This window comes from Actinomyces weissii, assembly GCF_016598775.1.
Lineage (GTDB): Bacteria > Actinomycetota > Actinomycetes > Actinomycetales > Actinomycetaceae > Actinomyces > Actinomyces weissii.
The window spans coordinates 1,210,093-1,267,763 of the sequence record NZ_CP066802.1 but is presented as its reverse complement, the minus strand read 5'-3'; the positions used below and the strand labels follow the sequence as shown (position 1 = coordinate 1,267,763).

39 protein-coding genes and 1 riboswitch (1 of these 40 running past the window's edge) are annotated in these 57,671 nt (G+C 72.2%); of the genes, 1 reads left to right on the top strand and 38 read right to left on the bottom strand.

From position 1 onward, the window contains the following. Positions 1–50: 50 nt before the first annotated feature. From JG540_RS05210 to pyrR, 29 genes are all read right to left on the bottom strand, one after another. On the bottom strand, positions 51–1,088 hold the full coding sequence (locus JG540_RS05210; protein WP_200277858.1) for an ABC transporter substrate-binding protein: 1,038 nt from the start codon (positions 1,086–1,088) through the stop codon (positions 51–53). Between the two features lie 32 nt (positions 1,089–1,120). Then, complete coding sequence (locus tag JG540_RS05205; RefSeq protein ID WP_234042923.1) at positions 1,121–1,933, bottom strand: ABC transporter permease; 813 nt, start codon at positions 1,931–1,933, stop codon at positions 1,121–1,123. Positions 1,934–2,065: 132 nt separating this feature from the next. Then, positions 2,066–2,205, bottom strand: a riboswitch (FMN riboswitch). A gap of 863 nt (positions 2,206–3,068) precedes the next feature. Next, positions 3,069–3,524, bottom strand: coding sequence for a DUF805 domain-containing protein (locus JG540_RS05200; RefSeq protein ID WP_200277856.1), 456 nt, complete (start codon positions 3,522–3,524; stop codon positions 3,069–3,071). 407 nt (positions 3,525–3,931) lie between these two features. Next, positions 3,932–5,404 carry a sodium/proline symporter PutP gene (putP, locus tag JG540_RS05195; protein WP_200277854.1) on the bottom strand — a complete coding sequence of 491 codons (1,473 nt, stop codon included), beginning with the start codon at positions 5,402–5,404 and terminating at the stop codon, positions 3,932–3,934. A 227-nt stretch (positions 5,405–5,631) separates the two neighbouring features. Beyond that, positions 5,632–6,042: a dihydroxyacetone kinase phosphoryl donor subunit DhaM gene (gene dhaM, locus JG540_RS05190; protein ID WP_200277852.1), complete on the bottom strand. Its 411-nt coding sequence runs from the start codon at positions 6,040–6,042 to the stop codon at positions 5,632–5,634. Continuing rightward, positions 6,039–6,683, bottom strand: a complete 645-nt coding sequence (dhaL, locus tag JG540_RS05185; RefSeq protein ID WP_407648345.1) for a dihydroxyacetone kinase subunit DhaL — start codon at positions 6,681–6,683, stop codon at positions 6,039–6,041. Before dhaL ends, dhaM begins: the two co-directional genes overlap by 4 nt. After that, positions 6,680–7,684 (bottom strand): dihydroxyacetone kinase subunit DhaK, encoded by a 1,005-nt coding sequence (gene dhaK, locus JG540_RS05180; protein ID WP_200277850.1) that lies wholly within the window; start codon positions 7,682–7,684, stop codon positions 6,680–6,682. Before dhaK ends, dhaL begins: the two co-directional genes overlap by 4 nt. A gap of 286 nt (positions 7,685–7,970) precedes the next feature. Then, the gene (locus JG540_RS05175; RefSeq protein ID WP_200277847.1) at positions 7,971–8,573 is read right to left on the bottom strand and encodes an alpha/beta hydrolase; all 603 of its coding nucleotides are present in this window, start codon (positions 8,571–8,573) and stop codon (positions 7,971–7,973) included. Next, a complete protein-coding gene (locus JG540_RS05170; protein ID WP_200277845.1) occupies positions 8,570–9,118 on the bottom strand; it encodes a holo-ACP synthase in 549 nt (182 codons plus the stop codon). Before JG540_RS05170 ends, JG540_RS05175 begins: the two co-directional genes overlap by 4 nt. A gap of 267 nt (positions 9,119–9,385) precedes the next feature. Continuing rightward, positions 9,386–18,871, bottom strand: a complete 9,486-nt coding sequence (locus tag JG540_RS05165) for a type I polyketide synthase (RefSeq protein ID WP_200277843.1) — start codon at positions 18,869–18,871, stop codon at positions 9,386–9,388. Between the two features lie 57 nt (positions 18,872–18,928). Further along, a complete protein-coding gene (locus JG540_RS05160; protein WP_200278129.1) occupies positions 18,929–20,497 on the bottom strand; it encodes an acyl-CoA carboxylase subunit beta in 1,569 nt (522 codons plus the stop codon). A 79-nt stretch (positions 20,498–20,576) separates the two neighbouring features. Then, positions 20,577–22,451 (bottom strand): ATP-binding protein, encoded by a 1,875-nt coding sequence (locus JG540_RS05155; RefSeq protein ID WP_200277841.1) that lies wholly within the window; start codon positions 22,449–22,451, stop codon positions 20,577–20,579. A 463-nt stretch (positions 22,452–22,914) separates the two neighbouring features. Then, the gene (gene rpe, locus JG540_RS05150; RefSeq protein ID WP_200277840.1) at positions 22,915–23,583 is read right to left on the bottom strand and encodes a ribulose-phosphate 3-epimerase; all 669 of its coding nucleotides are present in this window, start codon (positions 23,581–23,583) and stop codon (positions 22,915–22,917) included. A 68-nt stretch (positions 23,584–23,651) separates the two neighbouring features. Next, the gene (locus JG540_RS05145; RefSeq protein ID WP_200277838.1) at positions 23,652–25,277 is read right to left on the bottom strand and encodes an RsmB/NOP family class I SAM-dependent RNA methyltransferase; all 1,626 of its coding nucleotides are present in this window, start codon (positions 25,275–25,277) and stop codon (positions 23,652–23,654) included. Beyond that, positions 25,277–26,239, bottom strand: coding sequence for a methionyl-tRNA formyltransferase (fmt, locus tag JG540_RS05140; protein ID WP_200277836.1), 963 nt, complete (start codon positions 26,237–26,239; stop codon positions 25,277–25,279). The genes JG540_RS05145 and fmt overlap by 1 nt, the downstream gene beginning before the upstream one ends. Before the next feature lie 4 nt (positions 26,240–26,243). Next, on the bottom strand, positions 26,244–26,921 hold the full coding sequence (locus tag JG540_RS05135) for an HAD family hydrolase (protein ID WP_200277834.1): 678 nt from the start codon (positions 26,919–26,921) through the stop codon (positions 26,244–26,246). Between the two features lie 601 nt (positions 26,922–27,522). Then, positions 27,523–32,895, bottom strand: coding sequence for an endo-alpha-N-acetylgalactosaminidase family protein (locus JG540_RS05130; RefSeq protein ID WP_200277827.1), 5,373 nt, complete (start codon positions 32,893–32,895; stop codon positions 27,523–27,525). A 206-nt stretch (positions 32,896–33,101) separates the two neighbouring features. Further along, complete coding sequence (locus JG540_RS05125) at positions 33,102–35,138, bottom strand: primosomal protein N' family DNA-binding protein (protein WP_200277825.1); 2,037 nt, start codon at positions 35,136–35,138, stop codon at positions 33,102–33,104. Between the two features lies 1 nt (position 35,139). Next, complete coding sequence (metK, locus tag JG540_RS05120; RefSeq protein ID WP_200277823.1) at positions 35,140–36,345, bottom strand: methionine adenosyltransferase; 1,206 nt, start codon at positions 36,343–36,345, stop codon at positions 35,140–35,142. 62 nt (positions 36,346–36,407) lie between these two features. Further along, positions 36,408–37,739: a bifunctional phosphopantothenoylcysteine decarboxylase/phosphopantothenate--cysteine ligase CoaBC gene (gene coaBC / locus JG540_RS05115; RefSeq protein WP_200277821.1), complete on the bottom strand. Its 1,332-nt coding sequence runs from the start codon at positions 37,737–37,739 to the stop codon at positions 36,408–36,410. An 18-nt stretch (positions 37,740–37,757) separates the two neighbouring features. Continuing rightward, the gene (gene rpoZ, locus JG540_RS05110) at positions 37,758–38,159 is read right to left on the bottom strand and encodes a DNA-directed RNA polymerase subunit omega (protein WP_200277820.1); all 402 of its coding nucleotides are present in this window, start codon (positions 38,157–38,159) and stop codon (positions 37,758–37,760) included. Positions 38,160–38,232: 73 nt separating this feature from the next. Continuing rightward, positions 38,233–38,811, bottom strand: coding sequence for a guanylate kinase (gene gmk, locus JG540_RS05105; RefSeq protein WP_200277819.1), 579 nt, complete (start codon positions 38,809–38,811; stop codon positions 38,233–38,235). 62 nt (positions 38,812–38,873) lie between these two features. Beyond that, complete coding sequence (locus JG540_RS05100) at positions 38,874–39,266, bottom strand: rhodanese-like domain-containing protein (RefSeq protein ID WP_200277818.1); 393 nt, start codon at positions 39,264–39,266, stop codon at positions 38,874–38,876. A gap of 115 nt (positions 39,267–39,381) precedes the next feature. After that, entirely contained in the window at positions 39,382–40,266 is an 885-nt protein-coding gene (gene pyrF / locus JG540_RS05095; protein ID WP_200277817.1) for an orotidine-5'-phosphate decarboxylase, read from the bottom strand. Continuing rightward, the gene (carB, locus tag JG540_RS05090; protein WP_200277816.1) at positions 40,263–43,598 is read right to left on the bottom strand and encodes a carbamoyl-phosphate synthase large subunit; all 3,336 of its coding nucleotides are present in this window, start codon (positions 43,596–43,598) and stop codon (positions 40,263–40,265) included. The genes pyrF and carB overlap by 4 nt, the downstream gene beginning before the upstream one ends. Continuing rightward, complete coding sequence (carA, locus tag JG540_RS05085) at positions 43,598–44,899, bottom strand: glutamine-hydrolyzing carbamoyl-phosphate synthase small subunit (protein WP_200277813.1); 1,302 nt, start codon at positions 44,897–44,899, stop codon at positions 43,598–43,600. Before carA ends, carB begins: the two co-directional genes overlap by 1 nt. Then, complete coding sequence (locus JG540_RS05080) at positions 44,896–46,221, bottom strand: dihydroorotase (protein ID WP_200277809.1); 1,326 nt, start codon at positions 46,219–46,221, stop codon at positions 44,896–44,898. The genes carA and JG540_RS05080 overlap by 4 nt, the downstream gene beginning before the upstream one ends. Next, a complete protein-coding gene (locus tag JG540_RS05075) occupies positions 46,218–47,222 on the bottom strand; it encodes an aspartate carbamoyltransferase catalytic subunit (RefSeq protein WP_200277808.1) in 1,005 nt (334 codons plus the stop codon). The genes JG540_RS05080 and JG540_RS05075 overlap by 4 nt, the downstream gene beginning before the upstream one ends. Beyond that, positions 47,219–47,824: a bifunctional pyr operon transcriptional regulator/uracil phosphoribosyltransferase PyrR gene (gene pyrR / locus JG540_RS05070; RefSeq protein ID WP_200277807.1), complete on the bottom strand. Its 606-nt coding sequence runs from the start codon at positions 47,822–47,824 to the stop codon at positions 47,219–47,221. Before pyrR ends, JG540_RS05075 begins: the two co-directional genes overlap by 4 nt. A gap of 388 nt (positions 47,825–48,212) precedes the next feature. Here pyrR and JG540_RS05065 point away from each other — a divergent pair, with 388 nt between their 5' ends. Then, complete coding sequence (locus tag JG540_RS05065) at positions 48,213–49,577, top strand: glycoside hydrolase family 16 protein (protein ID WP_200277804.1); 1,365 nt, start codon at positions 48,213–48,215, stop codon at positions 49,575–49,577. A gap of 97 nt (positions 49,578–49,674) precedes the next feature. Here the strand turns inward: JG540_RS05065 and nusB are convergent, their stop codons facing one another. The 9 genes from nusB to ruvX all read right to left on the bottom strand — a co-directional run. After that, positions 49,675–50,262: a transcription antitermination factor NusB gene (nusB, locus tag JG540_RS05060; protein WP_200277802.1), complete on the bottom strand. Its 588-nt coding sequence runs from the start codon at positions 50,260–50,262 to the stop codon at positions 49,675–49,677. Between the two features lie 2 nt (positions 50,263–50,264). Beyond that, complete coding sequence (gene efp / locus JG540_RS05055; RefSeq protein ID WP_200277800.1) at positions 50,265–50,828, bottom strand: elongation factor P; 564 nt, start codon at positions 50,826–50,828, stop codon at positions 50,265–50,267. A gap of 121 nt (positions 50,829–50,949) precedes the next feature. Continuing rightward, positions 50,950–51,642: an FMN-binding negative transcriptional regulator gene (locus JG540_RS05050; protein WP_200277798.1), complete on the bottom strand. Its 693-nt coding sequence runs from the start codon at positions 51,640–51,642 to the stop codon at positions 50,950–50,952. Positions 51,643–51,651: 9 nt separating this feature from the next. Beyond that, complete coding sequence (locus JG540_RS05045; RefSeq protein ID WP_200277796.1) at positions 51,652–52,164, bottom strand: shikimate kinase; 513 nt, start codon at positions 52,162–52,164, stop codon at positions 51,652–51,654. Next, positions 52,161–54,005 carry a 3-dehydroquinate synthase gene (gene aroB, locus JG540_RS05040; RefSeq protein ID WP_234042922.1) on the bottom strand — a complete coding sequence of 615 codons (1,845 nt, stop codon included), beginning with the start codon at positions 54,003–54,005 and terminating at the stop codon, positions 52,161–52,163. Before aroB ends, JG540_RS05045 begins: the two co-directional genes overlap by 4 nt. Then, the gene (aroC, locus tag JG540_RS05035) at positions 54,002–55,222 is read right to left on the bottom strand and encodes a chorismate synthase (protein ID WP_200277794.1); all 1,221 of its coding nucleotides are present in this window, start codon (positions 55,220–55,222) and stop codon (positions 54,002–54,004) included. The genes aroB and aroC overlap by 4 nt, the downstream gene beginning before the upstream one ends. Positions 55,223–55,393: 171 nt before the next feature. Next, positions 55,394–56,278 (bottom strand): shikimate dehydrogenase, encoded by an 885-nt coding sequence (locus JG540_RS05030; RefSeq protein ID WP_234042921.1) that lies wholly within the window; start codon positions 56,276–56,278, stop codon positions 55,394–55,396. 77 nt (positions 56,279–56,355) lie between these two features. Beyond that, positions 56,356–57,582, bottom strand: coding sequence for an endolytic transglycosylase MltG (gene mltG, locus JG540_RS05025; protein ID WP_234042920.1), 1,227 nt, complete (start codon positions 57,580–57,582; stop codon positions 56,356–56,358). Then, a protein-coding gene (gene ruvX, locus JG540_RS05020; protein WP_234042919.1) for a Holliday junction resolvase RuvX crosses the window boundary here: on the bottom strand, positions 57,579–57,671 show its end. 402 nt of this gene lie beyond the right edge of the window; 93 of the gene's 495 nt are visible here — the last part of the coding sequence; its start codon lies beyond the right edge, outside the window; its stop codon occupies positions 57,579–57,581. Before ruvX ends, mltG begins: the two co-directional genes overlap by 4 nt.

Here is a 57,671-nt window from a genome sequence, read left to right as displayed (position 1 = left end):
GCTGCGGCCGCAGCTGTGGCCCAGCGCCGGCCGGACGCCGTCGACCTGGTTCAGCCGACCGTCAGCAGGGCGTCGCAGACCGTGTCGGTGCTGACGGCAGTGGTCCCCAGCAGCTCGTGGCTGCGCAGGAAGTCGATGGTCTGCCCCACCTGCTCGGGCACCAGGGCACCTACCGTGGTGGCGTCGTCGGGCCGGATGAGGTCGCCGGTGGCCACCGCCACGGCCCGGGCGCGGGAGGACTGCTCGCTGTCCAGCAGGTCCGGCTGGTGCTGCCGGGTGATCTCCACCGCCGCGTCAGGGTCGTCACAGAAGCGGGTCATGCCCTGGGCGCAGGCCACCACCAGGGCCTGCAGCTCGGGGCGGTGCGCCTCCAGGACGCTGCGGCTGGTCACCAGTGAGGCGCCCAGCAGCGGCACCTGCTCACCGATGGCGATCTCACGCACCGGGGTGCCGCCCAGGTTCAGCTGTACGGCGTCGTTGTTGGAGTAGCCGACGACGGCGTCCACCTTGCCGGTGCTCAGCGCCAGCTGCTGGGTGTAGCCGATCTCCTGGACCTGCACGTCCTGCTCGGTCAGGCCGGCGTTGTGCAGGGCCAGCCTGAGGGCGTACCAGTTCTCCCCGAAGCGGCCGGGCAGGCCGATGCTGTGCCCGCGCAGGCTGGGCAGGTCCGTGACCGGGGAGTCCTGCGGCACGATCACGCTGACCGGGTAGCGCTGGTAGAAGCCGCCTACGACCACCAGATCGGCACCGTTGGAGGCCGCCACGATCGCCTCGTCGCCGCCTGCCACCACCAGGTGCTCGGTGCCGGACAGCAGGGCGTCGAACAGCCCCTCCTCCGCGCCGTGGTGGCGCAGCTGGTGGACGCCCAGCAGCCCCTGGTCCTGGGCCAGGTAGAAGGGGGCGAACTGGATGCTGGGCGTGTAGGTCAGGCCGATTGTCAGCGGGGTGCCGCCCCGGGTGCTGGAGCTGGTGCCGGTGGCGGCCTGCTGCGCCCCGGTCCCGCTGGCGCAGGAGGACAGCAGGGCGAGGCCTGGGACCGCCAGTGCGGCCTTGAGCAGGTGGCGGCGGCTGGGGGCGGTGGGGGTCATCTAGGGGCCTTTCTGTATGGGACGGGACGGGGTTAGTGGGACTGCCTGCCGCGGACGTCAGCGACCACGCGGCTGCGCCGCTCCAGCTGGTGCAGGCAGGCGTGGATGCTGGTGGCCAGCAGGCACAGCAGGATGATGGTGGCGAACAGGCCGGTGGTGTCGGCGCTCTGGCGCTGCGAGGCCAGCACCTGGCCCAGCCCGCTACCACCCATGGTCAGCTCTCCGACCACCGCGCCGGTCACGGACAGCGTGAAGCCGGTGCGCATACCAGCCAGTACCGAGGGCAGGGCCATGGGTACCTCCAGGTGCCAGACCAGCTGGAGGCCGTGGGCGCCGTCGAGCCGGGCGGCGTCGATGACGTCCTGGTCCAGGCCACGCAGCCCCACCAGGGTGGTGACCGTGATGGGGAAGAACACCATGAAGGCGCACAGCAGCACCACCGGCCAGGTGCCGTAGCCGAACCAGACCACGAACAGGGGGGCCAGGGCGATCGCGGGGACGGCCTGGGAGGCCGCCACGTAGGGCAGCACTGTGCGGGAGAACAGCTGCCAGTGGGACAGCGCCCAGGCCAGGGGCAGGGCGAGGGCGGCGGCCAGCAGGCAGCCCAGCAGGGCTTCTTGCATGGTGGTGGCCGCTGCGGGCAGGAGGCGGGCCTGCGTAAGTCCCAGCAGCAGGCGGCGGGCCACCGCTACCGGGTCGGGGAGCACGTAGCGGGGCAGGCTGCCGGAGCGGGCGAGCAGCCACCAGGCCAGGAGGATGCCTGCACCGAACAGGAGCGCGGGCAGGGGGCCGCTGCGTGAGGTCGCGCGAGGGCGTCGTGCGGGCTGTGGGCCGCTGTCGCTCACGGCTGCTCCTTCCCCGGTCGGTCCCGGGGAGGTTCCCCGGGCGGCTCCGGGGTGACAGGCTGGCACGCCTGTTCAGCACCTGTGGGCTGGGTCTGGACGGCGTCCGCCGCCTGGCTCGTGGCCCGTAGGTGCCCGTGCTGCCTCCCATCCGGACTTTGACCGTCGGTCCTGGAGTTCCACCAGGTCAGCCGTCCAGGCGCCCCGGCGGGGAGCTGTGGACGGGTCGCGGACTGTTACCGCCGGCTCGGAATTGCACCGACCCCGGAGCACGTGCTCTGGGGCGACGTTAGCGCTTACCAGCCCAGCTGCGCAAACAGGGCGGGTAGGCCGGGCGGCGGGGGCTGGCGGTGCGGCCTCCGGGGAAGAAACCTAATAGTGTCCCTAGTTACACGATCAAGACCCCTGTGGCAGTGAGGTGGTGAACACAATGCTGTCCTTGGGTAAGGCGCTGCTGGTTGGTCTGATTGGTGGAGGAGTGACCTTTCTGGTCGTGGCGCTGCTGAGCGTCGGCAGACCTGGCGATGGGCGTCTTGTTGCGGGCCTGCCAGCGGCAGTCCTGGTTGCCGCCACTTTGACCTTGTTCACCTACCTACGGCAAAGAAGCCGATGAAGGTGTAGGAAGCCGAAGGACGCAAGGCCACTGAGAGCCTGTAGTGGACCCCGCAGGGGATACGGTATTGGAGGTCCGGCTCGTCACAGGCTTGCCAGGCGCTCCGTGTTCGGGTGACCTGGTAGCCGATGCCTGTGTCTGCCTGGTCAATCCGCTTGAATGGCTTTCTAGCGGCTTGAATGGCCAGGGAAGTGACGATGCTGATGCCGCCCGCACTTTGTTCTGTCACTGGCGGAGGATTAGAGAAGGTGTCCGGTGGGGACAGGCGGTGAAGAACCGCATGATTTCAACAGTGGCGGTGATGGTATGGGGCTTACGAACAGTTCTAAGCCTCCGCCAGTGACAAAAGTCTGCAGGTGCGTGCGATACCAGCCAGATCTCAAAGCTCAGCCTCCGCAGCAGACCGCACGCCAATGAGGGCGCAGCAACAGGCTCGGCAACTTAGGCTGACCTAACCGAACTCGCGGGCCATATGTCCCGGTCTCGCGGAGGGGTGGGGTGGGCAGCCTCCTGTGGTCGCTAGTCTCAGCGGCTCCACTCAGGGCGCCACTGCTCCGGACGGGAGTCCAGGCAGGCCATGATAGTTAAAATGATCCTCCCGAAAGGCACAAGAACTAGCAGCAACCACAAGCCGGGGCGTCCCGTGTCATGTAGACGACGGATATACAGCGAGATTCCAGGAACGAGGATCACAAACTGAAAGATCATCAGGAGAGCAGCGAAGACGACCGCGACACTCTCCGCGCTGGCGCCAGCGCCTCCGTCAATAGATAGCAGAGTGCCCATTGGCGCAATCAGCAAGATGTCGATCAGGACATTAACCAGCGTCGCCCACCAGAACTCCGAGCGGGAGGCGTACCCGCTAAAGGTAAAGGCACGCCGGAAGAAGCGCTTGTAAGCCTCCACCATGGAGACCCCGTAGGCCGGGGCCAGGTGCTCTGGAACCATCCGCGCCTCAGCCAGTTCCTGGCTGGAGGGCATAGTCGCCAGAACGGGGTAGGCAGGCAACGCGCTCGCTGCCCCACCCTCATACGGGCTCCCGTACACCCAGCCGTCAGGGGCGCCATAGGCGGACTGGGGCGGGTATCCCGCTGTGCTGGTGCCGTAGGCACCACCGTACGGGGCCCCTGCCCCACCACTCGGCGCAGCATACGCTCCGCCGTAGCCAGCTCCACCGTAGGCCGAGTCAGGCTGGTTACCGGGATGGTTCACAGGAGGTTGCATGGGGTGCCTCTCATCGCTCAGGGAAACAATGCGAGTACAGGCTGCCTGCCCAGACCGCAGCCAGCCCTGTCACCGGGCACCAGGGAAGGCTCGGCTTCAGTCGCTGTACGGCAGACCGCTAGTACCTGCGGGACGCGAGACACACTATAGGTGAGGCCTCCTGCTCAACGGGTCGCGGCCACCGCAGCATCAAACTCCGCGGCCACATCCTCGTGGGGGCGGCCCAGCAGCGAGACGCCAACCGCCACCGTCAGGTTGGCCAGGAAACCAGGCAGGATCTCGTAGAGGTCGAACACACCGCCGTCCAGGTTGCCCCAGAGCATCACGACCACCGCCCCGGCCACCATGCCAGCAACCGCCCCCGTGGCGGTCAGCCGCCGCCAGTACAGGGACAGGATGACAGTCGGCCCAAAGGACGCCCCGAACCCGGCCCAGGCAAAAGCCACCAGCTTCAGGATCGTGTCACTGGGGCTCCAGGCCATCGCAGCCGCCACCAAGGCGATCCCCAGCACGGACAGGCGCGAGTAGGTCACCAGCCGCCGCTGCGGCACCTCCGTCTTAAGCACCTGCTGGTAGAGGTCCTCAATCAGGGCGGAGGAGGTGACCAGCAGCTGGCTGGCCACGGTAGACATGATCGCCGCCAGGATCGCCGCCAGCATCAGCCCGGCAACCAGCGGGTGGAACAGCATCTTGCCCAGCTCGATGAACACCGTCTCCGGGTTGTCCAGCCGCCCCTTGTCCTGCTGGTAGACAGCCACGCCCACCACCGCGGTGGCGGCGGCCCCCAGCACCGCGAACAGCATCCAGGAGATGCCGATCGCCGCTCCCGATACGGCCTCCTTCGGGGAGCGCAGCGCCATAAAGCGCACGATGATGTGCGGCTGGCCAAAGTAGCCCAGCCCCCAGGCAAGGGAGGAGAGGATGCCGATAGCGGAGGTGGTGGGGCCCACCACCTCCCAGTACGCGGGGTCCACCGCGGTCACGGCGTCGACGGTGGCGCCCAGGCCGCCCAGGTGGATGACCCCGGTCACCGGCACCGCCACCAGCGCGGCCACCATCATCAGGCCCTGCACCAGGTCCGTGTAGGAGACCGCCAGGAAGCCACCCACCAGGGTGTACAGCACGGTGATCGCCGCCACCAGCACCAGCCCCAGGCGGTAGTCCAGGCCGAAGGAGGACTCAAAGAAGGTCCCCCCGGAGACCATGCCGGAAGACACGTAGAAGGTGAAGAACACCAGGATGATGACGCCGCTGGCCCAGCGCAGCAGGTGGCGGGAGTCGTGCAGGCGGTTGTCCAGGAAGCTGGGGATAGTGATCGAGTTGGCGGCCACCTCCGTGTAGGTGCGCAGGCGCGGCGCCACCAGCATCCAGTTCAGCAGCGCCCCCACCGTCAGGCCGACGGCGATCCAGCCCTCCACCAGGCCCGAGACGTACAAGGCCCCCGGCAGGCCCATGAGCAGCCAGCCGGACATGTCCGAGGCCCCGGCTGACAGGGCGGTCACGAAGGGCCCCAGCCCCCGCCCGGCCAGCATGTAGTCGTCCAGGCTCTCGTTGCGCCCGTAGGCCCACCAGCCGATGGCGACCATCGCGGCAAAGTAGACGACCATGGCGATCGCCTGGAAGGTGACGTCAGACACTGCTGCTCCTTGGCCTGGGGTGTGGGCGGCACGGGGCCTGCACGTGCCGGGCACGGCAGAACCCTACCTATATCACCACTTCATAGGCCGTGAAGCAAAACTGTATTGCTGGTGGGGCACGCCATGCTCAGCCGCCAGACAGCCCCTCCTCAGCCCACGCCAGAGGCACCACGGGCCAGGCGACGTCGTAGGCAGTCGGCGGCTCAGCCCACTAGGACCTGCTGGCGCTAGCCCCCTAGGACCTGCTGGCGCTTGGCCTCCACCGCCGTCTCCGCCTCCTGGGCCACCTGCTCCAGCGACCGGCCCGTACCGGCGGCCGCATAAGCACCCACCAGGCCCTCCACCAGCGGCGCCGGGCTCAGACGGACCCGGGGTGCCAGCTCAGGGTCCAGCAGCTCCAAGGCAGTCAAGGCGCTGAGCACCCCGCTGCCCAGGTCCGCGAGCACCAGCACTCCCCCGCCGTCGTCAGCCCGGGCCACCGCCTCCGCCACCGCCACGGCGTCCGTGCCCAGCTCGCCACCTTCCAGCCCGGCCGCCAGCTCCACCGGCACCTCCAGGCCCGGCACCAGGCCGCGCGCCAGGTCCAGGGCCGCCTGCGCCAGCGGCAGGGAGTGAGAGACCAGCACGATCCCGGTCATGCGCCACCCCCTGCCACGACCTCGGCCAGGGCCCGCACGATCAGGGCCGTGGAGGCAGCCCCCGGGTCCACGTGCCCGATGGACCTCTCCCCCAGGTAGGAGGCGCGCCCCTTGGTGGCCAGCATCGGCTCGGTGGCGGCCCGTCCGGCCTCGGCTGCCGCCTGGGCGGCCAGGAGACCGGCAGCCAGGTCCGTGCCGCCACGCAGCGCCTCCAGGGCGGGGAACCAGGCGTCCAGCATGGTCTTCTCCCCCGCCTGGGCCTTGCCGCGCTGCACGATGCCGCCGACCCCGGCCTCCACGCCCTGGGCCAAGGTGGCCAGGTCCAGGTGCTCCAGGCCCTTCACGCTGCTGGCCAGGCGCAGGAAGAAGGTGCCGTACAGCGGCCCGGAGGCCCCACCCACCTTGGAGATCAAGGTCATGGCCACCTGCTTGAGCACCGCCTCCGGCGTCTCCAGGCTGCCCCCGTCCAGGGCCTCCACCGCCGCGTTCAGGCCGCGGCGCATATTGGCGCCGTGGTCGGCGTCACCGATGGCGGCGTCCAGGGCTGTCAGCTCGTCCGCGTGCTCCGTGATGAGCGCGGACGCTCGCCGTAGCCAGGCCTGCAGCGCCGCGGCGTCCAGCTGTGTCAAGGCCACGCTCACACCCCCCAGCGCAGAGCCGCGGTGCGTACCGGGGTGTCCCACAGGCGCAGGACCTGCTCATCGGTCCGCAGCAGGGTCAGGGAGCAGCCAGCCATGTCCAGGCTGGTGATGTAGTTGCCCACCAAGGAGCGCTCCACCTTGACCCCGGCCGCCTCCAGCAGCCTGGCTACCTCCGCGTACATGAGGTACAGCTCGATCAGGGGGCTGCCGCCCATGCCGTTGAGGAAGGCGATCACGCCGTGGCCGTCCCCGGCGGGCAGCTCGGCCAGGACCGGCTCCACCAGGCGCTCGGCGATCTCACGGGCGGGCAGGAGCCTCTCCCGGTGGCGGCCCGGCTCACCGTGGATCCCGATGCCGATCTCCATCTCGTCCTCCGGCAGGTCGAAGGAGGGCCTGCCGTTGGCGGGCACGGTGCAGGAGGTCAGGGCCATGCCCATAGAGCGGCCGTTGCTGCTCACCCGCTGGGCGACCTCCGCCACCTGGGCCAGGCTCAGGCCCGCCTCTGCGGCCGCCCCGGCGATCTTCTCCACCAGCACCGTCACCCCCACGCCGCGCCGTCCGGCGGTGTACAGGGAGTCCTCCACGGCGACGTCGTCGGCGGTCACCACGGTGGCCACCTCCGTGCCGCTCTCGGCGGCCACCAGCTCGGCCGCCATCTCAAAGTTCATGACGTCGCCGGTGTAGTTCTTGACGATGTGCAGCACGCCCGCGCCCCGGTCCACGGCGGCGGTGGCGGCCGCGACCTGGTCGGGCACCGGGGAGGTGAAGACCTCGCCCGCGCAGGCGGCGTCCAGCATCCCCGTGCCCACGAAGCCCGCGTGCAGGGGCTCGTGCCCGCTGCCGCCCCCGGAGACCAGGGCCACCTTGCCCGGCTCCTTGGGGACGGCCCGGTAGACGATGTGCTGCTCCACATCAACCTGCAGGGTGTCCGGGTGGGCGGCGGCCATGCCTCTGAGCGAGTCCGTGACTACGTCGTCAACGGCGTTAATCAGCTTTTTCATGCCCCAACGGTAGCTGAGATGAGGTGGCCGTCACAGGCCGGTGGGAGCCGGTTCCAGCCCGGCTGCAACTATGTGCAGGGTCCGCCTGCGGCTCCGCACCACCGTGCGGTCTGGGTGGCTGGCCGGATTGTAGGACGCGGTGGCCCAGACGGGGCCGGACGGCGGCCAGGCAGCCCGTGGGCCAGGAGACTCAGCCCCGGTGGGGTGCCAGCACGATCGCGGCGGCCCAGCCGCCGTCGTGCGTGAGGGAGACCAGCCAGCGGGCGCCGTCGATGGCCCTACTGAGCTAACTAATTGCGCACCTCACCCAGCTGTCAAGAACTCGCACCTGCTCCGCGGTGTGGAACCAGTGCTCGCAGTCCTCCGCCACCGTGAGCTGCGCACCAATGTGCTCCGCGAACTCGGACATTGTCTCTCTGGAGGTGATGTGGTCCTTCCCGCCGTAGAGGATCGACGTGGGGACATTCCAGTGCACCGGGTTCGTCCGCACGTAGCTGAGATACTCCCAAGATAGGGACTGCCCGGATCCTATATTAATAACTTTCTGCCTGCGCAGCTGAGTCTCCGTGACACCCGAACAAGCCATTGCTTCCGTTATCAGCCGCTCCATGTCCACAACCGGAGAGATGAACAGCGCCTGAGAAATCAGTTTATCGGCAAAAGCATGCATGGAAAGGTAAGCACCGATACTGCTGGCGACCAGGACGACAGCATCATGCCCCTGCCTATGCCGGTCATAAAAGTCTGCGAACTCCGTCTTTGCCTGCCACGGGACCTTCGCCTCATAGTCCAGTCCGATTACATCGTCCCCAGTAAAAAAGGACTGATAGTGCATAGCCTCCTCCGGGCTGCCCCCGTTGCCATGCACGTATATGACCAAGGCACTCATTCGGAAGACTCCTCTACAGTACGGAGCTCGATCCGTCCTGTCACTGGGGTTCCGCAGGGTGCCAGCACGATCGCGGCGGCCCAGCCGCCGTCGTGCGTGAGGGAGACCAGCCAGCGGGCGCCGTCTGCGGCATCAGGGCCCAGGGAGGCTGCCACCGCCGCCGCCACCTGGCCGCTGAGGTGCAGGCCCGGACGGCCCCAGCGGTCAGAGACCACCTCGATCTGCTGCCAGTCCACCAGCTCTGGGTCGATTAGCGGGGCCACCGCGGCGCCCGCCACCTGGTTGACGGCCTGCGACCAGGCCTTGATGAAGGCCTCCTTGGCCGCCCAGCGGGCCGCCAGGTGCTCAGCCTGCAGCGAGCCGGTGGCGTCCGAGCGACGCACCGCCTCACGCAGCTCGCGAGGGGTGAAGGCCCGCTCCGCGAACACCGTGCCGGGGATCGTGAGCTGGTGGGCGAAGGCGGGCACGCTGACCAGGTCCAGACCGGCCCCGGTTGGGGGCTCTCCCCGGCCTGGGGGCACCGGTGGCAGCTGTGGCTCGCTCATGCCAGCATTCTCCCCTGCTTCTGCCGTACCGGTCTCGCGAGGTAGCTCCCGGTCTTGCGAGACCAGTGAGGATGACGGAGGAACAGGCGGCGGCTGACGGCGTAAGACGACGGCGGGCGGCGCCAGGCACTGTCAGAAGGGGCACTGCCGGTGCTGGCAGGCTCGAACCACCGCCCGTTACTTAGGATACCCTTGCCGGTCTCGCGAGCCATATGTCCCGGTCTCGCGAGACCGGGACATCGGTACCGCGAGACCGGTAAGGGGCGGTCAGAAGGTGCCGTCGGCGCCCAGGCGGGCGGCCGGGTCGAGCAGCATCGCCGCCTCCACCTCGTGCGGGTCGCGGACCTCCGTGGCCTCCCCCAGACGGCGCGCCTGCACCGGCTCGAAGAACACCTCCCGGCCGATCATCGCGGCCCGGCGACGGCGGGTACCGGCAGCCAGGCGGGCGTTCGCGCTCTCCAGCCAGCGGCTTACCGCCTCCGGCCCGCCCTCCTGGCGCAGTGCCGCCTCAAAGGCCCCCGGGTGCACCAGGGCGATCAGCCCCGACACGTGCCCGAAGCCCAGGCTCGTGAGCAGCCCCGCGCGCACCGGCCCGGCCCCGGGCACCCGACCGCCCTCGCCGCCCCGGCCCGCCAGGCGCATCGGCGTGCGCGGCCAGACCCAGAAGGCGTCCTTGGCCAGGGGCGCGTCCACCACGTCCAGGCTGGCGTTGCCCGGCACCACGCCGGTGGCCAGGATCTCGGTCAGCCCGGCCACCTGGAACACGGCGGCACCACCCTTGGCGTGCCCCGTGACGGTCTTCTGGGAGACCGCCACCAGCGGGTTGCCCTCGGTGCGCCCCAGCGCCCGCGCCAGGCGGGTGTGCAGCTCAGACTCGTTGGGGTCGTTGGCCTTGGTGGAGGTGTCGTGCTTGGAGACCACGGCCACGTCGTCGGCCTCCACTCCCAGGTCTGCCAGCGCCCGCGCCAGGCGGGAGCCGCGCCCCCCACGCCCCGCCCCCAGGGCCCCCAGGCCGGGGGCCGGGATGGACGTGTGCGCGCCGTCAGAGTAGGAGGACACGAAGCCCAGCACGCCCGCCACCGGCAGGCCCAGCTCGGCGGCCACGGTGGCCCGCGCCAGCACCACCGTGCCGCCGCCCTCCGCCTCCACGAAGCCCCCGCGACGGCGGTCGTTGGCCCGGGAGAAGTGGCGGGCCGAGATGCCCTGGCGGTACATGGCGGCCGCCTCGGCGGTGGCGTTCATGTCACCGAAGCCCACCACCGACTCGATCGAGATGTCGTCGATAGCCCCGGCCACGACCACGTCGGCCTTGCCCAGCGCGATCTTGTCCCAGCCCTCCTCGATCGAGACCGCGGCGGTGGCGCAGGCCGAGACCGGCTGCACCATGGCGCCGTAGCCGCCGATAAAGGACTGCATGACGTGGGCGGCCACCACGTTGGGCAGCGCCTCCTGCAGGATGTCGCTGGGCCGCTCCTCACCGAGCAGGCGCCCCACGAACATCTTGCGCATGGACTCCATGCCCCCGAAGCCCGTGCCCTGCGTGCAGGCCACGTCGCTGGGGTGCACGGCCCGCAGCAGCTCGGCCGGGCTGAATCCCGCGGACAGGAAGGCGTCCACCGCGGTCACCAGGTTCCAGGCCGCCAGGTTGTCCATGCCCTCCACCATGGAGGCGGGGATACCCCAGCGGGCCGGGTCAAAGTCCTGCGGCAGCTGCCCGCCCACGGTGCGGGACAGGGCGGCGCGCCGCGGCACCCGCACCAGGGAGCCCGCCAGGCGGGTGACCTGCCACTCCCCGGTGGGGCTGCCGTCTACCACCTCGGGGGCCACGCGCGTGCGCTCCGGGTCGGCCTCCTCCAGGGAACGGGCCAGGGCCTCGTCAGCCACCGTGAAGGTGATGTCCCGCTCCAGGTACACGGGCACCTCCTCCTCAGCGACCGGGGCGATCACGCCGTCGTCCACGAACTCGCGGATACCGCAGCGGGCCGCGACCTCGTCTGCGTAGCGCTCAGCGATCTGCGACTCCTCCACCAGCTCGCCGTCGGTGTCGTACCAGCCTGCCTGGGGGCTGTCGTACCAGGTGAGCAGGCCCATGGCCCAGGCCAGCTCCAGGGTTCCGGCGGCGGTCAGGGCGACGGCCTCGCCGCCACTCATGCCCAGCTCGGCCTCCCGTCGGGTGCGGCCCGAGCCCCAGGTGGAGACCTCACCGGTGGAGACCACCACCACCATGTCCTCCAGCCGGGCACGCACCTCGCCCCAGTGCGGGGCGGTGGGCTGGGTGGGCACGGCGGGCGTGGGCAGGGCCTTGATGGTGGGGGCCGGCTCCGCCTGCTCGGGGGCTTCTGCGGCGGCGGAGGCCAGGGCCTCCTCGCGCAGGGACACCAGGTCGACGCCGTCGCCCAGCCCGCCGGTCAGGTCCGCCAGCAGGGGCGTAACGGTCGCCTGGGCGCGGGCCTGCGGGCTGCACAGCGCCAGCAGCTCGCCAGCGATCTCCTGGGTGGACCAGGTGCGCACCCCGGCGGCCTCCACGGCCGCCACCAGCGGGTCGTTGCCGCCCATCAGCCCAGTGCCGCGCACCCAGCCGATACGCGGGTGGGCCAGGGTGACGCGCTGGGCCCAGGCCTTCTCCGCGTGCCAGCGGTTCACGACGGCGTCCAGGGCGGCCTTTACCTCACCATAGGCGCCGTCCCCGCCGAACACGCCCCGGTTGGGCGAGCCCGGCAGCACGACGTGCAGGCGGTGGTCCACGTGCGTGTCCGTGCCGATCGCGCTGAGGGCGGCGATGCTGCGCTCCACGCTCCACAGCAGCAGACGGGTCTGCGACTCGGCTGCCGGCCCGGCGTCCGCCAGGCTGCCCGAGACGCGCGGCGCCGCGAAGGGGAACAGCAGCGTGGGTACCAGGGCCTCCTTGACCAGGGTGGAGACGCCTCCGGCGGTGACCACCTGGTCGTGGCCGATCCAGTCGGCCAGGGCGTCCACGTCCCGGTAGGAGGCCAGGTTGGCGGGCAGGATCCACAGGCGTGCCCCGGCGCTGGCGTGCTGCCGGTACAGGCTGGTGGCGAAGGCCAGGCGCTCGTGGCTCAGCCGGGAGCTGGTGGCCACGACGGTGGCCCCGCCCGCCAGCAGCTCGCCGGTTACGGCGGCGGCGATCGACCCCGGTGCCACTCCGGTGACCACGGCGACCTCCTGCGCCCAGCGGGTGCTGGGCTCCCCGGCGGCAGGCTCCCGCCTGGCGGCCTGGCTGATGGCCTGCGCCAGCTCGGCGCGCTCGGTGGCGTCGGCCAGGCGGCTGGACCGCAGCTGCTGCGCCCACCAGGCGGCCTGGTCGGCCACCGCCTGGCCCAGGCCGGTGAAGCGGGCCGGTTCCAGCCCGGCGCGGGCCTGCTCCAGGCTGGTCTCGCCGTTGCCCAGGCGGGCCAGGTCCTCCCTGGCGCTGGCCCAGCGGTCGTCGATCAGCACGGCCCGCTCCGGGTCGAAGGCGGGGGTCACGGAGGCCAGCCAGCCGCTGCCCAGCTCGGCGTCCACCGCGGCGACCAGCGCCTGGGTGGTGGCGGCCTCGTCCCCGGCCTGCGCGTCCAGGTGGGCGGGCGCGCTCAGCCCCAGGGCCGCCAGCATGGTACGGGCGGTGCGGGCCAGCACGCCGCTCTCCCCGGTGACGGAGGCCGCGAAGGCGTCCAGCGCGGCGGAGTCCACCACACCTCCCCCGCCCCCGCCTGCGGCGCTGGCCTGGGCGACGGCCACGCCCCGGGCGGAGGCGGTGGCCTGGACGGCGGCGTCGATCAGCGCGTCCACGGCGGCGGCGCTGGTGGCGGGCGCGGAGGAGCCCAGGGAGGCCAGGTCCTCACCGCGCATGGAGGAGCCCTCACGGGTGCCCAGCACCAGGGCGGCGGTCACGTGGGAGACCCAGCCCTCCCCCAGTCCCCAGGTGCCCTTGACCCGCTCAGCCACGCGGTTGGCGCGCACCCCGGAGGGGCCCAGGAGGCGGCCCAGGCCGGTGCGCACGACCTCGGTGAGCACCGGGCCGAAGGGCTTGTAGCCGGGGGCCCCCTTGGCGACCGTGGCCGCCAGGGCGGTCATGTCGGCGTCGGCGGCGCCGTCGATGCTGGCCAGCTGCAGCTCGGTGCCCAGGTCCATGAGCAGCTGGTTACGCCGGGAGGAGACGCCGTTGGTGAGGGTCTCGGTGGTGTCGGTGGCACCGATCTGCTCGGGGCGGATGCGGGCGGAGTGCGCCAGCAGGAAGGTCAGGGCGTCGGTGGCCCCGTAGACGATGTCCTCCACCGGGCCGCTGGCTGCGGCTGGACCAGCCGGTGCTGCTTGTGCCGCAGGTACCTCAGGCACCTCGGCAGCACTGTCGGCCACCGGCTCGGGGGCAGATGCAGACGCAGAGGCCGCCTCCTGGGTGGCCTCCGGCTCCGGCGTGGCGGAGGGGCCCTGAGCCACCGGCTCCTCCGCAGGCTCCTCGACGGCGGGGTCGGTGTCGGTGGCCAGCACGCGGGCCTCGTCCCGGCGGGCGTTACGCACCACCACCTGCCGTCCGGCGTGGGCGGGCAGGGCCAGGGTCTGGCTGGCCAGGTTGGCCAGGGTCGGGGAGGCCGCCAGGCCCACCTCCACCACGTGCCGGATGCCCAGGCCGCCCTCAGCGGGCTCCCGGAGAAGCACGTCCTGGGTCTCGATCCAGCGCACCGGGGAGGCGAACTGCCAGGCCAGCAGCTCCACCAGCAGCACCCGGGCCAGCTCCGTGGGGCGGCTGGCCCAGCCGTCCCAGTCGGCCAGCAGCTCCCGCACGGGCTCTGAGGGCACCACCTCCAGGACCGCCTCGGCGAAGTCACGGCTCAGTGCGAAGGGCCGGGCCACCAGGTTGGGCACGTAGCTGCCTACCAGCCGCTCGTGGTCCAGGTCCTGGGGCACCAGGGACAGCAGGCGCTCCCGGAACTCCGGCACGCCGGGACGCAGCACCTCGGAGTGGAAGGGCACGTCTATGCCGGGCACGTACATGAAGGGGTTCTTGCCGCCCCGGGCCTGGGCGCGGGCGCGGGCGTCTGCGGCCAGGGCCTCCAGCCCCTCCACGGTCCCGGCCACGGCGTACTGCACCCCGGCCAGGTTGTGGTTGACGATCTGCAGGAACTCGCCGGTGCGCTGGGAGACCTCGGCCACGTAGCCCTCCACCTGCTCGGCGCTGACCCCCGCCTGGTTGGGGCGCAGGGCGCCCATGCGGTAGCGGGAGGCCCCCTGCTCGTCACGCTCCACCAGGGTGTGCATGGTCGAGCCGCGCTGGAAGACGATGGACAGGGTCGTCTCCACCGGCATGACCCGCCCGTAGGCGGACAGGGCGGTGTACTCGCCCAGGGAGTGCCCGGCGAAGGCCGCCCCCTCCACCAGCGCCCCGGCCTCAGCCAGGCGGGCGGTGGTGGCCAGGGCCACGGTGGCCAGGGCCACCTGGGTGAACTGGGTCAGGTTCAGCAGGCCCTCCGGGTGGCGGTAGGTCACTCCCCGGGCGGTCATCTCCGTGGGGTTGTCGCGCACCAGGGCGATCACGGAGAAGCCCAGCTCAGCGCGGGTGTGGGCGTCGGCCCGCTCCCACACCTCCCGGGCGGCCCTGGACACGTTCATCTCGTCCAGCCCCATGCCCTGGGCCTGGATGCCCTGGCCCGGGTAGAGGTAGGCGGTGGGCTCGCTCTCGGTGACGGCGGTTCCCCGGGATACCACCTCGCCGTCCACCCGGCAGGTCACCTCGATCAGCTGCCCGCCGCCGCGCACCAGTGCGGTGCGCTCCACGGAGACCTCCACCTCGTCCAGCAGCTCCACGGTGCCGTGCATGGTGTAGGTCCACCCAGCCAGGACCGCCCCGGCCCCGCCGTCGGCGGCAGCTGAGGCAGCCACCTGCTGGGCGGTGGCCGACAGCCACATGCCGTGCACCAGGGGGGCCTGCATGCCCGCGACCTTGGCGGCGTGGTAGCTGGTGTGGATCGGGTTGAAGTCACCGGTGACCCGGGCGAAGGCCGTCATGTCCGCCGGGGCGCTGACCCGCACGCGCCGCAGCAGACGACGGGCGGCGGGGACGGTCTCCCGGCCGGTCCCGCCCGCCAGCTCGGGGGCGGAGGGCACTGCCGTGCCCTGGGCGCGTCCCCGGATCGCGAAGCGCTCACGCATCAGGGCCACCAGCTCGCCGGTGGCGGCGTCCGTGAGCTCCAGGCGCACGTCCACCACCCGTCCGGCGCTGGACTCCTCCAGGGCGGACACCCAGCCGTCCACCTGCACCTGGGCCTGGGGCCCGGCCCACTGGACCAGCTGTGCCAGGGGACGGCGCAGGTCGATGGTGTGGTCCAGGTGCACGGCCCCCAGCAGCCCCTCGATCAGGGGCATGCCGTCCTCCACCACACTGCCCAGGGCGGCGTAGACCACGGGCCAGCAGGGGCCCAGCAGCGCGTCCGGCACCAGGGGCGCGGCGCTGAGGCTGGTGGGCAGGGCGTCGGCGGTGACCGCCGCGTGGTCGGCGCCCAGGGTGCTGGCCAGGGTGAAGCGGGCGTGCACCGTGCCGAAGGGCTGGCTGGCCTCCCGCCCACGGGCGTCACGGGCCCCGGGCCGGGCGGGCACCACCTGCGGCAGCCGGGAGACCAGGTCCCCGGTGATGGACACGGCCCCCACGCCGGCGGTGGTGCGCAGCAGCTCGTTCATGGTCTGGGGCACCCGCCCGGGGTCCACCACCGGCACGGCGCCGTCGCTGGCGCGCTGCAGGCGCAGCGGCACCACCAGGCGGCGTACCGCGTGGACCTGCTCCCCGCCGGGGGTGTGGTCCCAGTGGGTGTCCAGGTGGATGTCCAGGTCGTAGGCGTCCGGGGCGACGTCGGGGCGGGGCGTGACCGTGTAGGCACCCGGATCCAGGACGCGGGCCGGGTTGGTGGTCAGGTGCCCGTTCCACAGCACGTGGGGGGCGCAGCGCACCAGCTCCTCGGCGTCGGCCACGGGGCGGCTGCCTGCGGCCACCTGGCAGCCCAGGCGGCTGGCGGCAGGGGTCTCCGGGGCGCCTGCGGCCTGCAGGGCCTCCACGGCGGCAGCCTCAAAGCGGCCCAGCAGCTGTCCCACCGGCTCGTTGACGGTGGTGATACCGGCCACGGAGACGGGTCCGGGGATGATCCGCACCTGGTCGGCGCTGTAGCGCGGGTCCTGGGACTGCCACAGGGAGTCGGTGCCCCACCAGCGCAGGATGTCGGCGTCCACCACGGGCACGAAGGGCACCGGCTTGGGGTGCTTGCGGCACAGGTCCACGAACCAGGCGGCGTCGGCGGGCTCCACCAGCACGGTGGCGGCCTGCGGGTAGGCCTGCTCCAGGGCGGCCAGGGCGGCGTCCGCGTCGATGACGGCGGCGTGGTCGGGGAACAGGGTGGGGATCTCGCCGGTGTCGACGGCGGCCAGGCGGGCCTCCACGCGGTGCAGCAGGTCCAGGAAGCGGTCGTACCAGCCCTCGTCGGCCCAGTCGTCCGCGGTGGCGGGGCGCCCCTGGTGCGGGGCCACGCACAGCCCGGCGTAGCGGGTGGCCCAGGCCAGGTAGGTCATCTTCTCCACGTCACCGAAGTACGGCTTGGCGGTCTTAGCCAGGGCGGCGATCATCTCCTGGCGGCGGGCGCGCATGGCGTCCTCGTCACCGGCGAGCTCCTGTATCAGGCGGGAGGCGCGGGCGGAGGAGTTGTCGATCTCGTACAGGTCGGCGCGCAGGTGGGACAGGCCGGAGGTCATGCCGCCCACGGAGGCGCCGGAGGCCACCCAGCCCCCCTCCCGGTCCGGGTCGGTGCCAGGGGTGTCCACCAGCAGCTGCTTGACGTCCTCGTTGGTCCGGGCCTCCAGGGCGGTCATGGCGGCGGTGCCCACCATGACGCCGTCAACGGGGGCGGCCAGGGCGCCGTGGGCCAGGGCCCAGCGGCCCGTGAGGTAGTCGGCGGCCCGCTCCGGGGTGCCGATGCCGCCGCCGACCACCAGCACCACGTTCTCGCACTGGCGCACGGCGTCGTAGGTGGCCAGCAGCATGGTGTCCAGGTCCTCCCAGGAGTGGTGGCCACCGGCGTGGCCGTCCTCCACCTGCATGATGACCGGGGAGTCCGGCACCGCCTGGGCGATGGCCAGCACCTGGCGGATCTGGTCCACCGTGCCGGGTTTGAAGGCCACGTAGGGGAAGCCCTCCGCCTGCAGGCGCCGCAGCAGCCCGACGGCCTCCTCCAGCTCGGGGACGCCGGCGGAGACGACCACGCCGTCCACCGGGGCCCCCGAGCCGCGGGCCTTGGACAGCAGGCGCTGGGTGCCCAGGTGCAGGTTCCACAGGTAGCGGTCCATGAACATGGCGTTGAAGGCAGCGGTGCGGCCCGGCTCCAGGAGCCGCTGCAGGCCCTGCAGGTTCTGGGCGAGCACGCCCGGGGTGACCTGGCCGCCTCCGGCCAGCTCGGCCCAGTACCCGGCGTTGGCGGCGGCCGCCACGATCTCCGGGTCCACGGTGGTGGGGGTCATGCCGGCCAGCAGTACGGCGGAGCGGCCGGTCAGGCGGGTGAAGGCCGTGTCCAGGCTGAGGCGGCCGTCCGGCAGGCGGGTCAGGCGAGGGGCGAAACGGCTACGGTCCACGGTCGGTTCCGGGGCGGCCCCCTGGCGCAGCAGGTCGTCCAGGGCCGCGGCGGTCCCGGCGGGAACCACGGTGGCCCCGGTTCCGGCCAGGGCGGCCTCGGTCAGGCGGCTCAGGACCGTGCCGGGGCCCAGGTCCACCACCAGGCGGGGCTGGCCGGGAGCCTCCAGCGCGTGCAGGACGGTGGCGGGCCAGTCCACAGGGTCGATCAGGACGGCGGCCGCCAGGTCCTGGGCCAGGCTGGTGTCCAGGCCGCAGCGCCCGGCCCAGCCGACCACGTCCGTGACGGCCTGGCTCAGCAGGCTGCTGTGGAAGGGGACGGACACGGGCAGGTACTCGGTCACCGGGGCCAGCACGGAGCCGCCACGACGCCGTTCCTTGCGGGCCTGGGTGCTGCGCTCCGCCGCCCGCTCCAGCGCCCGGACCACGGTCTCCAGGTCGGCGGGGCGGCCGGACAGTACGTGCGCGGTGCGCCCGTTGGCCACGCCTACGCTCACGCGGGCGGCGGCGGGCAGCTCCGCCAGCACCCGGTCCAGGACCGGGCGGGTGACACCCCGCACGGAGAGCATCGGGGTGGCCGCGCCGACCGCGGCCAGGCCACCGCGGGCGGTGGTGCGGGCGGCGGCCGCCCCGATCAGGCGGGCCAGGGCGTGCACCTGCACCACGGCAGGGGCCGGCTCATCTCCCTCCGGCTCCGCCCCTGCCTGTCCCAGGGCCTCCAGCAGGGCCACGGCCAGCACCCCCTGGGAGTGTCCCACCACCGCGGCGGGGGCGTGCCTGCTGGGCCCCAGGCCCAGCCCCTCCAGGCTGGCCAGCACCGCGTGCTGGGCCAGGAGGATGCCGGGCACGGACACGTCCGTGCCGTCGGCCTGCCGTCTGGCTGACGGCACGGGACTGACCGGCGCCGCGAGGTCGTCAAGCATCCGGGATCCTCGGGGGGTGATGGTCAGCAGCTCGGTGGCCACCGGGGCGAGGACCGCCGCTACCTGCTTGTCTACCTGCACCAGGTGTCCCGCCAGGGACCGGTCGGAGGCGACCAGCTCCTGCAGGGTCTCGCGCCAGGGACTGGCTTGCCCTCTGAAGGCGAGCACATAGGGCTCACCGCTGGTCAGGCGTGTGGCGATCGGGCGGGGGGCGGTCTTGCTAGTCATATACGTCTCCGTGTGGGATTGCGTGGTAGCTACTGGTCTCAGGGGCCTCTAGGCCGTCTACAGGGGCACGTTGTCGTGCTTCTTGCCGGGAGCGGGAACGCCGCCACGCTTGGCTGACAGGGCTGCCAGTGAGTCGACGAGAACCTGGCGGGTCTCCTCCGGGGCGATCACGGCGTCGATCTCCCCGATGGCCACGGCCTTGTCCGGGTTGATGACCGACTCCTCGTACTGCCGGACCAGGCGCTCCTGCTCCACGGCCGCCGCCTCCTCGCCCTGCTCCTGACGCACCTGGGCCAGGTCGCGGCGGTGGATGATGCTGACCGCCCCCTGGGCACCCAGGACCGCGATCTGCGCCCCGGGCCAGCAGAAGTTCAGGTCCGCCCCGATCGCCTTGGAGCCCATCACGATGTACGCCCCGCCGTAGGCCTTGCGCAGCACCACGGTCACCAGGGGAACGGTGGCGGTGGCGTAGGCGTTGATCACCTTCGCACCGCGGCGGATGATGCCCGCGTGCTCCTGCTCGGCCCCAGGACGGTACCCGGGCACGTCCACGAAGGTGACCACCGGCAGGCCGAAGGCGTCACAGAAGCGCACAAAGCGCGCCAGCTTCTCGGAGGCGTCCACGTCCAGCGTCCCGGCGTCCACCAGGGGCTGGTTGGCGGCCACCCCCACGGGGCGCCCTTCCAGGCAGGCGAAGCCCACCACCACGTTGGCGGCGAAGTCCTCCTGCACCTGCACCAGCTCACCGTGGTCCACCAGCGCGGAGACCACCTGCACGACGTCGTAGGGCTGGCGCGGGGAGGCGGGCACCAGGTCCCCCACCCCGGCGGCGCTGCGCTCGTCGGCCACCCGGTCAGCATCGTCGTAGGCGTAGCTGGGGGCCTCCTGCTGGACGCAGGAGGGCAGGTAGGCCAGCAGGGTGCGCACCTGGGCCAGGGCGTCCTCCTCGTCGGCGGCCACGTAGTGCACCACCCCGGACACCGAGCCGTGGATGTCCGCGCCGCCCAGGTCCTCGGCGCTGATGCGCTCACCGGTGACGGCCCGCACCACGTCCGGCCCGGTGACGAACATGTGGGAGGCCTCCCGGGTGGCGATCACGAAGTCCGTCAGGGCGGGGCTGTAGACGGCGCCGCCCGCGCAGGGGCCCAGGATCACGCTGATCTGGGGCACCAGCCCTGAGGCGGCGCAGGTGCGGTTGAAGATACGCCCGTACTGGCGCAGCGCACCCACTCCCTCCTGGATCTTGGCGCCCCCCGAGTCGATCAGGCCGATCACCGGGATACGCAGGCGCAGGGCGTCGTCCAGCAGGCGGACGATCTTGTCCCCCTCCACCTCCCCCAGGGCCCCGCCGGAGACGGAGAAGTCCTGGGAGTACACGGCCACCTGTCGTCCGTCGATCTGCCCGAATCCGGTGACCACGCCGGAGGGACGGGCCTGCTCCCCCGCCCCGGAGCCCGTGTAGCGGCCGATCTCCAGGAAGGTGGAGTCGTCCAGGAGCATGTCGATGCGCTCGCGGGCGGTCTGCTTGCCCTTGGCGTGCTGGCGCGCGGCCGCCTGCTCCTCGCAGGCACGGCCCACCTGCTCCACCCGCTCCCGGAAGGCGCGGGTCTGTACCGACCCCGCCATGGTGGTACCTGCTCCCTGGGTGGCTCGGGCGGGCTGCGGGGCCGCGCCGGGCGTGGGGGTGGCGGTGCTGGTCATGGTCTCAGGCCTCCTGCTGGCTGGTCTCGGACTGGGGGGCGAGGGTCACCAGGGGGTCTCCGGCGCCTACGGTCTGCCCTGCGGTCACCGGGACGGCGGTGACCTGGCCGTCGTGGGGGGCGTGGACGTAGTTCTCCATCTTCATGGACTCCAGGACCACCAGCAGGTCGCCCTGGCGGACCCGGGAGCCTTCCGAGGTGCTGATACGGGTGACGATCGCCTGCATGGGGGCCACGATCGTGCCGTCGGCGTCGCCGGTGGCCCCGGCCGCCCCCGCGGCCTCAGCCGTCCCCCGGGGCAGGCGGGAGGCACGGCCGCGCAGGGGCTGGGGGGCCCGGTGCGGGCGGGCGCCCACGTTGTGGCGGGCGCCCGGGCCGCCGAGGATGCCGTCGGGCAGGGTCAGGGACAGGCGCCGACCGTTGAGCTCGATCACGTAGGTGGAGCGGGTGCGCTGGCCGGGGCCGCTCTGGGGCAGCGGCGGGGTGGGTACGGTGCCCAGGCCGGGTACCTCGCCCTCCGCCGCGGGGGCGGCGAGCACGGGCAGCACCTCCTCCTCGATCCAGCGGGTGGTAACCCCTAGCCCGCCCTGGGCGTCCACCCCGGTCAGCTCAGGCCGGGTCAGGACGTGCTCGTGCAGGGGGGTGCAGACGGTGACGCCCTCCACCACGGTCTCGGCCAGGGCACGGCGGCAGCGGGACAGGGCCTGCTCCCGGCTGCTGCCGGTAACCACGATCTTGGCGAGCAGCGGGTCGAACAGGGGGGTGACCTCGTCCCCCTCGCTGACGCCGGACTCTATCCGGATGCCGGGCCCGGCGGGCCAGCGCAGGCGCGTGATGGCGCCGGTGGCGGGGGCCATCCCCCTAAAGGGGTCCTCGCAGGTGATGCGCAGCTCTATGGAGTGGCCGCGCGGGGCGGGCACCTCCCCCAGGGGGCCGCCTGCGGCGATACGCAGCTGGGTCTCCACCAGGTCGGTGCCGGTGACCTCCTCGGAGACGCAGTGCTCCACCTGCAGGCGGGGGTTGACCTCCAGGAACCACAGCTCCCCGGCGGGCGTCAGCAGGAACTCGCAGGTGGCCACCCCCACGTAGCCCACCGTCTCCAGCAGGCTGCGGGAGGCCTCCACCAGGCGCTCGTGGACGCCGGCGGGCAGGAAGGGGGCAGGTGCCTCCTCCAGGAGCTTCTGGTTGCGGCGCTGCAGGGTGCAGTCCCGGGTGGAGACGACGGCGAAGGCGCCCGCGCCGTCACGGGCGCACTGGGTCTCCACGTGCCGGGCGGCGGTCACGAGCTTCTCCAGCACCAGGGTGGCGCCTCCGGCCTGGGCGGAGTCGAAGGCCGGGGTGCTGCGGGCCTCGTCGTCGCTGTGCAGCACGGTGATACCCCGCCCGCCCCCGCCGTCGGTGCGCTTGAGCACCACCGGGTAGCCGTGCAGGGCCGCGAAGTCGATGACGGTCTGGGGGCTGGTGACAGGGCTGGTGATGCCGGGGACGGGGGCGACGCCGGCCCGCTCGGCCGTGGCCCGGGCGGAGAGCTTGTCCCCCAGGGCCTCCATGGCCACCGGCGAGGGCCCTACCCAGGTGATCCCGGCGGCGATGACCGCCCGGGCGAAGGCGGGGTCCTCCGCCAGGAAGCCGTATCCGGGGTGTATGGCGTCCACGCCCTGGGCCTGGGCGAGCGCGAGCAGGGCGGCGGCGTCGGTGTAGGTGGAGCCTTCCGGGAGGGCGTAGGCCTCGTCGGCCAGCTCGGCGGCGGGGCTGAGGAGGTCCTCCGGGGTGTAGGGCAGGATCGAGGTGGCTCCTAGGTCCCGGACGGTGCGCAGGACACGCAGGGCGATCTCACCACGGTTCGCGATGAGGATCCGGTTGAGCTTGCGGGTGGTCAACGGTGTGCTCCTCAGGTCAGATGGGGGGCGGGAACCGTCCCTGTCTGTTCTCACACCAGCAGTCCGTGTTGTGGTTATGCACTAGACGCTGGCTGGAGCACCTACCAGTTCCGGTGGCCCCGCAAGGCCTCACCAGGCAGGTCGGCCCAGACCGGCCTGCCCTGCGGCACCCGTGTTCATACAAAGCATGGTCAGGGCGCCGGCTGCAGAACCACGCTATTAGGAGCAGTAGCCGGAGACAGCTTGTGAATTCATGACAAAGTCTTGCTACCTGATTGAAATCGGGACCTGTCGCAGCAGAAAGTGGCACCATTCCGTCAAAGTCGGAGCATCAAGAAAGTCAACCCCACCCAATTTGTGGATGTCATACAAACTGGGCGGGACCTGGGCCGGGTGATTCCCTCCGGGACAGGGCCTGACGGCTGTGCTGTCAGCAGTCCGGAGGCGGGTAGCGATCTGGGGCTCAGTGCTGGTGGGCGGAGGCCAGCTCACGCAGGGCCTGGACCTCGGCCAGGGCGTCGTCAGCGCGGTAGACGGCAGAGCCGGCCACGAAGGTGTCTGCCCCGGCCTCGGCGGCCCGCTCAATGGTCTGGCGGGACACGCCGCCGTCGACCTGTAGCCGCACCGACAGGTTCTGCTCGCTGATGAGATTACGAGCCCGCTTGATCTTGGGCAGCATCGCCTCAATGAACTGCTGGCCGCCGAATCCCGGCTCCACGGTCATTACGAGCAGCAGGTCAAGCTCACCGAGCACGGACTCCACCGCCTCCAGGGGCGTGGCGGGGCGCAGCGCCAGGCCCGCCTGGGCCCCGAGCCGGTGGAGCTCGCGCGCCAGGCGCACCGGGGCCTGGGTAGCCTCCACGTGCGGGGTGACCACCTGGCAGCCGGCCTCCGCGTAGGCGGGGGCCCAGCGGTCGGCGGCCTCGATCATCAGGTGGGCGTCCACCGGCAGGCGGGTGGAGCGGACCACTGCCTCAGCCACCGGCAGGCCCCAGGACAGGTTGGGCACGAAGTGGTTGTCCATCACGTCCACGTGCACGCCGTCGGCGTTGGCGATCCGCTCCAGCTCGGTGGCCAGGTGGGCGACGTCGCAGTTGAGGATGGAGGGGGTGATGCTGGCTGGGTGGCTCATGGTGCTCCTGACGGTGGCGGTTGCGGTGGCGGAGTCCTTAGCGGGTCTGGGGAGCAGGCAGGCACCCCTCAGCGGGTACGGCGCAGCAGTGCGCAGAACATGGCGTCGGTGCCGTCCAGGTGGGGCCACAGCTGCAGCAGCTGGCGGTCGGCCCCGGCCGGGGGGCGGGGGGCCACGCGGGTGGCGGCGTCCCCGGCGTGCAGCAGCTCGGTCCCCAGGCCCTCCCGCTCCAGGGCGCGGGTCACGTCCTCCACCACCAGGCGGGTCTCCAGCACGTGGGGCGAGCAGGTCACGTAGGCCACCAGGCCACCCTTGCGCACGGCCTTGAGGGCGGAGACCAGCAGCTCGCGCTGCAGCCCGGCCAGCTCGACGACGTCCTGGGGGCTGCGCCGCCAGCGGGACTCGGGGCGCCGCCTGAGCGAGCCCAGCCCCGAGCAAGGGGCGTCCACCAGCACCCGGTCGTAGGCGCCGGGCTCCTGGGTACCGTAGCTGCGGCCGTCCGCGCAGCGCACCTCCACGGCCTGCTCTGACAGGGCCCGTACGGAGTCGTCCACCAGGTCAGCCCGGTGCGGGGCGACCTCACTGGCCACCAGGTGCGCGCCGCGCTGCTCCGCGCGCGCCCCCAGCAGGGCGGCCTTGCCGCCTGGGCCGGCACACATGTCCAGCCAGCGCTCGTCACGGCCCTGCAGGGGGGTCTCGGACAGGAGCAGGGCCACCAGCTGGCTGCCCTCGTCCTCCACCCCGGCTCGCGACCGCCGCACGGAGGCGATCCGGCCCGGGTCCCCGCCTTCCAGCACCAGGGCGTAGGGGCTCAGGTCCCCGGCCCGGGGCCGCAGACCAGTGGTCCTGAGGACCTCCTTGGCCAGGGCCTGCGGCGTGACCAGGCCGGGACGGGCGCAGAGTGTGACCTGGGGCTCAGCGTTGTCCGCCTCCAGCAGGGCCTCCAGCTCTGCCGGGTCGCGGCCGTTGTCGATCAGGGCCTGGCGCAGGGCCTGCACCACCCACAGCGGGTGGGAACCACGGGTGGCTAGGGCACTGAGAGGGTCGTCCTCCTGTCCCAGCCGGTCCAGCCAGACCTGGGCGTCCTGCTGGCTCACACGCCGCAGGACCGCGTTGACAAAGGTGGCCGCGCCTCTGCCCACCACCAGCCTGCTCAGGTCCACTGTGGCGCTGACGGCGGCGTGGCTGGGCACCCGCATGGACAGCAGCTGGTGGGTGCCCAGGCGCAGCAGGTCCAGGACCCGGGGGTCCACCTGTTGCAGGGGCCGGTCCACGCACTGGGCGATAACCGCGTCGTAGCGGCCCTGCAGGCGCAGGGTGCCGTAAGTCAGGGCGGTGGCGAAGGCGGCGTCACGCTGGTCCAGCCGGTGGGCCTCCACCAGCGGGGGCAGTGCCAGGTTGGCGTAGGCGCCGTCCTCCCGCACCGCGGTGACGGCCTCGTAGGCGCACAGGCGGGCCTGGTCGGTGAAGCGCGGGCCGGGGCCGGAGCGGGCCGGGCGCTGGCGGCCACCGGAGCCGTGCGCGCCCTTCTCCCGCCCCTGGCCGCGACGCTGGGCCCCCGCCTGGTCCCCCTGGGGACGACGACGTGGCTCGCTCCCACCACGGTTGCCTTTGGCTTTGGGGCTGTTCCCGTGGGGGCGTCCCCCGCCCCGGCCTGCGTGGTGGCCTCCGCCTCGCCCGGCTGCGGCGGCCATCAGGCGGCCCCGCCGTCGTGGCTGCTGCCTGTGGTACCTAGCACGGTGGCGGAGAGGCCCTGGGCGCCGCGGGCCCAGGCGGCGGCGTCCATCCACTGCTTGCCTGCGGGCGCCACCCGCCCCAGGCGCACGGCGTGGGAGCCGGTGCCCACCAGTACCTCCCGCTTGGTGGCGCGCACCTGGCCGGGCGTCAGGTCCGTGGTCTCAGGCGCCAGGGTCACCGGCCCCAGGCGCAGGCGGGTGGCGGCGTAGGTGGTGTGGGCCCCGGGGGCGGGGGTGACCCCCCGGATGCGCCGGTCAATGGCCACGGCCGGGTCGCTCCAGCGGATCTCACCGTCCTGGCTGGAGAGGGTCGGGGCGGTGGTGGCCTGGGAGTGGTCCTGCTCCTGGGGGGCTGCCTGCCCGGTCTCCAGGGCGCTCAAGGTGCTGGTGACCAGCTGCACGCCCTCCTGGGAGAGCTCTGCCAGCAGCTCCCCGGCGGTCTGCCGGGCGCCGATGGGACGGCTCAGGCGGGCGTAGACGGGGCCGGTGTCCAGTCCCGCCTCCAGGCGGAACACGCAGGCTCCAGTGACCTGGTCCCCGTTGATCACCGCCCACTGCACCGGGGCGGCCCCCCGCCAGGCGGGCAGCAGGGAGAAGTGGAGGTTGAGCCAGCCGTGGCGGGGCACGTCCAGCAGCTCCGGGGGCACCAGCCGCCCGTAGGCCACGACGACGGCCACGTCCGCGTCCAGGGAGCGCACCCATTCCTGGACCTCCGGGTCCCGCAATGTCCTGGGGGTGCGCACCTCCAGCCCGGCCTCCCGGGCCACGGCAGCCACCGGTGAGGGCTGGAGGCTGTGCCCGCGCCCACGGCGGGCGTCAGCCCGGGTAAGCACACCGACGACCTCATGGGACTGCTCCTGCATGAGGGCTTGCAGGACGGGCAGAGCGACCTCGGGTGTTCCGGCGAAAAGGACTCGCATGGGCTCAGTCTACGGGCGTGATCGGGGGCTGCTGGGCCGGTCCCGTCAGCAGGCCCAGCTCGGTCAGCTCGGCCCGCAGCCTGCCTGCCCCCGTGAACTGCAGTGCCTGCATACCCACGGCCCGGGCGGCCTCCACGTTCTGGGGCGAGTCGTCAATGAACAAGGTGGTGGCGGGGTCCAGGTGGTAGCGCTCCAGGGCGATCCGGTAGAGGCGGTGGTCGGGCTTGACCATGTGCTCCCGGCCAGAGACCACCAGCCCCTGGAAGCGGTCCAGCTCGGGCACGAGCCTGCGGGCGTACTCGAAGGGCTCGACGTCGAAGTTGGACAGCAGGTACAGGGGCACCCCGGCCTCCAGCAGCTCGCGGACCAGGGCGAGCGTGCCGGGCACGTGACCGGTGATCGAGTGCGGGAAGTTCGCCCGGTAGGTCCGCAGTATCCCGGGCCACTGCGGGTGCTCGGGGTGGGCGGCGGCCAGGTCCGCCACGATCGTCTCAAAGTCCTCCCCGGCGTCAGAGCGCAGGTTCAGCTCGTGGAAGCCCGCCCCCTGGGCAAAGGCGTCCCACTCCTCCAGGGGCACCCGGCCGGATACGGCACCTACGGGGTCCCAGGTGATCATGACGTTGCCGTAGTCGAAGACGACGGCCTGGACCGGCTGACCGGGGTGGGTACTGGCACTGCTCATGGGCCGACCCTAGCGCCCTAGGTCCGCCCCCACCCAGGACTGCGGGACCAGAAGGTGTGGCAGGCAGGCCCGGACCGGCGACACCGTTGCCGTCGCCGTAGCCACCTGGACCTCCCTCGCCTCCACTTGTGCATTTCGGCGCGAGTGGTGCCGGAAAACCGCACCACTCGCGCCGAAATGCACAAGTCGGGGGGTGGTAGGCACACCGCCTACCGTGAGATCCACGTGCACCACCAACAGGCCCACCACGCCTACGACGCGCCCCGCACCCTCACCGGCTCACGGCCATGCTCCAGGCACCTCTCACAAGCACACACCACCGCGCCCAAGTCACCCCACACCCCGGCCACACGCCATCTCACCCAGATGACACCCTCTACACCCCCAACCAGCACCCGAACTAGCTGCCACGGCCCGGCCTGCCGACGGCGTAGGCGCGCTCGTCTCTCTCTCTCTCCCCCCCCCGCAGCCCTCATCTTCCTGGTCCTGGACCACCGAGACTGGTCGCAGGGCCCCGCCCTCCTGGCCAAAGACGCCGCCGGGCCCGGCACTCCCCGCACAGGAGGGGGTACCGGGCCCGGCGGGCGGGGAGCTCAGCGGGTCACTTGGCCAGCTCGATCACGTCCGGCTTGCCTTGCTCCCGCTTGACCACCAGCTGGGAGCTGCGGGTGATCCCCGGCACCGCCACCCGCGTGGTGGCTGTGCTGGTCAGGCGGTCCTGCGTCAGCACCGTGGTGCCGCGGCGCAGCGCCAGGGTCTCGTAACCGTTCCCGTTCCAGTCGCCCACCAGCACCTCGTCCGTGCTCCGGCCCAGGGAGATGGAGGCGTAGACGGGAGCGTCCACCTGGTTCTGGTTGTAGAACACCACCCGGCTGCCCACGCGCACCGCCCAGGTCAGTGTGCCGTCGCCGTCCCAGTCACCGGCCAGCAGCCGGCCCTTGCCGGGACCAGCAGCCTCCACCGCCGCCACGTAGGCAGGCTTCGGACCCTGCGGGTCGGGGCGGGGACCGGGCTCGGAGGGGGCAGGCGTCGGGGAGGGGCTGGGTGGGGTCACTGCGGCCCGGGCCGGGGTGCTCAGGCCCACCCGGCTGTTGGCCGTCACCGAGCTGCACGGCTGCGGCGTGGGCGTGGCAGCGCAGTCCACGCCCAGCAGGTCGTTCTCAGCCGCCCGGTCCACCCGCACCAGGCGCAGGTCGTCCACCAGCACCGGCGCGCTGCCCTCACCGGCCGCCACCGTGAAGGTGACCTCGGTGGCCTTACCGGTCACGGTGAAGCGCACCGGCACCCGCTGGAAGAAGCTGTCGTGCTTCTGGTCGGCGGCCACCCAGTTGCGGGCCAGGCTGGTGCCCAGCACCGTGCTGACGGTGCCGCTGGGCCGGGCCTGGGAGGCTGCCGTGACCACCTCCAGGTACCGCTGGCCGATCACCCCGCCGGCGTCGGTGCTGACCGTAACCGCAGCCGGGTCAGCCGTAGCAGGTCCCTCCGGGGAGCCAGGCTGGTCCGGGCCTGCGGGAGCAGGGCTGGTGATCTCGCCGGTCAAGGCGTTGATCTCGGCGATCGCCAGCAGGCCGTCAGGCTGGTCGGACTTGGTCTTGAAGGAGGAGGTCACCTCCAGCCGCACCAGCTTTGCCTCCACCGGGTGGGAGAACACGATCCGCTGCTCCTTGCTGGTGTTGGACAGTGTCCCCTCCGCCACCAGGTTGTTTACGTTGGCGGCGTCCTGGCCGACGTAGACCTTGTAGCCCTCGATCCGCCCGTTTGCCTGCCCGGCGCGCCCGGTCACGGACAGGCCCGAGACCTGGGTGGGGGCCACGGCGGTCACGTCGGTTCCCTCATAGAGCCCCAGCAGCACCGTGGAGGGGTGGGGAAGCAGGTTGATCCAGTCCTTGTCGTAGAAGGTGTCCGGGTCCTTGTCCAGCATGTTGGACGCCGGGTTGCCGCTGTAGGCGGCAGGTGCCTCCACGACCTGTAGCGCACCGGTGTAGGGCTGCAGCTCGGCCCCGGGCGCCGGTCCGTCGGGACCACCCTGGTCTATGGCACCGGTGCCGCAGGCCACCCGGGCAGCGCCCCAGTCTCCGTGGTCGTTGCCGTTGCCGTCACCACCGTCGCCCACGATAAGGCGGATGGTGCGCATACCGGTGACGTCTCCGGTGAGCTCCAGTCCCGGGGAGTCGTGCCGGAGCACCTCGGTCTGCGGCACCACGGTCTCCCAGCTGCTGCCGTCACGTGTGCCCTTGACCTCGAAGGTCACCGTGCCCTTGGCGGTCTGGGCGTCGTCCACGCCGACGGTGGCGGCAAAGGTGTGGCACTGTCCTCCCAGGTCGAAGCCCACGTCAGAGCGGGCGTGCGCCCCCAGGCCTTTGGGGTAGGCCACCCCGTCGACGCGTAGGGCCGGACCGTCTCCCTGCTCCTGCTCACCGTTGCCCAGGTCCCGTTCCACCGGGCCCCAGCCGTTGCGGTTGAAGGCGGGGTTTACCGGCAGGTCGGACAGGAAGGTGACGCCGTTAGGGTTGACCCCGCCCAGCACGGATGCCTTGGTGGTAGCGCTGGTGGTGCGGGGCGTGCCGTCCACGCTGTAGGTGGCCTGGTGGCCCAGGGTGAAGGTCCTGCCTCCGGCCCCCTGGGGGACCGCCACGTCCCAGGTCACCGAGAAGGTCTCTCCGGTACCGACACGGGCGGCGGAGGCCGCGCCCCGTGGGGTGGCGCGCCAGCCCTGGGGCACCACCAGCTGCGAGGTCACGTCCGTGACAGCCGTGGGCTCAGAGTTGGTGACCGTGGTGACCACCTGGCCGGTGCTGCCTTCCTGCAGGGACCCACGCAGGCTCACGGCAGCTGCGGCACAGCCCGGGACCTGCGGGCTGGCACCCAGGTCCTCCACCCGGAAGTTGTCCAGGGTGAGGTCGGCGGCGTCCACCCCGCCGCGCACGCTGCGCAGCCCCACCCAGTAGCTGCCGCAGCCGCCTGCCACCAGCTCCTCGCTGAAGCGGGTGGGGACGGTGGCCTCGGGCAGGTCGGTGGTGTCCAGGGTGACGGCGGTGGCGCCGTCCTGGCCCAGGACGTCGTAGGCGGTCACCCACTGGTAGACGCCGGCCTTGGCGTTCTCGTAGTCGAAGGACACGCGGTAGCGGTGCCCGGCCTTGAGGTCCATGGTCTGCGGCACGGTGCGGTAGACCAGCCCGGCGTTCTCCGAGTGGGACTTCAGCGACCAGTGGCCGCCGATGACGTCGTCGGTGGCCTTGACCCGGCCGTTGGGCGCCGTCCAGCCCTTCTGGGTGTAGGGGCTGTTCAGGGGAGCCAGCACGGTGCGCGGGTCGGTGGAGCCACCGGCGTCGCCCTTGACGAAGGGCCCCCAGCCCTGGGGGACGTGCTCGAAGTCCTCAAAGGCCACGGTCACCGGCTGCTCCGCCGTGGCGGCGGAAGTGTCCTGGCCGGTCTGGGAGCCTGCTGGGCCGAGGCCCTTTCCGGAGACGGACACGCTGACCTCCCGCTGGGCCCGGCCGCCCCCGATCTCCACCCAGGTGGAGCCCTCGTAGGTGCCCGGCTCCAGGGTAAATCCCTGGGCCAGGGAGCCCGCACCGGCGCCGATCTGGGCCACCGGGTCGTTGTGGGCGTCCTTGACGGCGCTGACCGTGCCGGTGGTGGTGTAGGCCTGGAGGTTGCCCGCGTTGAAGCCTGGGTCGGTGAAGACGGTGCCCGCGCCCCACTGGGGGTCCACGGCGGTGGCGGGGGTGGTGGCCGGGTAGAGCACGAAGGCGGTGGAGGCCAGGTCCGTGGCCGGGACCTCCGCGAAGGCGCTGGCGGGGATCGTGACCGCGCCCTCGGTGACCGGCAGGTCAGCGACCTTCACCTTGCCCTGGTCGGTGAGCCGGTAGAGGGTCAGGGAGCCCTGGGAGGCGAAGGCACGGGTCAGCTGCCAGGTGGTCTGCGTCCCGGCCGGGTTGTAGTGGTAAAGGCGCGGGGCCCCTTCCTTGGTGCCGTTGTCGGTCCAGGGCAGCAGGTAGGTGCTCCCCCGCAGCACGGTGGCGCCGTCGTAGCTGATCTCGCGGCTGGCCGCCATGTCGGTGCGGATCTGCTCGGCCACCTGGCTTCCGTGGGAGCGGTTGGTGACGGCGGTGGTGCCGGTGGCCACGGTGCCGTTGGCGGTGGTCCAGGTGTGCTTGGTGGCCGCGTCCGCCGCCTCGGTCTCGTGGCGCATCAGGCGGGAGGCCTGGATGAACTTGGCGGGCAGGTTGTTGCCCCAGACGTTGGCGTAGAAGGCCCGCTGGTCCTGGTGCCCGGTCCAGCCCTCGAACTCGACGACCTGCGGGTAGCCCAGGGCGACGTCCGGGTTCCAGGTGTCCTTGTTGGCGTTGTCGATGAAGCGGATGACCTCAGAGTTCATGCCCTTGAGGGAGGCGCCACCGTAGTTCTCGTCATTGGCCCAGTGGGACCACACGGAGTGGCGCTCGAACTTGTCGGACCACTCGGAGCCGACCTCCCAGCCCTGCTTGTTGAGCTCTTGGCCCAGACGGTCAGCGGTCCAGCCGGAGCCGTAGTAGACGTCGATGTAGATCCAGCGGAAGGCCGGGTAGCTGGCCAGCGGGAACTCGTCGCGCAGCGCCTGGAAGCGACTGGTTACCTTGCCCTTGCCCAGGTCCTGCCGCTGGTTGATGTAGTAGGACTTGCCCAGCCAGTCCCACCCGGCGTTGCCAGCAAGGTCCAGGGTGCTGAAGCTCTGGGCGTCCGGGTATGCCTCGGTGGTGTTGACGTGTATGCCGTAGACGGCGTTGACGTCCCTGGTCGCGTCGAAAAGGGTCTTCAGGTCGGCGGCCCCGCCCGCCCGGTTGTTGACGTTGGAGGCGTAGTCCGGGTGGGCGGAGTCGTGGCCCTCGGAGCCGTAGCCCTTTAGCATGACGCGCTGGCCCAGGCCGTCTGTGGCCAGGCTGACGCGCTTGACGTCGTCGGCGGTGCGCAGGAACGGGTGGGTGGCCTGGGAGGCGAAGTTGAAGGGGATGTGGGTTACCACCCAGTTGGAGTTGTCCTCCGCGCCACGCACCGGCTCAGTGACGTCAGCGTAGGCGACGGCGGCGTCCTGCCAGTCGATCGTGCCGGAGGAGTTGGCGTCGCCTGCGAAGACGAGGGTGGCGTAGGGGCGGGCCTCGTCCCCGACGGCGTCGGTGGCGGCGGCAGAGCGGTAGGTCCACTCACCAGCGCTGGCGGTCAGGGTGGGGGTGCCTGCGGCGTCAGCCACCACCCGCCGGGACCAGCGACCGTTGTTGAACTGTGTGCCTGGTCCGGCCTGGTCGGGGGTGGCGTTCGTCTCCAGGCCCACGGCCACCTCCGCGGTACTGAGCAGCAGGTAAGCCGAGCCTACGGCCTGGTCGTCCAGCGGGGTCGCAGCCGTGATCGTGCCGAAGGTGTCCTGGACCCCGGCCTCGGGGTCCTCGGCGGAGGCCCCCCGGGCGGTGCCGGTGGTGGCTGCGGCGAAGGCGGCCCCGGCGTCGTTGGCGGAGAGCGACACCAGGCTGTGGCCCGGGATCTCGATCGTGTGCCCGCCCCTGAGGCTGGTGACACGGAAGGTGAGCGTGGGGCGGGTGACGTTCCTGGTGCCCTCGGCGTGGGAGGCGACCGTGTCCACCAGGATCTCCGCCGTGAAGCTGGTGCCACCCGCCAGGGAGACCTGGTAGCTGACCTTGGTGGCGTCATCACGCTGGGCGGTGACGCCCTGCACTGCCTGGGGACGGCCGTCGATCAGCACCTCCTGGACGGTGGCGGTGCGGCCACCCAGGTGCTTGCCAGCCAGCTGGTAGCCGATCACCTGCGGGAAGTCGGCCGCGACCGTGGCGGTCAGGCCAGGCACGGAGATCGTGGCGGGGGCGGTTAGGGCCTCAGCCGGGGCCGCCACCGCCGTCACGGCTCCGGTCGCGGCCAAGGGAATGGTCAGTGCCAGCGCCCCGAGCAGGGACAGCGGGCGGGAGAAAGGTAGACGTCGCATCGGGGCTCCTTTGCCTGATGTGGGGAGTGACGCTCCTGGTCCTGCCGATCATCGGTTGGATACCCCTGATTGTCAAGACCTAATTAAAACAAGCATAAATCGCGCAAAATCAATCATTTTAGTGGAGTCTCGGCGACATACTCAAGGGCCCGGGAGCCTGGAGGCCGCCCCGGATACGGTCCGCTGCGGCCGTCACCCGCAGGCAGTCACCACAGCACCGTGGGGTCCATCTCCACCCGCACCGCAGGCAGCTGCTCCAGGGCCCGGCGCACCGTGGTCTGACGCAGCACCTGGGCCAGCTCCCGTCCCCGCTCCACCGGGGTACGCACCAGGGCCCGCCGCAGGCCCTCCGTACCGGGGGCGCTGCCCGGGGTCATCAGGGAGGGACCCAGCGTCTCGAAGCCCGCCCGGCGGGCCTCCTCCAGCACGGACTCCACCGCCGCCCGCTCGCCGTCCAGCCGGGCGGTGCGCCAGGCCGGGGGCAGGTGCAGCTGGTCGCGCTCCCGCAGCTGGGCCCGAGCGAATCCCGGCTGGTCCCAGCGCAGCAGGGCCTGGGCGGTGTCCGGTTCCGGGCGGCCCAGCAGCAGCACCCGGGCGCCCGGCGCCGCCAGTGCGGCCGCGTTCGACCAGCGGCGCAGGGCCTCCGCCTGCGCCCCCAGCTCGGGGCGGGAGGAGAGCACCGCCCCGTCCAGCAGCAGCACCGCCCGGTAGCCGCCCTGGGGCACCGGCTCCGCCCCCGGGGTGGCCACCACCAGGCGGGGGCGGTCGTCCAGCTCACGCACCACCCCGTGGGAGGCCTTGGTGCCCGAGACCAGCACGGCGGCTCCCGGGAAGGCACGGGCCAGCTCCTCCGCGGTACGGGCGGTACCCACCCCCACCATGCGCATGCTCCGGCCGCCGCAGTGCGAGCAGCTCCAGCGGCCCACCGGCCGGGAGCACCAGCGGCAGGCCGCTGCGCCGTCCCCCAGCAGGGACACGGGTCCGCCACAGGTGTTGCAGCGGGCCGCCTGGCGGCAGGACTGGCAGGCGACCACCGGCACGTAGCCGCCCCGCGGCACCTGGACCAGCACGGGCCCTTCCGCCAGGGCGGCGCGCACCAGCCGGTGGGCCAGGGAGGGGATCCGGGCACCCCCGGAGGCACCCTCCGCCTCCAACTCCTGCGGGCCCGGGACCTCCACCCGGGGCCTGTGCTCCAGCTCGCTGCGCCGCCCGGGGCGCAGCTCACGGGCCCAGCCGCGCTCCACCAGGGCCTGGGCCTCCACGGAGGTGGTGTAGCCCGCCACCAGCAGGCCCGCGTCCTCCAACCCCGCCCGCAGGGTCAGCACCTGCCGGGCGTGCGTGTAGGGAGCGCGCCGCTCGTCCAGGCGGTCGTCGCCGTCGTCCCACACCACGGCCAGCCCCAGGCGGGACACCGGCGCGTAGGCCGCCCCCCGGGTGCCGACGGCGACGCGGGCGTGCCCGAGCAGCAGGCGGGTGAAGGCCCGGTAGCGGGCAGCGGGGCCAGCCTCGGCGGTCAGGTGGACCACCGGCTCCCCCGGCAGCAGCCGCTCCAGCTGCGTGGCGGCGTGCTCGGCCTGCTGGTGGGTGGCCAGCACCAGCAGCACACCCCGGCCGGAGGCCAGGGTGGCGCGGGCGGCCCGGGCTACCAGCTCCAGCCAGCCCTCCCCGGAGGGGGCGTGGGGCAGCACGTGCCAGCAGCAGCGGGGGGCGGCCCCGGCTGCCAGCTCCTCCAGCAGCCCGGGACCACCCTGGTAGTCCGCCCAGCCACCGGCCCCGGGCGCCGCCCAGGCAGGCAGGCGCACCGGCCCCCGCTCGCGCTCGGACAGCTCGGTGGCCCGGTGGCGGGCGGGCACGGCCAGGCGCACCACGTCCGCCCGCGACCCGGCGCTGCGCTGGGCCACGGCCTCCACCAGGGCGCGGGTGGCGCCGGTGAGCACCGGCAGGTCGGACACGACCCGGCGGAGGGGGGCCAGCCTGCCGCGGTGGGTGGTCTCCTGGCTGCGCCCCCAGACCCAGCCGTGCGCCTCCTGGCTGCCGAAGCGCACCACCACCCGGGTCCCGACCTGGGCGGCCTCGTCCAGGGCCGGGGGCACCAGGTAGTCGAAGAGCCGGTCCAGCTGGGGAAGCGGCGTGTCCAGCAGCACCTGGGCCACCGGCTGGGCGACCTCCGCGCTGCGGACCGGCCGGGTCACCGGCACAGGAGCAGCGAGCAGCGTCCCCTGCTCACCGGCCGGTGCGCCCATCTCAGATCACGGCGCGCAGGGCGTCCACCCGGTTAGTGGCCTCCCAGGTGAAGCCTGGGCGACCAAAGTGCCCGTAGGCGCTGGTCTCGCGGTAGACGGGACGCAGCAGGTCCAGGTCGCGGATGATGGCGGCCGGACGCAGGTCGAAGACCTCCTGCACCGCGGTGGTGATCCGCTCCACCGGCACCGTGTGGGTGCCGAAGGTCTCCAGGTACAGCCCCACGGGGTGGGCCGCGCCGATGGCGTAGGCCACCTGGATCTCGCAGCGCTGCGCCAGCCCGGCGGCCACCACGTTCTTGGCTACCCAGCGCATGGCGTAGGCGGCGGAGCGGTCCACCTTGGAGGGGTCCTTGCCGCTGAAGGCCCCGCCCCCGTGCCGGGCCACCCCGCCGTAGGTGTCCACGATGATCTTGCGTCCGGTCAGCCCGGCGTCACCTGCCGGCCCGCCAATCACGAACTGGCCGGAGGGGTTGACCAGCAGCTCGGTGTCCCGGGTGTCCAGCTCCACACCTGACTCGGCGGCGGCTTGCAGCACGGGGGCCACGACCTCCTGGGCGATCGCGTCCTGCAGCCAGGCCTGGCTGCGGTCGGGGTCGTGCTGGGTGGAGACCACCAGCCCGGCCAGGGTCACGGGCCGGTCCCCGTCGTAGCCGATGGTGACCTGGGTCTTGCCGTCGGGGCGCAGGCCCTCCACGATCCCCTGGCGGCGCACCGCCGTCAGGCGCTCCGCCAGCCGGTGCGCCAGGTGGATAGGCAGGGGCATCAGCTCGGCGGTGTCCGTGCAGGCGTAGCCGAACATGAGGCCCTGGTCCCCGGCCCCTTGCAGGTCCAGCTCGTCCACCTGCCCGGCGTCGCTGCGCGCCTCCAGCGCCTTGTCCACCCCGGCGGCGATGTCCGGGGACTGCTGGCCGATAGACACGGACACCCCGCAGGAGCGGCCGTCAAAGCAGACCTCGGAGGAGGTGTAGCCGATGCGGGTGATCTCGTCACGCACGATCTGCGGGATCTCCACGTAGGCGCGCTCGGTGGTCACCTCCCCGGCCACGTGCACCAGGCCGGTGGTGACCATGGTCTCCACGGCCACGCGGGCCGCAGGGTCCTGCTCAAGGATGGCGTCGAGGATGGCGTCCGAGATACGGTCGCAGACCTTGTCCGGATGGCCCTCGGTTACGGACTCGGAGGTGAAGAGGCGCAGTGTGGAAGTCACGTGCTGATGGTACCCGTGCACCACTGACAGCCTTACGCACCACCAGTGTGCTCACCTGCACCTTAAGGCTGCTGGCGCTCCGCCAGCCGCGCTGCCACCAGCTCCACCAGCAGCCGCGCCACCTGGGCCTTGGTGCCGCTGGTGCGGGCGACCTCCTGGCCCTGACGGTCCAGCACCACCACCGCGTTGGGCACGTCCCCGAAGCCCAGCCGCTCCCCCACCGCGTTGACGGCCAGCAGGTCCGCCCCTTTGCGGCGGGCCTTGGCCCGGCCGTGGGCCAGCACGTCACCGTGCTCGTCGCCGGTCTCGGCAGCGAAGCCCACCACCACCTGGCCGGGGCGCAGCGGCTGGCGCACCAGGCCCGCCAGCACGTCCGGGTTCTCCACCAGCTCCAGGCTCAGGGGCCCGGCCGGGCCCCCGTCACCGCCCAGCGGGTGCTTCTTGATCTTGGTGCCGCTGGCCTGGGCCGGGCGGAAGTCCGCTACCGCCGCGGTCATCACGACGGCGTCGGCCTGCTGCCCCTCACAGCGCACCGCCGCCTCCAGCTCCAGGGCGGTGCCCACCGCCACCACGCGCACGCCGGACGGCAGGGTGGCGAGCAGCTGCGGCTCAATGTTCGCGGCCACCAGCACGGCGCTGCCTCCCGCCTGGGTGACGGCGGCGGCGATCTCGCAGCCCTGGCGGCCGGTGGAGCGGTTACCCAGGTAGCGCACGGGGTCCAGGGGCTCCCGGGTGCCTCCGGCGGAGACCAGCACCCGGCGCCCGGCCAGCACCGGAGTCGGTACCTGTCCCGCCCCCGGCAGGGTCTCCTCAGCGGCGGGCGGCTCGGCCTGCAGGCGGGCCAGGGCCTGCGCCACCACCCGCTCGGGCCCCGGGAAGCGGCCCGGGCCGGAGTCGGCGCCGGTCAGGCGCCCGGAGTCCGGCTCGATCACGGTCAGGCCCCGCCGTCTAAGGGTGGCCACGTTCTCCTGGGTGACAGCAGCCTGCCACATCTGGGTGTGCATGGCCGGGGCCAGCACCACCGGGGCGGTGGCCGTCAGGATCGTGGCGGTGAGCAGGTCGTCGGCGCGTCCGGCCGCCACCCGGGCCAGCAGGTCGGCTGAAGCGGGGGCCACCAGCACCAGCTCAGCCCACTCGGCGGTGGCCACGTGCTCCACCGCGGCCGGGTCGTCGAACACCCCGGTGGACACTGGTCCCCCGCTCACCGCCGCCAGGGCCGGGGCCCCGATGAAGCGCAGGGCGGACTCGGTGGCCACCACCTTGACCTCGTGCCCCTGGGCGCGCAGCGCGCGGACCACGAAGGGAGCCTTGTAGGCGGCAATCGAGCCGGCCACCCCCACGACGACGCGCCGCGACCTGGACGGGTGCGCGGCGCGTACGGGGCTGTCAGCCAAGGCTGGTGTCCTGGGGACTCAGAACTGGATCTCGCCCAGGTCGACGGCGGGCTCCGCCGTCTCGGAGCCGCTCAGCGGCAGGTCCACGTTGATGTCGGCGAACATGTCAGCCTCGGCGGCGCGGCGGGCCTCCTCCAGCTCGGCACGGCGGGCACGAGCCTCCTCCCCGGAGATGACCTGCAGCTTCTCGGCCACGATCTCACGCAGCGCGATGCCCAGGGGCTTCTCGTCCACCTCGGTCTCCACCAGGGGGCCGAAGAACTCCAGCTGGTTGTCCTCCAGCTGCTGGGTGTAGGTGTTGATCTGGCGGGCCCGCTTGGCGGCCTCCACCACGAGCCCGTACTTGGAGTCCACCTTGTCGAGCAGCTCGTCGATAGGCGGGTTGGTGATGCCCTCGGGCTGGGGTGAGGTTCCGAGCATGTGGTTGGCTCCGCTCCTGGTGTCTCCTGCACGGGCCGGGTGACCGGCTCGTGGCGCTATACATCGGCAGATTCTAGCGTGTCAGGCCGATCAGGCCCTCCAGCTCGTCCGTGGCGCGCGACACTGTGTCGTTGACCACCACGTGGTCGAACTCCGCCTGGGCAGCCATCTCCGTGCGGGCGGTCTCCAGGCGCCGCTGCTGCTCAGCAGGCTGCTCGGTGCCACGCCCCTGGAGCCGCCGCACCAGCTCCTCCCAGCTGGGAGGGGCGATAAAGATCAGCCGGGACTGGGGCATGGAGCCACGCACCTGGCGGGCGCCGTCCAGGTCGATCTCCAGGACGGCGGGCTCACCGGCGGCCAGCCGTGCCTCCACCGGCTGGCGGGGGGTGCCGTAGCGGTACCTGCGGTGCACCAGCGCCCACTCCAGCATCTGCCCCTCGTCCACCAGGCGGTCGAACTCGGCGTCGGAGACGAAGTGGTAGTGCACGCCGTCGACCTCTCCGGGGCGGGGCGCCCGGGTGGTGGCGGAGACGGACACGAAGAGCCCCGGGTGCCGACGGCGCAGCTCGGTCATCAAGGTGCCTTTGCCGACGGCGGTGGGCCCGGCGATGACGGTGAGGCGGGGGGCGGCTGGGCTGTCTGAGGAGGGCATGGAGGCATGATGCCGTATAGCCGCAGCCACCTTCACCTGCCCCCGGCCACCACCCACCCGGCTCAGCCGGTGACTTCCGGCAGACCCAATGCCTTGGTGGCCTCCTGGTAGGAGCCCGCGTCCTGCACGTCCGTGAAGCCGAGCTGCTTCATGCGTTCAGCGGCCTGGGCGGAGCGGCGCCCGGAGCGGCAGTAGAGGGTGTAGCGCCCCGTCTTGTCCAGCTGCCCGACCTGCTCGTCGAAGTCCGGCGCGGACACGTCGATGTTCACCGCCCCCTGCAGGTGCCCCTGGGTGTACTCCTCGGCGGTGCGCACGTCGATCACCGTGCCCGGGCGCTGCGCGTCCACCGGCTGGGCCGGGGAGCCGCAGGCCGCCAGCAGGGCCAGGGGCAGCACGGGCAGGGCCAGGCGGGTGAGCGCACGGCGGCTGAGGGTCAGTGGCATGGGGACTGGCATGGGAGGCCTCCTGTGGTCGGCTTCTGGGTGCTCTGGATGGATTCTGGACAGGTTCTGGATGGTAAGGAAGATCCCGGACGGCGGGAAGCTTCTCGACGGCGGCCCCTGGGCCTGGCTAGTCCCGCAGGGCCGCCCGGACTTCAGCGGTAGCCCGTGCCGCCGCCGCCCGCAGCCCCGGCACGGTGGGACCGGCCTGCAGCACAGCCCGGGAGGTGGAGGCCAGCACGTTGCGCCGGGCAGCCCCAAACACCGCCTCCAGCTCGTTTGCCCCCGCCCCCTGGGCCCCCACCCCCGGAGCCAGCAGGGGGGCGTTAGCGGCCTGCAGGTCAATGCCCAGGCGGGCGACGGCGTCGCCCGTGGTGGCCCCCACCACCAGGCCCACGCTCCCGAGCACGCCAGCGGCCCGGGCCGGGGCGTTCAGCACGGCCACCCCCTCCACCACACTGCGGGCCACGGCCCGCCCGTCCTCCCCGGTGGCGTGCTGCACCTGGGCCCCCTGCGGGTTAGAGGTCAGGGCCAGCACGAACACCCCGCGACAGTTCTGCTCCGCCAGCCCCAGGGCAGGGCTGAGCGAACCCAGCCCCAGGTAGGGGGAGAGCGTGACGGCGTCGGCGGCCAGCGGGGAGCCTTCCTGCAGGTATGCCTGGGCGTAACCGGCCATGGTGGAGCCGATGTCCCCCCGCTTGACGTCCAGCACGGACAAGGTGCCGGACTCCCCCAGCGCCGCCAGCACCTCCTCCAGCACCCCTACCCCGGCGCTGCCGTGGCGCTCAAAGAAGGCGGACTGGGGCTTGACGGCGGCGACCCGGCCAGCCACCGCCTCCACCACCCGTAGGGAGAAGTCCCGCAGCCCCCGAGGGCTGTCCGGCAGGCCCCAGGCCTGCAGCAGCTGCGCGTGGGGGTCGATGCCCACGCACAGCGGGCCCTGCTCCTCCATGGCGGCCGCCAGGCGCACCCCGAAAGGCTGCCCACCCCTGCTGGTCGCCATGCTGGGGCTCATAACCGTACCTCCTTGTGCTGTGCCGCCGCCCGCCGGGCCCGCCGCTCGGCGTCGTGCTCCTGCAGGCTCCGGACCGTGAAGGGCCCGCGCAGCCGGGCCTCCAGGGCCTGGACCGCCGCCTGGAGCTCCTGCACGGTGGTGATTATGGGCCGGTTGGCGCTGGTGGTGGCCGCCCGGATCAAGTAGCCGTCCGCACGGGCCCCCTGGCCCTTGGGGGTGTTGACCACCATGTCGATCAATCCCGCCTCGATCAGCTGGACCACGGTGGGCTCCCCGCTGGCACCCGACCCCTGGCTGACCTTGCGCACCACCCCGGCCGGGATCCCGTTGCGGCGCAGCACCTGGGCGGTACCGGCGGTGGCCAGGACCGTGAAGCCCAGCTCGGCCAGGCGGGCCACGGGCAGGACCACCTGCCGCTTGTCCCGGTCCGCTACCGACACGAATACGGTGCCCTCCAGGGGCAGCCCGCCATAGGCGCTGGCCTGGGACTTGGCGAAGGCCCGCGGGAAGTCGCAGTCGTAGCCCATGACCTCACCGGTGGAACGCATCTCCGGGCCCAGGACCGTGTCCACCACCTGCCCCTGCGGGGTGCGGAAGCGCTTGAAGGGCAGCACCGCCTCCTTCACGGCTATCGGGTCCAGGGGGTCGGAGACGCTGGCGTCCTGCGGCGGCAGGTGCCCGCTGGCCCGCAGCTGGGCGATGCTGCGCCCCGCCATCAGCAGGGCGGCCGCCTGGGCCAGCGCCACCCCGGTGGCCTTGGACACGAAGGGCACGGTGCGGCTGGCCCGGGGATTGGCCTCGATCACGTAGAGGGTGTCGCTGAGCAGGGCGAACTGGATGTTGAGCAGCCCGCGCACCCCCACGCCGCGGGCGATCGCCTCGGTGGAGCGGCGTATGCGGTCGATCTGCGCGTCCGAGAGCGTCATGGGCGGCAGCACGCAGGCGGAGTCGCCCGAGTGGATGCCAGCCTCCTCGATGTGCTCCATGACGCCGCCCAGGAACAGCTCGTTGCCGTCGTAGAGGGCGTCGACGTCGATCTCGATCGCGTCGTCCAGGAAGCGGTCCACCAGCAGCGGCCCGTTGGCGTAGGCCCCGCCCACCTCCCGGCTGGCCCGGTCCAGGTAGCCGAGCAGGCCCGGCTCGTCGTAGACGATCTCCATGCCCCGCCCGCCCAGCACGTAGCTGGGCCGCACCAGCACGGGGAAGCCTATGCTACGGGCCACCGCCAGGGCCTGCTCGTCGCTGCGGGCGGTGCCGTGGGCGGGGGCGGGCAGCCCCGCCTCCTCCAGGACCAGGCCGAAGGCCTGCCGGTCCTCGGCGGCGTCGATCGCCTCCGGGGTGGTGCCCAGTACAGGCACGCCCGCGGCCTTGAGCCGGGCCGCCAGGCGCAACGGGGTCTGCCCGCCCAGCTGCACCACCACCCCCGCCACCGGCCCGGCGGCCCGCTCCGCCTCATAGACCTCCATGACGTCCTCGAAGGTAAGGGGCTCGAAGTAGAGGCGGTCAGAGACGTCGTAGTCGGTGGAGACGGTCTCCGGGTTGCAGTTGACCATGACGGTCTCGTACTGCTCCCCCAGGGCCAGGGCGGCGTGCACGCAGGAGTAGTCGAACTCGATGCCCTGGCCGATCCGGTTGGGGCCGGAGCCCAGGATGATGACCGCCTCCCGCTCCCGGGGCGCCACCTCGGACTGCGTCTCGTAGGTGGAGTACAGGTAGGGGGTGCGGGCGGCGAACTCCGCCGCGCAGGTGTCCACGGTCTTGTAGACGGGGCGCAGGCCGTAGGCGTGGCGGACCTCGCGCACGGTGTCCTCGCCCAGGCCCCGCAGGGAGGCCACCTGCTGGTCGGAGAAGCCGTGCCGCTTGGCCTCCGCCAGCACCGTGGCGCTCAGGGCGGGCGCCTGCCGCACCCACTGCGCCACCTCCTCCAGCAGCAGCACCTGGTCCAGGAACCAGGGGTCGATCCGGGTGGCCTCGTGGAGCTGCTCCAGGGTGGCGCCGCCGCGCACGGCCTGCTGCAGGTCCACCAGCCGGTTCTCGGTGGGCACCCGCAGGGACTCCAGCAGGTCCGGCAGCTGCGCGGCCGTGGGGGCCGGGCCCTCCCAGTGGAAGGTGCTGCCGGGCTTGTCCACGGAGCGCATGGCCTTCTGCAGCGCCTCAGTGAAGCAGCGGCCGATGGCCATGGACTCCCCCACCGACTTCATAGTGGTGGTGAGCGTGGGGTCCGCCCCCCGGAACTTCTCGAAGGCGAAGCGCGGGACCTTTACCACCACGTAGTCCAGGGACGGCTCGAAGGCGGCCGGGGTGGAGCCGGTGATGTCGTTGGGTACCTCGTCCAGGGTGTAGCCCACGGCCAGGCGGGCGGCGATCTTGGCGATCGGGAAGCCGGTGGCCTTGGAGGCCAGGGCGGAGGAGCGCGAGACCCGGGGGTTCATCTCGATCACCACCACGCGCCCGCTGGCGGGGTCCACGGCGAACTGGATGTTGCAGCCGCCGGTGTCAACCCCCACCTCCCGGATGACGGCGATGCCGATGTCCCGCAGGCGCTGGAGCTCCCGGTCGGTGAGGGTCAGGGCCGGGGCCACGGTCACGGAGTCGCCGGTGTGCACGCCCACGGGGTCCAGGTTCTCGATGGAGCAGACCACCACGCAGTTACCGGCCTGGTCCCGCATGAGCTCCAGCTCGTACTCCTTCCAGCCGATGATGGACTCCTCCAGGAGCACCTCGGTACTGCGGGAGGCCGCCAGGCCCTGTCCGGCTATGCGCTCCAGGTCCGCGGCGTCGTAGGCGATGCCGGAGCCCAGGCCCCCCATGGTGAAGGAGGGGCGCACCACCACGGGGTAGCCGCCCAGGGCCGCCACCCCGGCGTGGCACTCGGCCAGGGTGCGGGCGATCACGCTGCGGGCCACCTCGGCGCCGCAGCGCTCCACGACCTGCTTGAAGGCGTCCCGGTCCTCCCCGGCCCTGATGGCGCTGGCGCTGGCGCCGATCAGCTCGACGCCGTAGCGCTCCAGCACCCCGGCCTCCACCAGGCTCATGGCGGCGTTCAGGGCGGTCTGCCCGCCCAGGGTGGGCAGGAGGGCGTCGGGCCGCTCCTTAGCGATGATGGCGGTGAGCACCTCCGTGGTGATGGGCTCCACGTAGGTGGCGTCGGCCACGCCGGGGTCGGTCATGATGGTGGCCGGGTTGGAGTTGACCAGGACCACGCGCAGGCCCTCGTTCCTCAGGACCCGGCAGGCCTGGGTGCCGGAGTAGTCGAACTCGCAGGCCTGGCCGATCACGATCGGCCCGGAGCCGATCACCAGTACGGAGGAGATGTCGGTGCGGCGAGGCATCAGGCTTGCTCCTCCTGCTCGGCGGTGGTGGCTGGCGGCTGCCCGGGCCCGGGCCTAGGCGGGCTCCCTGCCTGCTGGTGCTCCCGCACGAGGCGCAGGAAGCGGTCAAAGAGGTGCTCGGCGTCGTGGGGCCCGGCGGCGGCCTCCGGGTGGTACTGCACGGAGAAGGCTGGCAGGTCCAGGGCCTCCAGGCCCTCGACCACCTGGTCGTTGAGGCACACGTGGCTCACGCGCACCCGGCCGTAGCGGCCGCCGTCGTAGGGGGCCACGGAGTCCTCCCCCACGGGGGCGTCCACCGCGAAGCCGTGGTTGTGGGCGGTGATCTCCACCTTGCCGGTGGCCCGGTCAAGCACCGGCTGGTTCACGCCCCGGTGCCCGTAGGCGAGCTTGTAGGTGCCGTAGCCCAGGGCCCGGCCCAGGACCTGGTTGCCCAGGCAGATGCCGAAGAAGGGCAGGCCCGCGTCCAGCACCCCGCGCAGCAGCTCCACCTCGGTGTCGGCGGTGCCGGGGTCCCCGGGGCCGTTGGAGAAGAACACGCCGTCGGGGCGCAGGGCCAGCAGCTGGGGCAGGGTGGTGCTCTGGGGCAGGACGTGCACGCGCACGCCCCGCTCCGCCAGCTGCCAGGGGGTGCGGGACTTGATGCCCAGGTCCAGGGCGGCCACCACGGCCACCGGCTCGCGGCCCTGGAAGGCCCCGGAGGGCTCCACCACGTAGGCCTGCGGGGTGCTGACCTCCGCGGCCAGCGCCTGCCCTGCCATCAGCGGCTGGGCACGTACGGCGCTGACGCAGATGTCCACGGCGGCCTGGCTGGGGGCCTCCTGGCCACCGCTCAGTGCCCCGGCGGGCAGGGCCTCTCCGGAGAAGATCCCAGCCCGCATGGTGCCGCGCTCGCGCAGGTGGCGGGTGAGCATGCGGGTGTCCACCCCGCAGACCCCCACGACCCCGGCCTGGCGCAGCTCCTCCTCCAGCTCGCGGCGGGCGCGCCAGGAGGAGGCACGGCGGGCGGGCTCACGCACCACGTACCCGGCCACCCAGATGCGGGCGGACTCGGGGTCCTCGTCGTTGACGCCGGTGTTGCCGACGTGCGGGGCGGTCATCACCACGATCTGGCGGTGGTAGGAGGGGTCGGTGAGGGTCTCCTGGTACCCGGTCATCCCGGTGTTGAAGACGATCTCGGCGACGCTGCGGCCGGTGGCCCCGTAGGCCTGGCCCACCAGGGTGGTGCCGTCCTCCAGCACCAGCAGGGCTGGGGGCCGCCCGCTACGGGACGGCCCCCAGGTGGGCTGCGCGGTGCGGCTCACGCCGACGCCTCCGGAGAGGTGCCTACGGGATGCCCGCCCAGCACGGTGGGCCGCCCCCGCAGGAAGGTCGCCTGGACCTGCCCGGGCAGCTCCATGCCCGCGTAGGGGGTGTTGGCGGAGCGGGTCCACTGGGCCCGGGGGTCCACGGTGCGGCGCACCTGGGGGTCCACCAGGGTGAGGTTGGCGGGCTCCCCCACGGCCAGCGGGCGGCCCTGGTCGCTGAGCCGCCCGATGCGGGCGGGGGTCTCGGAGAGCACCCGGGCCACACCCCGCCAGTCCAGGAGCCCAGGCTCCACCATGGTCCGGATGACCACGGACAGGGCGGTCTCCAGGCCGGTCATGCCGAAGGCCCCGGCCTGCCACTCGCAGTCCTTGTCCTCCAGGGGGTGGGGGGCGTGGTCGGTGCCGACGACGTCGATGGTGCCGTCGGCCAGGGCCGCGCGCAGGGCCTCGACGTCCGCCTGGGTGCGCAGGGGCGGGTTGACCTTGTACAGGGGCGAGTAGGTGCGGGCCAGCTCGTCGGTGAGCAGCAGGTGGTGGGGGGTGGCCTCAGCGGTGACGTCGATGCCGCGGGACTTGGCCCACCGGATGATCTCCACGCTGCCGGCGGTGGACAGGTGGCACACGTGCAGGCGGCTGCCGACGTGCTCGGCCAGGAGCACGTCGCGGGCGATGACCGACTCCTCCGCCACGGCGGGCCAGCCGCGCAGGCCGAGCTCGGCGGAGACCCGGCCCTCGTGCATCTGGGAGCCCTCGGTCAGGCGCGGGTCCTGGGCGTGCTGGGCGATCACGCCGTCAAAGGCCTTTACGTACTCCAGGGCGCGGCGCATGAGCACCGGGTCGGAGACGCACCGGCCGTCGTCGGAGAAGACCCGTACCCGAGCGGCGGACTGGGCCATGGCACCCATCTGGGACAGGTGCTGGCCCTCCAGGTTCTCGGAGACGGCGCCGACCGGGTGCACGTCCACCCACCCGGCCTCCTGGCCCAGGCGGTGCACCTGCTCCACCACACCGGCGTTGTCCTGCACCGGGGTGGTGTTGGCCATGGCGAATACGGCGGTGTAGCCACCGACGGCAGCGGCCCGGGTGCCGGTGAAGACGGTCTCGGCGCTCTCCCCGCCGGGCTGGCGCAGGTGGGTGTGGATGTCCACCAGCCCCGGCAGCAGCACCAGGCCCTTGAGCTCACGGTGCACGGTGGCGTCGGCGGGGGCCTGGGCGGCGGCCTGCGGCCCCAGGGCGGCGATCTGGCCGTCACGGAGCAGGACGTCGCAGGGCTCCTCCCCGTAGGGGCGGACGGCGGGCAGGAGGTGGGTGGTGCTCACAGCTGGTTCCCTTCGTCGGCGAGGAGGAGGTAGAGGGCGGCCATGCGCACGCTCACGCCGTTGCTGACCTGCTCGATCACGCGGGAGCGCGGGTCGTCAGCAGCCTCCGCGGTGATCTCCAGGCCCCGGTTCATGGGGCCGGGGTGCATGATGACGGCGTGCTCTGGCATGGCGGCCCGGCGGGCGGCGCCCAGGCCGTAGCGGCGCGAGTACTCCCCGGGGCTGGGGAAGAACCCGCCCCCGGCGGCGCTCATGCGCTCCCGCTGCACGCGCAGCATCATGACGGCGTCCGGCTCTGTCTCCGCGATCGCGGCGTCCAGGTCGTAGGAGACGTGGCAGGGCCAGTCCTCCATGCCGACGGGCAGGAGGGTGGGGGGCGCCACCAGGGTGACGCTGGCTCCCAGGGTGGTCAGCAGGTCCACGTTGGAGCGGGCCACCCGGGAGTGGAGCACGTCGCCCACGATGATGACGCGGGCGCCGTCGAGGTCCTGCCCCTGGGCGGCGGGGCTGCCGTCACGGCCGCGCCGGGGGCCGCTTACCGGTCCGCCCGGCTGGTACCAGCGGCGCAGGGTCATGGCGTCCAGCAGCGCCTGGGTGGGGTGCTGGTGGGTGCCGTCACCGGCGTTGAGCACCGGCACGTTGATCCACCCGGCGTGGGCCAGCAGGTGGGCGGCTCCGCAGGCGCTGTGGCGGATGACCACGGCGTCGGCCCCCATGGCCATGATGGTCTGGGCGGTGTCCTTCAGGGACTCGCCCTTGGAGACGCTGGAGCCCTTGGCGGAGAAGTTGATGACGTCGGCGCTCAGGCGCTTGGCGGCGGCCTCGAAGGAGAGCCGGGTGCGGGTGGAGTCCTCGAAGAAGAGGTTGACCACGGTCTTGCCGCGCAGGGTAGGCAGCTTCTTGACGGCGTGGCGCTGGGTGGCGGCCATGGCCTCAGCGGTGTCCAGGACCATCACCGCCTCGTCGTGGGAGAGGTCCTTAGCGCTCAGCAGGTGCTTCATCGCTGCTCCTTGGGGACGGTGACGGGCACGATGCTCACGCTGTCGTCCTCGGCCCCCAGCTCGGTGAGGGCGACCACGACCTTCTCGGAGCGGGAGGTGGGCAGGTTCTTGCCCACGTAGTCGGCGCGGATGGGCAGCTCGCGGTGCCCTCGGTCCACCAGGACGGCCAGCTGCACGCAGGCGGCGCGCCCCAGGGAGCCCAGGGCGTCCAGGGCGGCCCGGATGGTGCGTCCGGAGTAGAGGACGTCGTCCACCAGGACCACGGTGCGGCCCTCCAGGGAGCCGCCGGGGATGAAGGTGGGCTGGGGCACGCGGATGGGGTGTCGTCCCAGGTCGTCACGGAACATGGTGATGTCCAGGGTGCCGACGGGGACCTCAGGGGCGGGGCTCTTGGTTCCCTCTGCCCGGCCCGGCACGGCGGCTACTGCCAGGGCCTTGGCCAGGCGCTGCGCCAACGGTGCGCCTGCCGAAGGGATCCCGAGGAGGATCAGGTTCTCTACCCCTCGGTTGCGTTCCAGGATCTCATGGGCGATGCGGAACAGGGAGCGGGCGATCTCGGGGGCCCCGAGGATCTGCTTCCCGGTGGACAGTGTTTCGGCCACGACGCGTGGACCTCCTTCTCCGCCTCACAGGACGGGCTTCAAGGATGTCTGACGCCCCCGATACTAGCTCCTCTGCCGGGTGCGTGCGCCACCTGGGTCGCTAGGCCCGCCCGTCTGGGACGCTGTACACGCCTGGGTCCGGCGCGCAGGCACCAGCAGCCACCTGGGTTCCTTTGCCCTGCCTCCACCAGGCACCTGGCAGGAACAGGGTCGTAGGTACATGGGGATCTGTACCTACCCAGAAACCTGCCGGAGGTCGGTACGGGCTGGCATGCTGAGCTGGTGCCCTTGACCTGACAAGGGCAGCACCTGAGTAGGCGGAGGCCAGGGCGGGTCCTGACCGGAAGCGACGGAGCCCGCCCTGGCCTCCCAGGAGGAAGGCAGATAAATGACTATCGTGTCAAGACGCAGTGTCCTGGCTGGCACCGGGGCTCTTGCGGCAGGACTGCTGCTGCCCGCCACCGCGGCAGCAGACAGCCACACCTACCAGTGGAAGCGCACCATCCAGCCCGGGACCACGGTGGAGGAGGTCATCAAGGACTGCCAGGCCGACCAGACCGTCGTCGCCAAGTGGCTCTACGACTACGCCCAGGCTCCTGGATCCCTGTACATCTCCACCGCGCTGCGGCAGGAGGGCAGGACCTGCTACCGGGCGCTGGTACACAACGACAGGACCCATCTCCGTCTCCGGCTGGAGCGCTGCACTCCCGCAGGAACCACCGTGATCGCTGACGGCCCCGCCGTCCCGGTCTCCGACTACTCCGGCCGCCGCGACTGGGTCCTGCGCACAACCGTCAAGGGTGACAGGCTCGAGGCCACGGTCGACGGCGTGCCCGGCATGCGGCTCTCCGCCACGGACGGCGCCATCACCGAGGGCACGCAGGTCAGCCAGACCTACTACCTGTCCAAGCGGGCCCTGTCCGCCACCGACGTGCGTAACAACTCGCTGAAGGTCACCTCCAGCGCACCGACTGCGGGGACCGGCTTCTCCAGGCTGGTGTTCGAGGACACCTTCTCCACCGGCACTGACTTCGATCCGGAGCGCTGGGGAGAGCACCGCCCGGGCTGGAACCCGGGCTACGTCGGGTACGACTGGGGCGTGAACACCACCGACGCCCACAACGTGCGGGACGGCCTGGGCCGGATCCTGTGGCGCAAGCGGGCCACACCGATCACCAGGTGGCCCAATACCAAGGACCAGGAGGCGGGGATCAGCCCCACCGTGCGTGACGTGGACACCGCCAACATCGTCACCCGCGGCAAGTTCGACCTTACCTACGGCAGGGTCGAGGTGCGGGTGCGCTTCCCCCAGTCCCACGCGGGGCTCTGGGGAGGTATCTGGATGCGCCCCAGCGACAACGGCGACGGGGAGATCGACATCGCCGAGTCCTGGGGCGGAGGCGTCAACACGGGGCGGGTCACCGCCGACGTCCACTACACCTACGACCCGGTTCCCCACCGGCACCGGCCGGTGCCGGTGGAGCCCAAGCCCGACCTGACACAGTTCCACGTCTTCGCCATGGAGAAGACCCCGGAACGTATCAGCTTCTTCTTCGACGGACGCAAGTACCACGAGGTCACCAGCCAGGAGTACCCCGACCGCTGGGCCAAGGCATTCGGGCCTGGCAAGCCCTACTACCTGCGCCTGTGCTCGCAGGCCGGGGACTCCTTGGAGACGAAGATCGACACCACGACCTTCACGGAGGCCGCCATGGAGATCGACTACATCCGGGCCTGGGAGATGGACCAGTAGCCGCTACTGCCAGCAGCAGGTAGGTCCCGCGAGCACCTCGGTGGTGCACGGGACCTACCTGTGTCCCAGTGGCGGGGACCGCAGCGCTCCTGCCGCTCTAGCGCAGGGTCTCGGCCAGGTCGCCAATACGGCCCAGCAGCCCGGCCAGGAAGCGCGGGGAGTCGTCAGTGGAGAGTATCCGCGCCAGGGTCAGGGCCTCGTCCACGGCCACGGGGGCGTCGACCTCGTCGTTCCACACGATCTCCCAGGTGGCGACCCGGGCGATGGCCCGGTCCACGGCAGGCATGCGGGAGACCTCCCAGTCCTTGGCGTGGGTCTGCAGGATCTGGTCGACCCGCTCCAGGTGGTCAGCCACCCCCGCCAGGACCTGACGGGTGTAGGCCGGAGCCTCCGTGTGGTTGGCCGAGTGCACGGCACGCTCAGCAGCCAGCTCACGCAGCCTCTCAGCCGCCGCGTCCTGCCCAGCGAGGGCCTCCTCAAAGAGCTCGTCCGGCTGCTGTGCCGCCCGCAGCAGGCCCCGCTGGTCCGCCTCGAAGAGGATCTCGACGGCGCGCCTGCGGGCCTTGGTGCGGGCGGTGACCGGGTGCTTGCTGCTACGGCTGCGCGTGCCGGAGGGCGCGGCCGGGGCCACGCCCTCCAGGGACTGCGCTGCTGGCTGCTCCGCGCTAGTCGGTTCTCCGGTCATGCTCAGTCGGTGACGCGGGAGATGTAGGAGCGGTTGCGGGTGTCCACCTTGACCTTGTCACCCGTGTTCAGGAACAGGGGCACCTGGATCTCGGCGCCGGTCTCCAGGGTGGCGGGCTTGGTGCCGGCGGAGGAGCGGTCACCCTGCAGGCCCGGCTCGGTGTGGGAGACGGTCAGCACCACGGAGGCAGGCAGCTCCACGAAGAGCACGGAGTCCTCGTGGAAGGCGACGATGACCTCCTGACCCTCCAGCATCAGGTCGGCGGCCTCCCCCACGGTGGCGGCGGGCACGTAGGTCTGCTCATAGGACTTGACGTCCATGAAGACGAAGTCGTCGCCGTCCTTGTAGGAGTACTGCATGTCGCGGCGGTCCACGGTGGCGGTCTCCACCTTCAGCCCGGCGTTGAAGGTCTTGTCCACGGTCTTGCCGGACAGGACGTTCTTGATCTTGGTGCGCACGAAGGCCGGGCCCTTGCCGGGCTTGACGTGCTGGAACTCGACAACCTGCCACAGCTGGCCTTCCAGGTTGAGCACGAGGCCGTTCTTCAGGTCGTTCGTCGTTGCCACGGGAGTCTTCCTCACTGTCGGTGAAAGTCTTGACAGCGCAAGACTACCGTGCGCGCTACCGCCGCCGTCCGGCCGCCGGTGTCGCCCCTGTCACGGGCTACCCCGCCCCACCGGGACGGTGTCAGTGGAAGGTCTGGCCCGCGCGGGCGGCCGCGACGGCCCGTCCCCGCGCGGTGTCCCCCAGTGCCGCCAGCTTCTGGAAGCGTTCCTGGGCGTAGGGCAGGGAGACCTCCCGCAGGAACTGCGCCATCTGCGTCTCCCCCTGCCGCTCCAGCTCGGCGGCCAGGCTGATGATGTCGTCGGGGTGGCGGTTCTGGCTCATCTTGGCCTTGCCCCGCACCTCGTCCAGGCTGACCTCCACGGCCACGATCGCCCGGGCCATCCGCTCCAGCTGCTCCTCACCCACAGGGCTGAGCACGTCGCTGTCCTCACTGAGCTCTGTCAGCCTGCGGGCGGCGGCCAGGGCGGCGGCCGGGTCGGGGTCCACCCGCACCTGGCCGCGCACGTGCACGGTCACGTAGTCCCAGGTAGGCACGTTGGCCTTGACGCTGTTGGTTGCGTACCAGAGGGGGGAGACGTAGGTGTCCACCTGGTCCAGCACCACCAGGCCGGGACCGGTCAGGGGCTCACGCGCCTGAGGGTTGTTGCGCACCAGGTGGGTCACCAGCACGTCCCGCAAAGTGTCCAGGTACAGGGGCACCAGGGTGGCCTCCGGGCCGAAGGCGTGGACGGTGACCAGGTTGCCGGTGCGGGGGGTGGCCAGGACCTGGCGCACATGCTCCTCAGAGAGCTGGAAGTGCCCCGGTACGTACATGGGGCGATCCTAGCCGAGTATCAGTGCGGCAGCCTCCTGCGGCGAGGTGTCCGTGGTGTCCACCACCAGGTCGGCCAGCTCGCGGCAGGCCGCCTCCCGCTCCCTAAGCATCAGGGTGAAGCTGTGGTGGACCGTGCCCAGGGCGATGGAGCGCGGCGCGTCCAGCCCGTTGCGCGTCGCCAGGCGGCGCACGGAGGCGAGCAGGGCCACCACCTGGCCGCCGTCGGCCTGTAGCGCCGCCAGCGCGGCGCGCACCTGCGGGTCCTCCAGGCAGCCGGAGCCCAGGGCCAGCACTCCCCCACCCCGGACCAGCCGCTCCAGCAGGCGCAGCGCCACCGCGGTCTCGGCCCGGCGGTAGCGTTCCTCCCCCACGGCCACCAGGGCCAGCTCCGGCTGCGCGCCCAGCTCCTGGGCCACGCTCTGGCCCAGGTCCAGGCAGGGCCCCTGCCCGGCTGCGTCCAGGGCCTGGCCGACGGCGGAGCAGCCTGCCCCGGGCGGCCCCACCAGCACCCGCACGCTCACGCCTGGGGCTCCGCGGTCCAGGCCGTGCCCGCGACCGCCTCATGGGCGGAGCGCAGCACCTCCGGCGCCGGGGTCATGCCCAGGCGGGGCATACCCACCGCCTCCAGCAGCACCATGCGCAGCACCCCGCCGCGCACCTTCTTGTCACTGAGCATCACCTGCTCCAGCTCCTCCCAGCGCCCGGCCCCCGGCGGGAAGGTGCAGGGCAGGCCCACCGCCTGGAAGGCCTCGCGGTGCAGGCGCACGGTGTCGGCGTCCAGCAGCCCGCAACGCCGAGCCACCTTGGCGGCGAAGACGCAGCCCACGGCCACCGCCTCCCCGTGGCGCCACTGGTACCCGGTCAGCTTCTCGACGGCGTGGGCGTAGGTGTGCCCGTAGTTCAGCACCTCCCGCAGCCCGGCCTCCCGCAGGTCGGCGGAGACCACCGCCGCCTTGACGGCCACCGAGCGCTCCACCAGCTCGGCCAGCACCGGGGAGTCCCAGTGCAGGCAGTCGGCGGGGTCGGCCAGGACCCGGTCCAGGATCACCGGGTCGGCGATCAGCCCGCACTTGATGACCTCGGCCAGCCCGCAGCGCAGCTCCTCCACGGGCAGCCCCTTGAGGGTGTCCAGGTCGCAGACCACGGTGGCGGGCGGGTGGAAGGCCCCGACCAGGTTCTTCCCGGCGGCGGTGTCGATGCCGGTCTTGCCGCCCACGGCGGCGTCCACCATGGCGAGCAGGCTGGTGGGCACCTGCACCACCGGCACCCCCCGCAGCCAGGTGGCGGCGGCGAAGCCCGCCAGGTCGGTGGTGGCCCCGCCCCCCAGGCCGACGACGGCACCGTCCCGGCCCAGCCGGAATCCCCCCAGCTGCTCCCAGACCTGCTCCAGCACCGCGGCCTGCTTGGAGGACTCGTTGCCCGCCACCTCGATCCGGGTCACCCGCCGCCCCTCCTCGGCCAGCTCCTGCTCGATCCGCCGCGCGGCGGTCTGCAGGGGGGCGGCGTGGATGATGGCGACCCCGCCCTCGCCCCCGCCCGGAGCGCGTTTGACAGCGCGGGCGACAGTGGCCTCCAGCCCGTGGCCGATCAGCACCTCGTAGGGGTGCTGGCCGGTGACCTGGATGCTGCGGGGGTTGCCGGGCCAGGAGCGTGGGGAGGGGCCGGGCTGCTCGGCGGCGGCAGCGGCGTCGGCTGCCGCCTGCTGGCGCTGCCAGGTGGACAGGCTGCGGGCCACCGGTCCCGCCTGCCCGCCCAGTCCCACCAGCACCAGGGCGGCGACCTGCTCCGGGGTCAGGCCGTCGGTGGGGACGGTGAGGGTGGCGACCTCCTCGTACAGGGGGCGACGTCGGGCGTCGAACTCACGCATCCGGGCCAGGACGCCCTCAGCGGTGCTCAGGGCCTCCCCACCCGCGGCCGCGTCGGAGTCCGCCTCCCGGCCCATCAGGGGGCGGCCCTCCCCGACGCCGACGTGCTGGGCGGCGGTCTGCGGCTGCGCGTCCAGGAAGACCACGGTTCGTCCGTGCAGCAGCACGCGGTTGGCCTCCCGCTCCACCGCCCCGCCGCCCAGGGCCAGGACGCCCTTGGCGTGGTCCTGCCCCAGGAGCACGTAGCGCAGGGCCCGGGTCTCCCGGTCACGGAAGCCCTCCTCCCCCTCCGCCTGGAAGATCTGGGGCACGGTCATGCGGGCGCGCCGCCGGATCTCGGCGTCGGTGTCCGTGACCTGCACCCCCAGGGCCGTGGCCAGCAGCCTGGCCACCGTGGTCTTTCCGGCTCCGGGCAGGCCCACGAGCACGATGGGTAGCCTGCCTGGCTCCAGCCGCAGCTGCTGGGGGCCTAGTCTGCTGTGGTTGTCGACTGTCACCAGCTGGTCCTTTCCTCGATCCGGGCAAGGTAGGCACGCAGGTTACGGCGGGCCTCAGCGACGCTGTCCCCGCCGGTCTTGTCCAGCAGGGTCCGGGCCAGCACCAGGGCGGTCTCCGCTTGGGCGACGACGGCTCCCGGCACCACCGCGCACACGTCGGAGCGCTGGTGCAGGGCAGTGGCAGCCTCACCGGTGGCCAGGTCGATCGTCCGCAGCGCCCGGGGCACGGTGGAGATGGGCTTGAAGGCGGCCCGGACCCGCACGGGGCTGCCGTTGGAGGTGCCCCCCTCGACGCCCCCGGCGTGGTTGCTGGCCCGGTGGACCTGCCCGCCTTGTACCTGGAGTATCTCGTCGTGGGCGTGGCTGCCGCGCCGGCTGGCGCTGGCGAAGCCGTCGCCAATCTCCACGCCCTTGACGGACTGGATGCTCATGAGGGCGGCCGCCAGCGCGGCGTCCAGACGACGCGAGGCGGAGACGTGGGAGCCCAGGCCCACCGGAACGCCGTAGGCCAGCACCTCCACCACACCGCCCAGGGTGTCTCCGCTCCGGCGGGCCGCGTCCACCTCCGCCACCATCTGCGCCGAGGTCTCCGGGTCGGTACAGCGCACCGGGTCGGCGTCCAGGCGCGGCGTGTCCACGGGCACCGGCCGGGAGGCATCCTCCGGCAGGGCCACCGCGCCGATCCGCACCACGTGGCTGACCAGCTCGATGCCTGCGACCTGCCGCAGCACCGCCTCTGCCACCGCCCCCAGGGCGGTCCGGGCCGCCGTCTCCCGGGCGGAGGCGCGCTCCAGCACCGGTCGGGCCTCGGGCAGGTCGTACTTGAGCATGCCGGGCAGGTCCGCGTGCCCGGGCCGGGGGCGGGTCAGGGGCCGGTTGCGGGCGACCTCCCGCTCGTCCCCGGTGCCGGCGTCCACCAGGAGGCTGGCCGGGTCCACCGGGTCCGGGCTCATGACGGTGCGCCACTTGGGCCACTCCGCGTTGCCGATCTCCAGGGCCACCGGGCTACCGATGGTGCGCCCGTGCCGGACCCCCCCCAGGAGCCGCAGCTCGTCGCGCTCAAAGGCCTGGCGGGCGCCCCGCCCGTAGCCCAGGCGACGACGGGCCAGGGCCTGCACGAGGTCCTGGCTGCTCAGCTCCAGACCGGCGGGCACGCCGTCGATCACCGCTGTCAGGGCCTGGCCGTGCGACTCGCCCGCTGTCATCCAGTTGAGCATGCACAAGATCATCCCATACGCCTCCGGGGCCGGGGCGGTGAAGACGACAGCGACTGCCCCGGATGCTGCCCTGACAGCTCCGCCTCAGGACCGTGGCGAAGCGATTGGCTCCCTCGCCAGGCCCGCAGCCCGCGGGCCGCTCAAACCTGGTCAGGCAGGGGCGGCTAGCCTCTAGCCACGCCGTGCCAGAGCCGCTTGCAGGGCGGCGTCCATCTCTGCGACCGGCGCCTCCCGCCCGGTCATCAGCCCCACCTGCGCCACCGCCTGGTGCAGGAGCATCAGCCAGCCCGGGGCCACCAGCCCCCCACGGCGCTGCCAGGTGGTAGCCAGGGCGGTGGGCCAGGGGTCGTAGACGACGTCGAGCAGCACCGCGCCCGGGCGCAGGGACCCACCTGCCTCCAGCTGCCTGGCCAAGGGGTCGGCGGTGCCAGCAGGCAGGGTGGAGACCACCAGGTCGGCCTCCGCCAGGGCGGCACAGAGCGCATCCCCCTGACCCGGATCCCCCGGCAGCCAGGTGAGGGTGGACAGCTCCAGGCCCATGCGGTGGGCGGCCGCCAGCACCCGGCCGGGGCCGGACAGACGGCGGGCCGCGACGGTTAGGCTGGTAGCCCCCAGCTCGGTCAGGGCGGCCAGGGCGGAGCAGGCGGTGGCCCCGGCCCCCAGCACCACCGCGCGCGCCCCCGCCACCGGCGGGGTGGCGGTGCGCCGGAAGGCCTGGCTGATCCCAGCCACGTCCGTGTTGAAGCCGGTCAGCAGCGCCTCCCCCCGGCCCGCCCGCTGCGCCACCACGGTGTTGACGGCGCCGACCACCTCAGCCAGGGGGTCCACGGCGTCCAGCAGGGGCAGGAGCGTCTGCTTGTGCGGCATGGTCACGGACAGCCCTACGGGCACAGCCGCCCCTGCGGGAACCGGGCTGGAGAGGCGACGCACCAGGCCGGGCATCTCGGCAGCGCTGGTCTCCAGGGCCTCGTAGCGCCAGCCGCTCAGCCCCAGGGCCTGGTAGGCGGCCTGGTGGAGAACCGGGGACAGGGAGTGCCCCACGGGTGAGCCGACCACGGCGCACCAGTGGCTGGGTTCCTCCCCGCTGCCCGCACTGCGGCAGGCGCTAGGGCCGCCTACCGTCCCTGTCCCGCTCAACCGGCTGGGGAGGGGGTGGTGGTGCCGGAACAGATCTCCTGGTTGTTCTGGCAGTACTCCTTCAGACGCTTGACGTTGGTCTCGTGCTCGGTGTGCGAGGAGGCGAACAGCGTCTCCCCCGTGGTCAGGTCCACCGTCACGAAGTAGAGCCAGCTGCCCTCAGCAGGCTGCTTGGCCGCCTCGATGGCCGCCTTGGAGGGGCTGCCGATCGGGGTGGGGGGAAGCCCCTGGTGCACGTAGGTGTTGTACCGGTTCTCGCCGTCGGCCAGCTCTGCGGTGCTGGGGATGCCTCCGACCCGGCCCAGCCCGTACAGGACGGTGGAGTCCATCTGCAGCAGGCCGCGAGTGTCTCCGGCGGTGTCCACCAGACGGTTCTCAATGACCCGGGCGACCTGCGCGTAGTACTTGGGGTCATTGGCCTCCCGCTCGATGATGGAGGCCTTGACCAGGATCGTCTGGTAGTCAGCCTCGGAGATACCGGCCTCGCGCAACTCGTTGATGGTGGTCTCCACCATCTTGGCGATCACGTCCTTGGCGGTGGCGTTCTCCTGCAGGCCATAGGTCTTGGGGGCCAGCCAGCCCTCCACGTCCCCGCCAGCGACCTCAGGCAGGCCGATACCGGCGGCGTCTGCGAAGGCTGCGTCGATATCGGTGTCGGAGAAGTGTCCTACGGTCTTGAGACGCTCGCGTACCTGGTTCTTGGTGAAGCCCTCCGGGATGGTCAGCGTGTGCTCTGACCGGGAGGCAGGGTCCAGCAGGCCGGCCACAGCCTGGGCGGCGGACATGCGGGTCCTCAGGCTGTAGGTGCCCGGCTGGATGTTCCCGGACTTGGAGTTGGCGTCAAAGGCCTCCACGAAGGCCTCCACGGAGGCCACCACGTCAGCGGTCTTGAGGATCTCGCCGATCTGGGTGCCGGTGGAGCCCTCCGGGATGGTGATCGTGACCTCCTGCTCCCCAGGGCCCGGGTAGTCGGTAACCGCGGTTGATGTAGGACTGGCGGCGCGGATCTCCGTGATGGCCTGCCGACCGATGTAGAACACCCCACTAACCAGCACCAGCAGCACCAGGGCGGTCACCACGGCCTGCCTGCGACGCCGCCGCTTGCGGTTGGCGCGCTCAGCCCGCCGGTCACTGCGACGACGGCGGGTGCCGTCGGGGGCCGCTGAGCTGCTCTCATCGGTCAGTCCTACGGCGTCCAGGAGGTCCTGGTCGTGGTCAGTCACGCTTTACCTCTCGTTCTGGGGTGCACGGTTCGGCCCGCTGGGGAGCCGGAGGCCCGCTCAGCGTCCAGGGCCTGGTTGAGGATCACGAC

Bases quoted from the DNA above. Each gene is read 5' to 3' on its own strand.
- JG540_RS05210 (WP_200277858.1), bottom strand. From the start codon at position 1,088: ATGACCCCCACCGCCCCCAGCCGCCGCCACCTGCTCAAGGCCGCACTG.
- JG540_RS05200 (WP_200277856.1), bottom strand. From the start codon at position 3,524: ATGCCCTCCAGCCAGGAACTGGCTGAGGCGCGGATGGTTCCAGAGCAC.
- dhaM (WP_200277852.1), bottom strand. From the start codon at position 6,042: ATGACCGGGATCGTGCTGGTCTCTCACTCCCTGCCGCTGGCGCAGGCG.
- dhaK (WP_200277850.1), bottom strand. From the start codon at position 7,684: ATGAAAAAGCTGATTAACGCCGTTGACGACGTAGTCACGGACTCGCTC.
- JG540_RS05175 (WP_200277847.1), bottom strand. From the start codon at position 8,573: ATGAGTGCCTTGGTCATATACGTGCATGGCAACGGGGGCAGCCCGGAG.
- JG540_RS05170 (WP_200277845.1), bottom strand. From the start codon at position 9,118: ATGAGCGAGCCACAGCTGCCACCGGTGCCCCCAGGCCGGGGAGAGCCC.
- JG540_RS05165 (WP_200277843.1), bottom strand. From the start codon at position 18,871: ATGACTAGCAAGACCGCCCCCCGCCCGATCGCCACACGCCTGACCAGC.
- JG540_RS05160 (WP_200278129.1), bottom strand. From the start codon at position 20,497: ATGGCGGGGTCGGTACAGACCCGCGCCTTCCGGGAGCGGGTGGAGCAG.
- rpe (WP_200277840.1), bottom strand. From the start codon at position 23,583: ATGAGCCACCCAGCCAGCATCACCCCCTCCATCCTCAACTGCGACGTC.
- JG540_RS05145 (WP_200277838.1), bottom strand. From the start codon at position 25,277: ATGGCCGCCGCAGCCGGGCGAGGCGGAGGCCACCACGCAGGCCGGGGC.
- fmt (WP_200277836.1), bottom strand. From the start codon at position 26,239: ATGCGAGTCCTTTTCGCCGGAACACCCGAGGTCGCTCTGCCCGTCCTG.
- JG540_RS05135 (WP_200277834.1), bottom strand. From the start codon at position 26,921: ATGAGCAGTGCCAGTACCCACCCCGGTCAGCCGGTCCAGGCCGTCGTC.
- JG540_RS05130 (WP_200277827.1), bottom strand. From the start codon at position 32,895: ATGCGACGTCTACCTTTCTCCCGCCCGCTGTCCCTGCTCGGGGCGCTG.
- JG540_RS05125 (WP_200277825.1), bottom strand. From the start codon at position 35,138: ATGGGCGCACCGGCCGGTGAGCAGGGGACGCTGCTCGCTGCTCCTGTG.
- rpoZ (WP_200277820.1), bottom strand. From the start codon at position 38,159: ATGCTCGGAACCTCACCCCAGCCCGAGGGCATCACCAACCCGCCTATC.
- gmk (WP_200277819.1), bottom strand. From the start codon at position 38,811: ATGCCCTCCTCAGACAGCCCAGCCGCCCCCCGCCTCACCGTCATCGCC.
- JG540_RS05100 (WP_200277818.1), bottom strand. From the start codon at position 39,266: ATGCCAGTCCCCATGCCACTGACCCTCAGCCGCCGTGCGCTCACCCGC.
- pyrF (WP_200277817.1), bottom strand. From the start codon at position 40,266: ATGAGCCCCAGCATGGCGACCAGCAGGGGTGGGCAGCCTTTCGGGGTG.
- carB (WP_200277816.1), bottom strand. From the start codon at position 43,598: ATGCCTCGCCGCACCGACATCTCCTCCGTACTGGTGATCGGCTCCGGG.
- JG540_RS05075 (WP_200277808.1), bottom strand. From the start codon at position 47,222: ATGAAGCACCTGCTGAGCGCTAAGGACCTCTCCCACGACGAGGCGGTG.
- JG540_RS05065 (WP_200277804.1), top strand. From the start codon at position 48,213: ATGACTATCGTGTCAAGACGCAGTGTCCTGGCTGGCACCGGGGCTCTT.
- nusB (WP_200277802.1), bottom strand. From the start codon at position 50,262: ATGACCGGAGAACCGACTAGCGCGGAGCAGCCAGCAGCGCAGTCCCTG.
- JG540_RS05050 (WP_200277798.1), bottom strand. From the start codon at position 51,642: ATGTACGTACCGGGGCACTTCCAGCTCTCTGAGGAGCATGTGCGCCAG.
- aroC (WP_200277794.1), bottom strand. From the start codon at position 55,222: ATGCTCAACTGGATGACAGCGGGCGAGTCGCACGGCCAGGCCCTGACA.